This is a genomic window from Methylobacterium sp. P1-11, assembly GCF_008329595.1.
In the GTDB taxonomy this organism is placed as follows: Bacteria; Pseudomonadota; Alphaproteobacteria; order Rhizobiales; family Beijerinckiaceae; genus Methylobacterium.
The window spans coordinates 1-56,602 of record NZ_NPKS01000008.1; the positions used below are offsets into that span (position 1 = coordinate 1).

The following is a 56,602-nucleotide window of genomic DNA, read 5'->3' on the forward strand; positions in this document are numbered from 1 at the left end:
CTCGTAGCGGGCCAGCAGGCCGCCATCGGCCGTGGCCACCTCAGCCCCGGCCTGGATCGCACTCGCCGTCGGACCCGCCGCGGGCAGGTACGTGCAGCCACCGGCAGATCCGGCCGCAAGGGCGGCCATCAGGGCGGCGCACGCCGTCTTACGCAGCATCACAAAGATTTCTCCTCGCCGACCCCGCGCCATCTCTGGCCCGGGCCGGGACATCCAGTTTGACCGCCAAACGCTGCGATCGCTTTAACGGCCGCGCCGGAGCGGCGGCCGCCGCGCGGACGATCGCGCTATCCGTGCGCAATGCGTCACCAGCGTGGCACGGCTACGCTTATGGCGCGCAAGCTTAACCTTATCATGTCGGCACAGCTATGTCCGCAGACACGGTGGCGAGCGTCCCGCGCAGCAGCCGACCGAGTTCGTCGGCGGCGATGTCGGACCGGCGCGGAGCGTCTGGCGGACGGCCGAAGCGGAACAGGGCATATTCGGTGGTCCGTCCCTCGAATCCCGGCTTGCAGCTCGGCAGCGATGGCGCGTGGTCGCCGAAGGCGCAGAGCGTGATGGTCTGTTTCCGCTCGCGGGCGATGGCGTCGAGACCCGCGACGAGATCCTCCACCATCTGTCCGGTATGGGCGACGTGGTGAAGATACTGCGCCTGCGGGTCGTCGATGCCCGGCAGCCGCCCGGGCTTCCAGGGACCGTGATTCTCCATGGTCACGCAGAACAGGAACAGTGGCGTCTGCCGGGCCCGGACCTCTGCCAGAAGGCGCGCGCCGAGGGCAATGTCCCCGACATAGGGTCCGACGCGCGGCGCCTCTGCGAAGGCCTCGCCCATCACGAGATCGGCGAAGCCGAAGGCCTCCATCACCTGCGCCCGCCGGAAGAAGTCCCGGTGAAAGGGGTGCAGGAACAGCGTCGCGTAGCCCCGTCCGTGGGCGAGGCGGGCGAGGCTCGTCGGCTCGTCGCCGCTGCGGGCCGTGTAGGGGTCGTACCGGCCGAAGCCGAGGCTGTCGGACGGCCGGCCGGTGAGCACCGCGTGCTCGCTGCGCATCGTGTAGGCGCCGTGCGCCGGGACCCGAAGGCGGCCGTATTGCGCGGCCCGGGCGCGGAACAGGTCCATCACCGGCAGCTTCGCGCCGCCGAGCCGCTCCGGATCGACGAAGGATTCGAGCTGGATCACCACGACGACGTCGTCGCCGGGCCCGTCGGGCAGTATGGGCGCCGCGGGCACCGGTTCGCCGCCCGCCATCGCCCGTGCGGTGTAGCCCAGAAGGCTTGCCGGCAGGCCGACCCGGGTCACGTCCGCCTCCAGATCGGGCTGAGGAAACCAGCGGGCGATCAGCCCGGCGAGCGGCGGGTGCGGCGCAGCCTTGACCGGAAGCCAGAGCGCGAGCGGGAGACCGATCAGGGCCAGGAGGCGCGGCAGGGTGGCCGCCGGCAGGATGGCCGGTTCGGTCCAGTACCACAGGGCGGTGGCCGCCAGGGTGAGCAGGACCGGCACGGCGATGCGCGGATCCCACAGCGGCGGGATATAGTAGAGTTGCGGATGCCGCGGCACCTGGGGCAGCAGGGCGAAATCGCTGAACAGCAGCGGCTCGCCGATCACCGAGCGCTTGGCGCGGCTGACGATGATGAGGATCGCCACCGTGATCACGCAGGTCAGCGCCGCGAGCCAGGGGCGCCAGGAGAATTCGAACCAGAACAGCAGGATCAACAGGTAGCCGAGCATCCGCAGGCTGAGATCGCGCGGCGCGAGGCTCGCCCGGGTGATCGAGTCGCCCGCGAAGACCTCCAAGGCGAGGCAGATGGCGAGCGCGAGACCGGTGGCGATGAGGAACGTCGTCAAGACTCGGACACTCGGATTGGAACGGACCTACTCTCCGCCGGAATCCGGTCCGGCGGGAAATAGCGCTCAGGAGCAAGGACTTGCGAGCCGTTCCTGATCCGGGATGGTCGGGATCGGCCCCGCCGCGTGCTGCTGACGGATGACTCTAGCAGCCCGGGCTATCGCTTTGGTGTCACATCAGAGTCTCGCGAAACCGGATTCCGCGCCGCGGCCTCCGCTCTAGCGCGGGCCGCCTCCGGCCTCGCGGCCGACGCCGCGCCGGCTGCGCAGGGCCCGCACGACCGGATTGAGGAGGCCGTAGCGCGCGCGCATCACCAGATGGGCCGTCCGGCCGAGGGAGAGGGCGTTGCGCGGTGCCGCCGCCCGGGCCGCGCTGAGGCGGTCGAGGAGCTGCTCCGGGCTGCACGGCTTCATCGCGACGGGATCGAGGTAGTGCGAATAGAGGATCATGGCGCCCGCCACCAGCTCGTCGAGGCTCAGCCGGCGGCCGCGGTCGGCGCCCGGCGCGAGATCCTCCGACAGGCCCCAGCCGGAGTAGAACGGCCGGCCGTGGGTCGCCACCGTGAGCCCCCGGATCAGCGCCTCGAACCCGGCGAGCGACGTCATGGTCTCGACGTGATGCACCCGGTCGAGGAGATCGACGATGCTGATGCCGGCCACGATCCGGTCGGCCAGGGTCAGGGCCTCCACCTCCGGGATGATGCCGGGGCGGAACCCCGCCTCCACGTCGGGATGCGGCTTGTAGAGCAGGAACGCGTCCGGGTTGCGCCGCCGTGCGGCCTCCAGCAGCGCCCGGTTCGAGCGGACCAGCGGCGAGCCGTGACGCACCGAGGCATCGTCCTCCACCTGTCCGGGCACCAGCACGATCCGCCGTCCGGCCGGCCAGTCGAGCGAGGCGGCGTCGAGGCCGACATTGTACTTGCTGAGCCGGCGGACGACGACTTCCTCGCGCAGGCGCCGCGCCCGGGCGACGAGGTCCGGGGTGAAGTTGGCCTCCGCCAGCAGCCGCTGCAGGCGGCTCTCCCGGCGCGGGTCGTAGTAGATGCCGAGATCGTCCACCACGATGGAGGCGCCGGGCTGAAGGCTGGCGCCCAGTCCGACGGAGCGCAGGAAGCCGTCCTCCACCCGGGCGAGGGGCAGGCCAGCCCGCGCGCAGGCCTCCTCGAGCTGGCCCGGTGCGCGGGTCGCCCAGGCGAGGATGCGGCCCCCGTGCCGCTGACCCGCGGCGATCGCCGCCTCGGTGGTCATGGTGTGGATCGGCCGGCCGGCGGGACCGGCGCCGAGGACGTCGAGGGCGGGCCGCTTCCAGCGCGACATCCCGACATAGATCACCCGCCGGTCGTTCTCGGCGAAACGTGCGGCGAGCCACGCCACTTGCTCGGCGCAGGTCGCGCGGTCGATCGGCGCCCGGGTCCAGGAGTCGAGGTAATGGACGCCGCCCTCCCCGCCGAGCGGCGCGCCATCGAGGCTGATCCGAAGGGACGCAAAGCCGGCTTCCGGCGAGTCATACGGGCTCAGCAGCGGCCCGGGTGCGACCACGAGGCGGCGTCGGCCCGCCAGGCCCAGCAGCCGCCCGGCCAGGCTGCCCCTGCCCCAGGTCGCGCCGATGGCGCCGGGACGCGCCGGCGCGAAGGCGAGGCCCGTCACGGCCTCGATCTCCGCCCGCAGGTGGCGGATCGTGCGGCCGGTCGCGTAGAGCGACGGGATCGGGTCAGCGGGCATGGTCGGCGCGTCCGGCTCCGGTCGGGTGAGGTGCGGAACCCGCCTGTAGCGCATTTTCGCCGGCATGGGATGGTGATGCAACGCGGGGACAACCTGAGCGCGCGTCGCCGTCGCCACGTCCTGGAAAGGATTTGGACATATCGTCGCCGCGATTGCCCGCCTAATCCGGAGGCTGAGCCGCAGAGGCGTGACCGTTGCAGACGGGCCACGCCGACGCGGAAATGCCATGCCTCGGCATGACTTCGGATTGCGGGCCCTCCGGGCGCCGTGTCACCTCAAGAGTCTCTCGTTGGCTCGGTTCATCCGGCCCAGGGTCAAGGACAGAAGCGCCGCGGAATGCAACAGACCGCCCACGACGCCCTCCGCGACCGCCCCGCGACCTTCCTCTTCCTGCAGGGCATCGCGACGCCGTTCTTCTCCGATCTCGGAACGGCGCTGCGCAGTCGGGGACACAATGTCCGGCGCATCAATCTCTGCCCTGGCGACTGGCTGTTCTGGAGCGGCGACGCCGACAATTACCGCGGCCGCCGGGAGGCCTGGGGCGAGTATCTCGAGGCCTATCTCGACCGCGAGGCGGTGACCGACATCGTGCTGTTCGGCGATTGCCGGCCGTTCCATAAGGCGGCCCGCATGATCGCCGAGTATCGCGGTCTGCGGGTGCACGTGTTCGAGGAGGGCTATATCCGCCCGAACTGGATCACCTGCGAACTCGGCGGTGTGAACGGATTCTCGTCCCTCCCCCGGACGGCCGCCGAGATCCGGGCGCTGGCGCGGCGCCTGCCGCAGCCCGGCCGGGCCATGCCCTCGACCGGCGACATGGCCCGCCGCAGCGTCTGGGATGTCGGCTACAACCTCGCCAACGTCCTGTTCCCCTATCTCTTCCCGCACTTCCGCAGCCACAGGCCGACCCATATCGCGGCCGAGTATGCCGGCTGGATCAAGAAGTTCGCCCGGCGCGCCCATACCCGCCGCGAGGCGGCGCGCTGCGACGAGATCTACCGTGCGGTCGGCTGCGACTACTTCCTGCTACCGCTCCAGCTCGACAGCGACTACCAGATCCGGGTCCACTCGCCGTTCCTGGGCGTCGAGGGCTTCATGGACCGGGTGATCAAGTCCTTCGCGGACGCATCGTCGGCGCCGACCCGGCTCCTCGTGAAGCTGCACCCGCTGGACAGCGGCCTGATCAACTGGCGCAAGTTCGCCCGCGCCTCGGCCCGCCGCCACGGCGTCAGCGACCGTCTCGACTTCATCGACGGCGGCGACCTCCCGGCTCTGATCAAGGGCGCCCGCGGCGTGGTCATCGTCAACTCGACGGTGGGGATGCTGTCCCTGGAGATGGGCTGCCCGACCCATGCGGTCGGCACCGCGATCTACAACATGGCCGGCCTGACCCATCAGGGCGATCTCGACGGATTCTGGAAGAACCCGACGCCGCCGGAGATGGACCTGATGGCGGATTTCCGCCGCGTGGTTCTGCATCGGACCCAGGTTAACGGCGGCTTCTTCTCCAAGGAGGCGATCGACCGGGCGGTGGCCGGCTCGGTGCCGCGGATGGAAGCGGCCCTGCCCGATTCGATGCTGGCGGCTGCGCGGGAGGCCGTCGAGGCGGCCGAGCGGGACGGCGAATTGGCGCCGGTCTACTGACCGGGCGCGCCCAGGCGTCGTCATTCGGCGGTCCTTGATACGGCTTTCGCCGCCGGTGAGCCCTTCCCGGCCTTGATCTTTGCCTGCGCGGCGGCGTAACCCGCCGCATGCCCCGCATTCTGATCACCGGCGCGTCGAGCGGCATCGGCGCCGCGCTGGCGCGCCACTACGCGCAAACCGGCGTGAGCCTCATTCTCGTCGGCCGCAATGCCGAGCGGCTGGAGACGGTCGCCCGGGATTGCCGCGCCAGCGGCGCCACCGCCGAGACCGCCCGCCTCGACACCCGCGACCGGGCCGCCGCCATAGCGCTGGTGCATCGGTCGGATGCCGAGGCACCCCTCGACCTCGTCATCGCCAACGCGGCGGTGAATGGCGGCAACCAGGAGGGGCAAGTCGAGGCCGAGGACGTGGCCTTCGAGACCGCCGACATCAACTACACCGGCACGCTCAACGTCATGCTGCCCGCCCTGACGCTGATGCTCGAGCGCGGGCGCGGTCAGATCGTGCTGCTGTCGTCGCTGGCGGCCTACGCGCCGCTCCAGGACGCGCCCGCCTATAGTGGCGCCAAGGCCGCGCTCGTCGCCCACGGCCTCGCCCTGCGCCAGAAGGTCGGGCCCCGGGGCGTGAAGGTCAACGTCGTCACGCCCGGCTACGTGAAGACGCCGATGGGCGGCGAACTCAAGGGCTGGCGCCCCCTCGAGATCAGCGCCGAGGAGGCGGCCGAGCGCATCGCCAAGGGCATCGCGGCCAACCGCGACCTGATCGCCTTCCCGTACATCCTCACGGCGCTCGCCCGCACCGTGCTGCTCCTGCCCGAGAGCGTCCGCAAGGCCGGCCTCTACGCCTTCCGGTTCCAGCGCCGGAAGCGGCGCTGATGGGCCGGCCCCGGATCGCGCTCTTCGTCCTGGAGGCGCTGCCGAATGCCCGCGTGGTGCGCCGGCTCGTCGCCGATCACCGGGCCGACATCGCTCTCGTGGGCCTCTCCAACGCCGAGCGGCCGTCGAGCGGCGGTCTCACCGGTCAGATCCGGCGGCACCTCGCGCGCTCGGGCACCGGGATTCTGCCGTACCTGGCGGTCAATTTCGGCCTGCCGGACCTGTTGCGTCCCCTGGCGCCCCTGACCCAGGCGGCGTCTGGCAGCGGCGACGCGCCGGAGGCGACGCCGCTCAAGACCCTGTGCCGCCGCCTCGGCATCCCGACCGTGAAGGTAGACGACGTCAACGGTCCGGAAATCGCGCGGACCCTGCGGGACACGGCGCCGGACCTGATCCTGACCTACCATTTCGACCAGATCCTCAAGCCCGAGACCATCGGTCTGGCGCGGCTCGGCGGCATCAACGGGCATCCCGGCCTGCTGCCGCGCCACCGCGGCCCTGTGCCGACGATCCACGCCCTCGCCGACGGGCCCGGCAGCTTCGGCATGACCCTGCACCGGCTGGCGGCCACGATCGACACCGGGGCGATCCTCGCCCAGGAGGCCGTGCCGCTGCCCGCCGGCACCACCGCCACCCGGGCCGCCGTAGCGCTGCACGCCCATGGCCGCGGAATGCTGGACGGGCTCCTCGACATGATCGCCCGCGACGGTGCCCTGCCGGAAGGTCGAACCGAATCGGTGCTGCCCTACTGCCCCTTCCCGGACCGTGCGATGCTGGCCTCCTTGCGGCGTCGCGGTTTGCGGCTGACCGACGGGCAGGATCTCCGCGAGGCGCTGAGCCTCTCCGCCCGGGCGGCTTAACCGCCGGTTAAGGCTGTTCGGCAAGGACTCGTTCAGTCCCTCGCAGCCGACAGGGTGCGCGCATGCCCGACACCAGCGCCCTCCATTCGGCCTCCGACGCACTGGCCGCCGGCCGGCAGGTGCAGAGCGGGAGGATCCGCGCGATCTCCGAGAACCTTGCCAACGCCGATTCGGCCCCGGATACCCCCGGCGGCACACCCTATGCCCGCAAGATCGCAGTCTTCGCCCCCGTGGTTGCCGACAGCCCGGGCGACCCCGTCGGCCGGATCGTCCGCGACACCAGCGACTTCAAGAGCCGCTACGACCCGACCAGTCCCGGCGCCGACCTCAAAGGCTATGTCCGCCTGCCGAACGTGAACATCGCGGTGGAATCGGCCGATCTGCAGCAGGTGATCCGGAACTACGAGCTGAGCATGAGCGCCTCGGCCTCGATCAGCACGCTCACGCAGGCGACGATCAACCTGATCAGCTAAGCCGCGCGTGCCGCCGGCCGTATCCGGCGTAGATCGCGAGGCCGAGTGCCAACCAGATCGCGAGGCGGATCCAGGTATCGGCCGGAAGCGCGGCCATCAGCGTCACGCAGGACAAGATCCCGAGTCCCGCCGTGAGCGTCGCCACCGGGACGCGGAACGGGCGCGCCCGATCCGGATCGGTCCGGCGCAGGATCAGCACCGTGGCGCAGACGAGGCAGAACGCCAGGAGCGTGCCGATGCTGACGATCTCGCCCAGGATCTCGATGGGCACGAGCCCCGCCACCGCCGCGGTGAACAGGCCGATCACCAGCTGGCTCGCCACAGGGGTCCGCGTCACCGGATGAACCCGACAGAAGATCCTCGGAAGGAGGCCGTCGCGGGCGATGGCGAAAAAGATCCGGCTCTGCCCGTAGAGGGCAGTCAGCGCCGAGGTGGTCAGACCGATCAGGGCGCCGACCTTGATGAGCGTCGAGAAGCCCGGAAGCCCGATGGCGTCGACCGCCTTGGCCACCGGGTCGGCGACGTTCAGGTCGCGGTAGGGTACGAGGCCGGTGAGGACGGCCGCCATCGCCACGTACAGGATTGTGGTGATCAGCAGCGACCCGATCAGTCCCACCGGCGCGTCGCGCTGCGGCGCCCGGCATTCGCCCGCGGCCGTCGCCACGGTCTCGAAGCCCACGAAGGCGAAGAACACCACGGCGGCCCCGCGGAACACCCCGCTCCAGCCGTAGGCGCCGAATGTCCCCGCATTCTCGGGCACGAAGGGGTGCCAGAGTTCCGGCCGGAGATGGGCCATGCCGACGCCCACGAAGGCCAGGATGATGGCGACCTTGCAGGCGACCAGCAGTCCGTTGATCAGGGAGGCGTCCTTCGTGGGACGCAGCAGGAGGGCGCTGAGCAGCAGCACAATGCCGGCGGCCGGCAGGTTGACGAGGCCGCCGTCGCCGGGCGCCCCGGCCAGTGCCGGGGGCAGATGGAGCCCGAATTCCGCGGCGAGGGATTGCGCGTAGCCCGACCAGCCCACCGCGACGGTCGCCGCCGCGACGGCGAATTCGAGAACGAGGTCCCAGCCGATGATCCAGGCGGGGAAGCGGCCGAGGCTGGCGCGGGTGTAGGTGTAGGTGGATCCCGCCTCCGGGATCATGGCGGCCAGCTCGGCGTAGCACAGGCCGACGAGGCCGCAGGCGATGCCGCCGATCACGAAGGAGAGGCTGAGCGCCGGGCCCGCATACTGCGCCGCCGCCGTTCCGGTGAGCACGAAGATGCCGGCGCCGATGGTGGCACCCAGGCCGATGGCGACGAGGCCCGGAGCGGTGAGGCTCCGGGCGAGGTCGCGGCCCTGCCCCGCCTCCCCGCGATGCCCAGTCGTCACCGCCGAATCCGCCATCGTGTCCTTCTCCCTCGCCCGGGGCGTCACCCGGCACATTCCATGCCCGCAATCGGATCGTGGCCGGAACGGCCTAACGCCGCACCGCGCCGGCGGGCTCGTCTGGAGGATCCCGATCGCCCTGAGTGGATGGAATCGGCGCGGCGGCCGTGCCGTCGATCAGCCGGGTATCCGTTCGGAATACCCTGGCGACGAGCGCGCAGAAGTGGATGAAGGCGCTGCCCTGCGGGGTGATGACGTAACCGTCGGCCATCGGCGCGACGTTGCCGGAGGCCTGTTGCTCGGCCAAGCGCCGATCCATCTGCCGGAACGCGCCGAGATAGACCGTCTCGAACACCCTCCGCGCGCGCTCCGGTGAGAAGCGTTCCTCAGGATGGGCGGCCATCTGCCCGAGCAGGAACACGCTGATCGAGCGATCGACCGTCACCGGTAGGATCACGAAGACGCTCAGGTTCAGCGATAGCGACAGGATGCAGGCCCCGAGGGCGTCCCGGCGGCGCAGCCCCCAGGCCCGACCGAAGCCGGCCAGCCCTGCCATCGCCGCCAGCGTCAGCAGGAAGGCGACCCCGAGCAGGATCAGGCCGCGGTAGAACAGGATCGTCACGCCGGACCAGAGATCCGTCTGGAACAGCAGCACGAAACAGCCGAAGCCGAGAAGGACGGCGCCGGCCTGTAGCAGCGCCTGGGCGCAGAGCCAGCGCAGGACCTGCGCCGCGCGGGGGCCCGGCGGGGGCGCGGATCCGGGCTCAGCCATCGAGATCCTCGATCCGCAGGATCCGGACGAGCGGATCGGCATAGACGGCGTGACTGCGCCAGACCCAGGAATCCGGGCTGCTCCAGGGGGCGTCCTGCGCGGTCACGACCAGGGCGCCGATCCCGGCCGCGGCGGCGCGGCGGCGCACCTCGACCCCGTCCAGCTGCGCGCCGAAGATCGGCGCGACTGCGGCGAGGCGCGCCGCCACGGCCTCGGGCGGGGCACCGAACAGCCGCGCCTCGGCGTCGGCCACTCCCGTCGCCTGGAGGCCGTAGAGCCCGAAATCGAACACCCGCTTCGGCCGGGGCGATTGCTGCAGGACCAGATCCCGAGGCAGCTGCGTTCCGGCCCAGGCATAGGCCGCGCGCAGCGACCGGTCGATGTCGGGGCGGCCGTTCAGGAACGCGAAGGCCGGTCGCCCGGAGACGGCATAGGCGCGCATCCCGACGAAGCCGTAGAGGGTCGTCGCGTAGCCGAGGACCAGGAGCACGGCGAGCACGCCCGGGACCCGGAGCCGCCGCGCCTCCGCCAGCCGGGTCAGGGCCACCACGGTCCAGACGAGGGCGGCGACCTGCGCGAGCAGGACCACGCGCGCGCCGAGATCGTTGTTGAGGATCGCCGAGCGCAGGAAGCCGCCGAGGAGCAGGCCGGCGGTCGCGCAGAGGGTGAGCAACCGCCCCGCCTCCCGGCCGTGCGCGACGCGGCGCGGCACGTGGCGCCAGAACAGCACTGCCCCGGCCGCGAGCACGCCCAGAGCCACGTAATAGTTGAGCGGAAGCAGGAGCAGCCGGAGCACGCTCAGGGCCGGCTCGTCGACGAGCCCGTCCAGGGGACCGAATCGCCGGACGGCGAACCGGATCGGCGCGCCACCATCGGTCCGGTTGGCCAGGAGGCTGAGAAGATACGGCGCCGCCAGCACGGTGCTGAGCAGGCCGGCGACCGCCAGCCGGCCCGCGGCGCGCCAGCGGCGCTCCAGCCCGAGCAGCGCAAGCCAGACCGCCGCCGCGCTCGCCGTGCCGAGGCAGACCCAGACCGACAGGCCCGCGCAGGCCGCGAAGGCCAGGCCCGCGACGCCGACCGCCGCGGCCTCCGCGCGCGGGTCCGGCCGCGTCAGGTCTGCGAGTTCGGCCAGCGCCAGAAGGCCGAGCCATCCCGCCAGGGCGCCGGCCACGTGGTGCGGCACCCAGACCAGGGAGGCGGGCCAGTTGACGACCTGCTCGTTCAGCCATTCCGGGATGGGCAGCCAGGTTCCGGAGGTTGCCCGGTCCCCGAGGGCCAGCAGGATGTCGAGGCCGCCGGCCGGCAGCAGCAGCAGGACCGCGCGACGCACGAGTCGGGGCGCGGCGTCGCCGATCAGGCCGGTCGCGGTCAGCAGCCGGTCCAGCAGGCCGAGGAGCGCGAGACCGGTCCAGAACGCCAGACCCGCGAAGGCGGTCCGGCCGTCGACCAGCCGTCCCCCGGCCCAGTCGACCAGGGCGGTGAGGGCGTAGAATCCATAATAGTAGCCCGCTCGCTCGGGCCGGGCGAAGAACGGGTCGACGGGCGGCAGCCCGTGCTCGACGATCGCGCGGGTTAGGGCGGCGTGCTTGACAAGGTCGATCACCGTCACGGGCTGGTAGAGGGCGGTGCCGGTGTCGATGTCGATCAGCGCGTAGGCAACGACGCAGAGCCACAGGGCGGCGAGCGCCAGGGTTGTCCGATCGAGGGATGCCTGCAGGCTCCGCCAGGCCGGCCGCAGCCCGGCGAGCCCCAGGGCGCCGGTCGCGAGCGCCGCGACCGGAACGCCGGCGCCCTGGATCAGCAGGCTGTCGAGAGCGGGCAGGAGCCCGAGTCCGAGGAGCGTCGCACACAGGAGACGGTCGCCGGGTGCGAGCGTGCGGAAGCCGAGGATGCCGGTCACTCCGCCCAGGGCGTAGCCCGGCAGGAGGACGAGGGGGATGCCGAGCAGCGTCGCGACCACGACGCCGCACGCATCCGAGAAGGTGCCGTTCATCGCCGAGCCGCGTTTCGTGCGCGATCCCGGGTAGCACGGGGGCGTTAACCGTTCCCTCGCGGGCACTGGAAGGCCCTCAGCGGTGAGGGTTCGCGGCATGTTCGTGCACCGGATCCTGGACTGCGTGCCTCACGCGTGGCGACTCCTGGCCGCAAGACGCGCTGGCGGGATGCGATCCGGTACCCGGCACGACACGGCCGTGATGCGGTTCGACCGTGACCCGGCCACCTTGGGACTGGCATAACCGGGGGTTTCGTGTATGGATCGCGCGGCCTCGACCCGGGTTACCGGGCGGGGCTTGAACCGCTTGGCGCTGTGACCGTGCTGGACGACATCCCGGCACCGGCCGAACGCCGAGCCCGCGCGCGCCCGGATGGGGCGCCGCATCCGACCAGCACAACCCGAAAGGCATGCGATGTCGATCACGGCAGAGCGCAAGACCGCGCTCATCAAGGAACACCGCAAGGACGCCAAGGACACCGGGTCCCCCGAGGTCCAGGTGGCGATCCTCACCGAGCGGATCACCAACCTGACCGGCCACTTCAAGACCCACGCCAAGGACAACCATTCCCGGCGCGGCCTCCTGAAGCTGGTCTCGCAGCGCCGCTCGCTGCTCGACTACGTCAAGCGCAAGGACGAGGCCCGCTACCGCGCCCTCATCGAGCGTCTCGGCATCCGCCGCTAAGACGCGTTTCGCGCGGTTCCGGGCCCGGCCCGGGGCCGCGTTTCACCATCGCGGGCTGCCGGAATGGGTCCGGCCTCCCGACAACGGGCCGCTTCGAGGCGCCGGCATCGGGGCAGGATCGCGAGACACTCACGCTGCGGAGTGTCTCGCCGTCTTGCCCCCGGGCGGCGCCGGGCTGGGCCCGCCGCAGGCAAGGAAGAGATTGAGAATGTTCGACGTACAACGCGAAGAGCTGATGTGGGGCGACCGCAAGCTCGTCCTCGAGACCGGCAAGGTCGCCCGGCAGGCGGACGGCGCCGTGGTCGCCACCTACGGCGAGACCTCCGTGCTCGCCACCGTAGTGGCCACGAAGGAGCCGAAGGCCGGCATCGACTTCATGCCGCTCACCGTGAACTACCAGGAGCGGGCCTACGCGGCCGGCCGCATCCCGGGCGGCTACTTCAAGCGCGAGGGCCGTCCCTCCGAGAAGGAGACCCTGGTCTCCCGCCTGATCGACCGTCCGATCCGCCCGCTCTTCGTCGAGGGCTGGCGCAACGACACCCAGGTCGTCGTCACCGTCCTGACCCACGACCTTGAGAACGATCCCGACATCGTCGCGATGGTCGCGGCTTCCGCCGCCCTCACCCTGTCGGGCGTCCCGTTCATGGGCCCGATCGGCGGTGCCCGCGTCGGCTACATCAACGGGAGCTACCGGCTGAACCCGCTGGTCACCGAGACCAAGGAGGAATCCAGCCTCGACCTCGTCGTCGCCGGCACGCAGGACGCCGTGCTGATGGTCGAGTCGGAGGCCAAGGAGCTCTCCGAGGACGTGATGCTCGGCGCCGTGATGTTCGGCCACAAGCACTTCCAGCCGGTGATCGAGGCGATCATCCGTCTCGCCGAGAAGGCCGCCAAGGAGCCGCGCGACTTCAAGGCCCCCGAGAACGCCGACGTCGAGAAGGCCGTGCTGGAGGTCTGCGAGACCGAGCTGCGCGCCGCCTACACCAAGACCGTCAAGCAGGAGCGCTACGCCGCCGTCGACGCCGTCAAGGCGAAGGTGATGGCCGCCCTCTGCCCCGAGGGTGCCGAGAAGTATCCGGCCGAGAAGGTCAAGGCCGCCTTCAAGGAGGCCCAGTCGAAGGTCGTGCGCTGGAACGTGCTCGACACCGGCGCGCGCATCGACGGCCGCGACCTGAAGACGGTCCGCCCGATCGTCTCCGAGGTCGGCGTCCTGCCCCGCGCCCACGGCTCGTCGCTGTTCACCCGCGGCGAGACCCAGGCCCTCGTGGTCGCCACGCTCGGCACCGGCGAGGACGAGCAGTTCATCGACTCGCTCGACGGCACCTACAAGGAGCGCTTCCTGCTCCACTACAACTTCCCTCCCTATTCCGTCGGCGAGACCGGACGGATGGGTTCCCCGGGCCGTCGCGAGATCGGCCACGGTAAGCTGGCGTGGCGGGCGATCCGCCCGGTCCTGCCGCCGGCCCATGAGTTCCCCTACACGATCCGCGTCGTGTCGGAGATCACGGAATCCAACGGCTCGTCCTCGATGGCCTCGGTCTGCGGCGGCTCGCTGTCGCTGATGGATGCCGGCGTGCCGCTGCGCCGTCCGGTGGCCGGCATCGCCATGGGCCTCATCCTCGAGGGTGAGCGCTACGCGGTCCTGTCCGACATCCTGGGCGACGAGGATCACCTCGGCGACATGGACTTCAAGGTGGCCGGCACGGACGAGGGCGTGACCTCGCTCCAGATGGACATCAAGATCGCCGGCATCACCGAGGAGATCATGCGGGTCGCCCTCGATCAGGCGAAGGAGGGGCGTGCCCATATCCTCGTCGAGATGGCCAAGGCCCTCACGGCGGCCCGTCCGGAACTCGGCGAGTACGCGCCGCGCATCGAGACGATGCAGATCCCGACCGACAAGATCCGCGACGTGATCGGCACCGGCGGCAAGGTGATCCGAGAGATCGTCGAGAAGACCGGCGCCAAGATCAACATCGAGGATACCGGCGTCGTGAAGATCGCCTCGGCCGACGGCAAGGCGATCAAGGCGGCCTACAACTGGATCCGCTCGATCGTGGCGGAGCCGGAGGTCGGCGTGATCTACGACGGCACGATCGTGAAGTGCATGGAGTTCGGCGCCTTCGTGAACTTCTTCGGCGCCAAGGACGGCCTCGTCCACATCTCGGAACTCGCCGCCCAGCGGGTCGCCAAGGTGCAGGACGTCGTCAAGGAAGGCGACAAGGTCAAGGTGAAGTTCCTCGGCCAGGACGACCGCGGCAAGATCCGCCTGTCCATGAAGGTCGTCGACCAGCAGACCGGCGAGGACATCACCGAGAAGGTGAAGGCCCAGCGGGACGCCGACCGGTCCGAGCGTGGTGACGAGCCGCGCGAGCCCCGCGAGGGCGGTCGCCATCGTGGCGAGCGCCGCCGCGAGGCGGGGGAGTAAGGGCGCCCACAGCCCCGGCGTCCCCTCCGGCCGGCGCGGGCTTGGCACGACAGGCGCGGTCCCCATGGGGCCGCGCCTTTTTCTTTGCGCCTGCGCGGGCGACCGCGTGGTCCGGGAACGGGGCGCCGGATGCCGCGTTCCTCCGCGACTTCCCAACCGGAGACACACATGGCCAACGACATGATGCACGACATCTTCAGCGGACAGCCGAACCTGTCGACGACGGAGCGCGCCGTCTCGGTGGCTTTGGGCCTGGGCATCGCCGCCGCTGCCGCGCAACCCCGTCCCAACAAGCTCCTGAGCCTGCTCGCGCTCGTGGTCGGCGTCGGCCTTGCGGTGCGCGGCGCAACTGGCCACTGCGCCGTGAAGGCCGCCTCCGAGCATTTCTGACGCCGGCAGCTTCGGTGGCCGGGCGATGCCGTCGTTGCGTGCGAAGCGTAGCAATCCAGGCAGCGCTACGCTTACCGACCACGGTTTGCCCTGGGTCACTTCGCGTCGCTCGTGATGACGGGATTTTGCCGTGACCCGCGCCATGGAACGCAAAAAAAGGGGCGCCCCTTGGGGCGCCCCTTGTCGTTTCCGGACTTGCCGGAAGGATCAGTAGGTGGTCGTGCGGCGGCCGGCGATCAGGCCGTAGATGAACAGCACGACCACGGCGCCCACGATGGCGCCGATGAAGCCCGCGCCCTGGTTCGGTCCATACCAGCCGATGGCTTGGCCCAGGAAGGTCGCCACGAAGGCGCCGACGATGCCGAGGATCGTGGTCAGGATGAAGCCGGCGGGCTCGTTCGGGCCTGGCATGAGGAACTTGGCGATGACGCCGGCAACAAACCCGATAATGATGGTCCAGAGGATACCCATGACAAACCCCAAGGCGTGACTGTCGATGGCGGCAGAACGCTTCGAGGCCCGCGACGGTTGCCCGCACCCTGCCCTGTGATGACGATTTTCCTCGGGTTCCCGCGTCGCGTGCGCGCGTGGCCCTTTACGGCTAAGCCGGTGCGGCGGCAGATACGCCGATTCTCAAGGGTATGGAGACCGGTATGGACATTCAGCGGATCGAGCCGGGCAAGCGGATGTCGCAGGCCGTCACCTTCGGCGACATGGTCTATCTCGCCGGGCAGGTCGCCGCGGACACGGTCGGCACCGGGGTTACGATCCAGACCCAGCAGATCCTGTCGGAGATCGACCGGCTCCTGGCTGCCGCCGGCAGCGACAAGGCGCGCATCCTCTCGGCTACGGTCTATCTCGCCGATATCGCCACCTTCGCGGAGATGAATGCTGCCTGGGACGCCTGGGTTTCCCCGGAGAACCCGCCGGCCCGCGCCACCGTCGAGGCCGAGCTCGCGGCGCCCGAATATCTCGTCGAGATCGTGGTCGTGGCTGCGAGGAGCCGGTGAGCGGCCGCCGTCGCTCGATGCTGGCGGCCGTCGCGGCCGCCCTTCTGGCCAGCGTCATCGGGAGCGCCCTGGCGGCCCTCCCCTTCGCGCGGCCGGCCTCGGCCGCCGAGGAGCGGGTCCTCAACATCTACAACTGGTCGGATTACATCGACCCGAAGGTGCTCGAGGCCTTCACCCGCGAGACCGGGATCAAGGTCGTTTACGACACCTACGACAACAACGAGATCTTGGAGACCAAGCTGTTGGCCGGCCGGTCGGGCTACGACATCGTCGTGCCCTCGGGGCCCTACCTGCAGCGGCTGATCCGAGCCGGCGCCTTCCTCCCCCTCGACAAGTCCAAGCTGAAGAACCTCGGCAACCTCTGGCCCGAGGTGACCAGCCGGCTCGCGGCCTACGATCCCGGCAACACCTACGCCGTCGACTACATGTGGGGCACGACCGGCATCGGCTACAACGTCGCCGCATTGCGCGAGCGCCTCGGCGCCAACGCGACAGTGAACTCCTGGAATGTGGTCCTCAATCCCACCTCGGCGAACAAGCTGAAGGAATGCGGGATGATGATGCTCGACAGCCCAGAGGACCTGATCCCCAGCATGCTCCCGGCCTTCGGCGCCAAGGCGGATTCCAGGCGCTGGGACGACATCACCCTGGTGACCGATGCCCTCTACAAGGTGCGCGGCGCCGTGCGGAAGTTCCACTCGTCGGAATACATCCAGGCACTGGCCAACGGCGATATCTGCCTGGCCGTCGGCTATTCCGGCGACATCATGCAGGCCAAGCGCCGGGCCGAAGAGGCCAAGAACGGGATCGACATCGCCTACGTGGTCCCGAAGGAGGGCGCGCTGATGTGGTTCGACACCTTCGCGATCCCGAAGGATGCCGCCCACCCGGCCGAGGCGCTGGCCTTCATCGACTACATGATGCGGCCCGAGGTAGCGGCGGCCAACACCAATTTCGTATCCTATGCCAGCGGAAACCTCACGGCGAAGAAGTTCGTGAAGCCCGAGATCCTGAGCAATCCCGGTATCTACCCGGACGAGGCGACGATGCAGCGCTTGTCCATCAACACCGCCTGGGACGACCGCACGCAGCGCTACGTCACCCGGCTCTGGACCCGGGTCCGCACCGGGCGCTGACGCAGATTCCCGCCGGGGCCCGTCAGCGCCCCGCATCCGTGGGGAGGCCGACGAGCCAAGCGCGGACCGCCGCGCGCGTCTGCCGCGCCGCGCCGTTGACCAGGCGATCGGGGAGTGAGGAATACTTCTGGCGGGTCTTCTGCTGCGTGGTGTGTAAGGCCGGATCGGGCCGGCCTCGAGCCGTCTCAGTACCCACGGCTTGGCCGCGCCAACCGGCGCTGCCACGTGCAGCAGCGCGTTATCGGTGTCATCGACCCGGTCCGGATCTGCGCTTACCTGCAGCGGCAGCGTGATCTGCATCTCGCGGCGATTCTGAGCGGCGCGCCGCAGCGGCGTCCGATGACCGCGGATGCTGGCCGGGTCAACCAGCGCGCCGTTCCGCAGCAGGATCTCAAGATCGTCGGCCGTATAGGCCAAGAGGCCAAGACACCGCCGCGAAGGCCGGTGAAGACCTTTGCGGCGATGCTCCGAGAAAATCGGACGGATGTTCTAGTGCTTCAGATCGTCCGGAACCTTGCCGCCATTCTCCGCGAGTTTCTGCATGACCTGCTTGTGCAGCCAGATGTTCATGCTCGCCGAATCCTCCTTGTCGCCAGTGTAGTGCAACTCGTCAGCGAGCTGCTTGCGCGAGGCGAGGCCGGAATCGAGACCCAGAAGCTTCATCAGGTCGACGATCGAGTGGCGCCAGTCGAGCTTCTGCGGGGTCTTCTCGGCGAGGCTGGTGAGGACCGCGGCCACGTCTACGGGCTCGCTGCCGCCTGCGGTTCCGGGGGCGGCCGGGGTGGACGGGGTGCTCGTGCCGGCCGGACCGCCGGAGCCGGCGCTGGGCGCAGGGGCGGCGTCCGCGGTCCCTCCGCCGAACGGATGGAGGATCTTGCTGACGATGCTGCCGAGGAGGCTCATGGATCCGCTCCGAAATTCGAGGCCCGATCTCCGCGTCGGGCGGCCATTCAACTGGCTGTGAGGCGGGGCGTTCCGAGATCAGGACACCGTCGGGCGGTCGGCCCCGCGCTGGCATGGACGTTCAGGAGGATGTCCAGAGGGCGGCGATGAGCGCCGTCCGCTCCTCCGCGGGCGTGCCAAGCGGCCCAGGGCGGCCGGCGCGCCCGTACCAGTAGCGCGCATTGCCGTCGTCACCCTCGATCCGGTGGAGATGGGCATGCACCCAGGCGGCGTCGGGGCCGACAGCGTTCTGAACGAGGTGGTGCGCCCGGTCCCAGGCCACGGAGTCTGATCGGGACGTATCCCGGGCGAGCCACCAGAGCGCGGCGAGCGCGGCGGGCCAGCCGGCCGGCGGCTCGGGTGCGGTGAGTGTCGTGGCGAAGGCGGCGGGCAGGCTCTCGGTCACGGCTGTCTCTCCTTCCACGGCTCCTTCTTCAGCGTCCGGCGGCGCGCTCCAATTGCCAGCGGCCGCGGCGCTGCCGGGCGGACCACGCGTAGCGGGCGTCACCGTCGAGGCGGTCGAGATGATCGGAGAGGCGGTTGCGTTCAAGCCAGGACAAGGCCGCTTCCAGTTCGGGCAGGGTCATGGTCGCGCGGCCCTTGCCGAGCACGCGTTTGAGCACGGCGTTGTAGCGGTGGGCGAGATTGCCGCCGCGGGGCACGCGCAGGGAGGTCTCGTCTTCGACCGCTTGGGCCGCGACCGCCGCGGCGAGCCGCTGGCGCAAACTCCGCTCGGTGACGGATGGCGGTTCGGGCGCAGGCGCCGTCGGGACGGGTTCGGGAAGGCGCGGACGCAGCAGGGCGTAGCGCAGCCCGATCGCATTGCTCTCCAGGGGCGTGATCCCGGCCGGCTCGTCGTCGCGCCAGCGGGTCCGCTCGGGCACGACGGCGCTCGCCGGCCGCTCCCGAGGCGGCCGGACGCTGCTGCCCTGCTCGGTCTCAAGTTCCAGGCGGAACCGGGCGAAGAGCGGGTCGTCGGGGTGGAAGATCAACGCCTGCTGCCCGTCATAGGAGCCCGCATGCGGATCGACCCGGGTGGCCCGGGCGAGCATCTGCTCCAGCCAGGGCCGGGACCGGATATGGGTCAGGGCCGCGACCACCGCGACCTCCGGGGCGTCGAGGCCCTCGTAAGCCATGGCCACCGTCACCAGCACTGCCGGCTCCGGCGTGAGGCGGAACGCCGCCAATGCCGCGTGGGCGTCGCCCTGGCCGGAGGTCGCGAGGCGGACGTCGCGCTCGCCCTGCCCGGCCGGCATCCATTCCCGAAGGGTCGTCAGGTACGCGCGTGCGCTCGCTTGGTCGGGGGCCACCACGAGGAGCTTGCCGAGTCCCCGCGCCGGCTCGCCCGGCGGGAGGTTCCGCTCGGCCCGGCGCCGGGCGCGCAGGCGCTTGGTGGCGAAGAAGGCCTCGCTCAGCAGGTCGCGGGCGAAACCGGTCCGCAGGGCGGTGAACAGAGCCGGCCGCGTGGTGATCCGGACCGAGCCCGCGCCGAGCCGGTGCGGCCCGACCCGCGGGCTGTCGCCAGCGATCCGGCCGCCTTCCAGCCAGCTCGCCTCGCCGTCGATGGCGCCGAACGTCACCGGCAGCACCGCCAGTTCGGCCAGCGCCTGCGCCCGCGAGTAGCCGATCACCGCGAGGCCGGGGGCGTCGAGGTCGAGTTCCGGCCCACGGCCGGGCAGGGCGGGCTGATAGGGCAATCCGAGGATGCGCCGCCCGTCGGCCCGCTCCAGCGTCCCGGAGAGGTAGAGGCGAAAGGCGGCCGCCTCCATGACGGGCAGCATCGCGCGGGACCACGCTCCCGCCTCCGCGTCCTCGGCGGCGGTCTCGTCCGCTCCCGGCCGTCCGGGCACCGGCAGGTGATGGACCTCGTCGACGACCAGCAGGGTCCGGTGCGCCTGGGCTTCTGCGAGGTGGAGCGCCGGGGCGGCCGCCACCGCCTGATAGGTGGTGATGTAGCCGGCCAGGCCCCGCGCGGGGTCCCGCTCGTTGTCGGCGGCCCGCACGCTGAGGGCGTGCCCAAAGGTGGCGCGCCACAGCGGATCCGCGAAGGCCTCTTCGGCCTGCAGCCTGAGGGAATCCCGCGGTACCACCCAGACGACGCGTTCGACGAGCCCTGCGGCGATCAACCGGTGCGCGGCGATCACCGGGAGCAGCGACTTGCCGCCGCCGGGTGTGACCGCGGCCAGGATCTTCCGGACATGGGCCGCCTCCCCGCTCGCCATGGCCGAGACCAGGGCCATCAGCGTGCGCTGGTGCGACCGCAGGGACGGGGCGGGACGGGTCAAGGGCCGGCGAAGCAGGGTGACATCCGCGCACCGTGGCCGATCCGGATTCCTTTGTGAATCCCCGGAGTCGCGGAACGTTCGCGTTTTCGTCCTGGCGCCGGACGGTAGAGGTTGTCCAGCTGACCGGCTCGGCTCACCATAAGCGTTGACACCCGGCCGCCCCCTCACCATAAGGGCGCCGCGGGTGAAAAACCCGCCTTGGGGGAATGTCCCGAGCGGCAAAGGGGGCGGACTGTAAATCCGCTGCGTAAGCTTCGTAGGTTCGAGTCCTACTTCCCCCACCAAGTTCTTCCCGATCCCGTCAGCCCTGTTTCGCCAGCGCGGCCTCGATGCGCGCGGCGGCGGCCGCTGAGAAGCCCTTTCCTTCGAGCCCCTGTCCCGCGGCCGCCTGGCCGGTGAGCGAACGGCGCTTGCCTCCCGGCAGGTGCGCCTGTCGCAGGGCATGGGCGTCCCGGTGGCTGGCATGGGTGATCGCGATGGCCAGCGCGTCGGCCGCATCGGCGACGCGGAATTCGGCCTTCGGCAGCAGGAAGCGCACCATCGCTTGGATCTGCACCTTCTCGGCATGGCCGGAGCCCGCCACGGTCTTCTTGATCAGGTTCGCGGCGTATTCGAACACCGGCAGCCCGGCGAGGGCCGGCACCACCAGCGCCATCGCCCGGGCATGGCCGAGCTTGAGCGTCGCCTGCGCGTCCTTGTTGACGAAGGTCTCTTCCACAGCGACCTCGTCGGGCCGCACGGTTTCGACGATGCGGCTGATGCCCTCGAACAGCTCGCGCAGGCGCAACGCGAGCGGCAGGTCGCCGTCGGAGGTCACGACCCCGCAATCGCCGTAGGTGAGCTTGGTACCCTGCGCGGTGATCAGGCCCCAGCCGGTGCGGCGGAGCCCGGGATCGATGCCGAGGATACGGATGGGGCTGGTCATGACGCTCCGCGGCTCGGTGAATGGCCCGACGCTGCCGTACGTATCGTGAACGCCCGGTTACACCAAGGTGCCCGAAGCCGATGGATCGGCGCACCGGACGCGCCTGCGCCATGGACTGCCGTGCCGGGCTTAGCCTCGGCGGCCGAGGAGGATGAGCGCCGTTCCGATCAGGCAGACCACGCTGCCCGCGAGGTCCCAGCGGTCGGGCCGCTGACCCTCAGCAAGCCATAGCCACAGGACGGAGGCCGCGACGTAGACGCCGCCATAGGCCGCGAAGGCGCGTCCGGCCGCCGGGCTGTCCACCAGGGTCAGGAGGACCGCAAACGCCGCCAGGGATGCAAGCCCCGGCAGTGCCCATAAGGGCGACCATCCGAGGCGCAGCCACGCCCAGAACGCGAAGCAGCCGGCGATCTCGGCGAGGGCGGCGGCCGCGTAAGCGAGGAGGCTCATCGGACCAGGTTGGCACGGCGTGCCGCGCCGGACGAGCCCGATCAACGGCGCGGCACTGGGATCCGCATTAAGCTCCCGGCAAGGATCATCCGGTCGATTGGTGTCATGAGCACGCATGCGAGCACGCACGAGGCCGAAGGCGATCGGTTGCTGTTTCCGGGCGATGCCCGCCTTCGCGATGCCGTCCGGGCCTGGACCGAGGGACTGGCGCGCGAGCGGCGGATGTCGCCCAACACCGTCGAGGCCTACGCGCGCGACCTCCGCCAGTTTCTCCACCACCTCGCGTCGCGGCAGGGCACGCCGACGATTCCGATGCTCGTCGGGTTGAAGGTGCGGGACATCCGCGCCTTCATGGCGGCACGTCGGGCCGACGAGGTCTCGGGGCGCTCGCTGATGCGCATGCTCGCGGGCCTGCGCTCCTTCGCGCGCTTCCTCGAACGGGAGGGCTTCGGTACCGTCTCGGCGCTCGGCGGCGTGCGCTCGCCAAAAGTCCCGCGGCGCCTTCCGCGCCCCCTGCCCGTCGCCGCCGCCGTGGCGCTGACCGATACCGCGATCCGCGCCGGCGAGGAGCGCGAGCCCTGGATTCTCGCCCGGGATGCCGCCGTGCTGGCCCTCCTCTACGGCGCGGGCCTGCGCATTTCCGAGGCCCTGGGCCTGACCCGCCGCGACGCGCCCTTGCCCGGGATCGATCAGGTCACCGTGCTCGGCAAGGGTGGCAAGCAGCGCATGGTACCGATCCTGCCCGTGGTGGCGCAGGCGGTGGCCGACTACGTCGCCGCCTGTCCGCTGCCGCTGATGGCGGAGGGGCCGCTCTTCCTCGGCGCCCGCGGCGGCCCGCTCTCGCCGCGGATCATCCAGTACACGGTGGCCCGCGCCCGCGGTGCCCTCGGCCTGCCCGAGAGCGCAACGCCACACGCCCTGCGGCACTCCTTCGCCACGCATCTTCTGGCCCGCCAGGGGGAATTGCGCGCGATCCAGGAACTCCTCGGCCACGCCTCCCTGTCGACGACCCAGCTCTACACGCAGGTCGACGCCGCCCGTCTCATGAGCGCCTACGCGGCGGCACATCCCCGGGCGGGTCGCTGATCACATTTGCTGGAAACTTCTTCTTCGAGGCAGATCAACACCGGCAATAGGCGCATTGTCCGATCGCCGCAGTGCATTGACGTGATCTTTAAGAGCTTCGTCACGATCTCCAGCCAATATCTACGCCGGACATGGGATCGGCTGGGCGGGCGTCATGGAGCTTGAGGTCGGGAGGGCGCCGGCACGTGTCGTGATTGCGGATTGCGATTCGGCCCGCCGCAGCTCTCTGAGAGAGATCGTCCTGCGCTTTGATCCCCATGCCGTGATCGACGAGGCAACGTCCGGTCAGGCCCTCTGTGACATCCTGCTCCGCCACCGCCCGACCCTGGCCTTCGTCGGGCTTCAGCTCGACGACCTCAGCGGACCCGAAGCGGTCGCGGTGGCGCGCCGGGCGGGCGCCGAGCCCCCCTGCCTGGTGCTGGTCGCGACCCGCGTCCTGCCGCACTGGCAGGACATCGCAACAAGCCTCGGGGCCTACGAGGTTCTGAAGACGCCCCTCGATCCGAGTCATATCGAGCAATTGCTGCATGCCGATGCCCGCCGCCGTGCACCGACCCGAGCCTTGCTCGCCTGCTCAACGCCAGCGGGGCGCTCGGCCATCAGCCGCGTCGTGGCGCGCAGCGGTTTCGCCATCGAACTTGACGAGACGGATGACGGCCGCCACGCCCTGAAGCAGCTGAAGCTCGCCGCCTACGACTTCGCCTTCATCGACGTGAAGCTTGCCGGCATCGATGGGATGGAACTCGCCTGCCAGATCCAGCCGCTGGGTTTCTCCACGCGGATCACCCTGCTGACCACGTCCGAGCTGGAGCCGGTCGCCCAGGCCGGGCGCTATTTCGGGGTTGATGCGGTGCTGCGGATGCCGTTCTACGCCCGCGATATCGACCTCGCCCTGCACAATGCCTTGGGCTTGCGCAGGCCGTATCTGCTCAACGCCCTGACGGCCCCGCCGGCGCCGAGCGCGCTCCTGCGGATCGCCGACCTGCCGAACGCCCGGCGCAAGATCGCGTGATCCTGCGCCGGGACGGGTTGCCGGTCAGACGTGGATCGCGCGCTTGTTCACCGCCAGCGCGGCTTCCTTCACCGCCTCGGTGAGGGTCGGGTGTGCGTGGCAGGTGCGGGCGATGTCCTCCGACGACGCGCCGAACTCCATCGCCACCGCCACCTCGGCGATCAGGTTGCCGGCATCGGCGCCGACGATGTGGACGCCGAGCACCCGGTCGGTCTGGGCGTCGGCGAGAACCTTCACGAAGCCGTCAGTGGTGCCGTTGGCCTTAGCCCGGCCGTTGGCCGTGAAGGGGAACTTGCCGGCATTATAGGCGACGCCGTCCTTCTTCAGCTCCTCCTCGGTCTTGCCGACCGAGGCGACCTCCGGGAACGTGTAGACCACGTTGGGGATCACGCCGTAATTCACGTGGCCGGACTGACCGGCCAGCATCTCGGCGATCGCCACGCCCTCATCCTCGGCCTTGTGGGCCAGCATGGGGCCGGCGATCACGTCGCCGATGGCGTAGATGCCGGTGACGTTGGTGGCGTAGTGCGAATCCGTCAGGATCCGGCCCTTGTCGTCGCGCTGGACGCCGACCGTGTCGAGGCCCAGGCCCTCGGTGTAGGGCACCCGGCCGATGGCCACCAGAACCACGTCGGCCTGCAGGGTCTCGGCCGCGCCGCCCGCGGCCGGCTCGACCGTGACGCTCGCGCCCTTCTTGCCGACCTCGACGCCGGTCACCTTGGTGGACAACTTGAAGGCGATGCCCTGCTTGGTCAGGATCCGCTGGAACTGCTTACCGACCTCGCCGTCCATGCCGGGTAGCACCCGGTCGAGGTACTCGACCACGGTGACCTCGGCGCCGAGCCGGCGCCAGACGGAGCCCAGCTCCAGCCCGATCACCCCGGCGCCGATCACCAGGAGCTTCCTCGGCACCCGGTCGAGCTCGAGGGCGCCCGTGGAGGAGACCACGACCTTCTCGTCGATGGTCACGCCGGGCAGGCGCGTCACGTCCGAGCCGGTGGCGATGACGATGCTCTTGGTCTCGAGCATCTGGTTGCCGCCATCCTCCGCGATGACCTCGACGCGGCCGGCGCCGGCGATCCGGCCGGTGCCGTGGAAGGTGTCGACCTTGTTCTTCTTGAGCAGGAACTCGACGCCCTTGGTGTTGCCCGCCACACCCTCGGCCTTGAAGGCCATCATCTTCTTCAGGTCGAGCTTCGGGGTGCCGACGTCGATTCCGAGATCGGCGAAGTGCTTGTTGGCCTCCTCGAACGCCTCCGAGGCGTGGAGCAGCGCCTTCGAAGGGATGCAGCCGATGTTGAGGCAGGTGCCGCCGTGTGTCGCGCGCTTCTCGACGACGGCGGTCCGCAGGCCGAGCTGCGCCGCGCGGATCGCGCAGACGTAGCCGCCGGGGCCGGTGCCGATGACGACGAGATCGTAGGACATGGAGGTTCGCTTCCGCTCGGTCGTGCCGCGTGCGAGACGGGCAGGGAATGTCAGATGGGGCTTGGCCTCAGCGGCCGCCGCCGATGTCGAGGATGGCGCCCGTGGTGTAGGAGGCCTCGTCCGAGAGGAGCCACACGATCGGCGCGGCGACCTCCTCGGCGGTGCCGGCCCGGCCCATGGGGACGCCGGGTCCCAGGCGCTCCACCCGGTCGGGCTCGCCGCCGCTGGCGTGAATCTCGGTGGCGATGATGCCGGGCGCCACCGCGTTGACCCGGATGCCCTCGCCGGCGACCTCACGGGCGAGCCCGATCGTCAGCGAGTCGATGGCGCCCTTGGAGGCGGCGTAGTCGACGAACTGGCCGGGTCCGCCGAGGCGCGCCGCCACCGAGGACAGGTTGACGATGGCGCCGCCGGCGCCGCCGCGCTTGGTCGACATGCGCCGGATCGCCTCGCGGGCGCACAGGAAGCTGCCGACCACGTTGGTGGTCATCATCCGCTGCAGGCGCTCCACGCTCATGTCGGCGACGTCGGACTTCACGTCGACCACGCCGGCATTGTTGACGAGCGCCGTCAGGCGGCCGAGCCCGTCGGCCGCCTTGAACAGGGCGAGGACATCGGCCTCGCTGCCGACGTCGCCCTTCACGGCGAGCGCTTGCCCGCCCTTGGCCGCGATCGCGTCCACCACGCCCTGCGCCGCGGCGGCGTCCGACACGTAGCTCAGGCAGACCGCGTAGCCGCGCTCCGCCAGGAGCAGCGCCACCGCGCGGCCGATGCCGCGGCCGCCGCCGGTGACGATCGCGACCCTGTTCTCAGCGCCCGACATGACAGCCTCAGAGGTCCAGCACGAGGCGCGCCGGATCCTCCAGCGCCTCCTTGACCCGCACCAGGAAGGTCACGGCCTCCTTACCGTCGACGATGCGATGGTCGTACGACAGGGCGAGGTACATCATCGGCCGCGCCTCGATCTTGCCGGCGCGGACCACGGGGCGCTCCTCGATGCGGTGCATCCCGAGGATGCCCGATTGCGGCGCGTTGAGGATCGGCGTCGACATCAGCGAGCCGTAGATGCCGCCGTTGGTGATCGTGAAGGTCCCGCCCTGCATGTCCTCGATGGAGAGCTTGCCCTCGCGGGCCTTCTTGCCGAAGCCGGCGATCTTCTTCTCGATGCCGGCGATCGACAGGTCGTCGGCGTCGCGCACCACCGGCACGACGAGGCCCTTATCGGTGCCGACCGCGATGCCGATGTGATAGTAGTTCTTGTAGACGAGGTCCTGGCCGTCGATCTCGGCGTTGACCGCCGGCACATCCTTCAGGGCGCCGATCACCGCCTTGGTGAAGAAGCCCATGAAGCCGAGCTTCGTGCCGTGCTTCTTCTCGAAGATGTCCTTGTACTGGCTGCGCATCGCCATCACGGCCGACATGTCGACGTCGTTGAACGTCGTCAGCATCGCCGCCGTGTCCTGCGCGTCCTTGAGGCGGCGCGCGATGGTCTGGCGCAGCTTCGTCATGCGCACGCGCTCCTCGCGCGCGGCGTCGTCCGGCGCCGAGGGCGCGCGCGGCAGGGTCGGGCGCGCCTCCTTGGCGGGCGCCGACGGGGCCGGGCCCTTGGCGATGGCGCCGAGCATGTCGCCCTTGGTGACGCGGCCGTCCTTGCCGGAGCCGTTCACCGACGACGGGTCGACGCCCGACTCCCGGGCGAGCTTCGCCACCGCTGGGCCGTTGTCGCCGACGGGGCGCTGCTGAGCCGCGGGGGCGGCGGCATCGCCGTGGTTGCCGTAGCCGGCGGAGGATTCCTGGGCCGGCGCCTCGGACTTCGCGGGCGTGGCGGCCTTCGGGGCCTCGCTCCGGCTCTCGGCCTTGGTCTCGGCGGCCTCCTTCGAGGCCTCCTTCGGGGCGGCCTTCTTGGCCGTGCCACCGCCGGCACCGGCCTCGACGATCGAGCCGAGCAGGGCGCCGGGCTCGACGGTCTCGCCGTCCTTGACCAGGATCTCGCCCAGCTCGCCGGCCGCCGGGGCGTTCACCTCCAGGGTGACCTTGTCGGTCTCCAGCTCGACGATCGGCTCGTCGGCCGCGACCGCGTCGCCGGGCTTCTTGAACCAGCGGCCGATCGTGGCCTCGCTCACGGATTCGCCGAGGGTCGGGACGAGAATGTCGGTTGCCATGCTCTTCTGCCCCGCGGGGGGCCTCCTCTGGATGTCGGGCCGCGACGTCAGCGCCGCAGGATCAGGGATGGAACGGGCGAGACGGTGTACCGGAAGCCTGCCTGCGCCATCAGGACGGGATCCGCTTCGCCGAGCGCCTCGGCCTGTGCCGCGTCGGCCGCCTCGACCAGGGCGAGGCCCCAGGTGCCGCCGGGCTCGAAGACGGGCCCGACCGCGATGGCGGCTCCCGCCTCCGCCTGCTCCATCCAGTAGCCGGAATGCGCCGAGAACTGCGCCTTCTCGGCCTCCGTCGCGTCGAACGGGAAGCTCGGGCGGGGCGGTTCCAGGCGGAGCAGGAAGTAGGCCATGGCCGGACGATCAGACCGCCAGGGCCTCGTTGAGGAAGGCCTGGAGCTGCGCCTGGTGCTTCGACATCTGTCCGACCGCCGTGGAGGCGGAGGCCGGACGGCCGACGTAGCGGGCGCGCTTCACCGCGGAGCCGGCCTGGCCGAGCACCCACTCGAGATAGGGCTCGACGAAGGACCAAGCGCCCATGTTCTTGGGCTCCTCCTGGCACCAGATCACGTCGGCGTTGCGGAAGCGGGCCATCTCGTTGGCCAGTGCCTTCAGCGGGAACGGGTAGAGCTGCTCGACGCGCATCAGGTAGATGTCGTTGAGGCCGCGCTTCTCCCGCTCCTCCAGAAGGTCGTAGTAGACCTTGCCCGAGCAGAGCACGACGCGGCGGATCTTGTCGTCGCGCACCAGCTTGTTCTGCGCGCCCTCCTCCTCAGCGTCGTCCCAAAGGACGCGGTGGAAGGTCGAGCCCTCGGCCAGCGCGTCGAGGTTGGAGATCGCCCGCTTGTGGCGCAGCAGCGACTTCGGCGTCATCAGCACCAGCGGCTTGCGGAAGTCACGCTTCAGCTGCCGGCGCAGGATGTGGAAGTAGTTCGCCGGCGTCGTGACGTTGGCGACCTGCATGTTGTCCTCGGCACAGGCCTGGAGGTAGCGCTCCAGGCGGGCGGAGGAGTGCTCGGGCCCCTGCCCCTCGTAGCCGTGCGGCAGCAGCAGCACGAGGCCGGACATGCGCAGCCACTTGCGCTCACCGCTGGCGATGAACTGGTCGATCACCACCTGGGCGCCGTTGGCGAAGTCGCCGAACTGCGCCTCCCACAGGACCAGAGCGTTGGGCTCGGCCAGCGAGTAGCCGTACTCGAAACCGAGCACGGCCTCCTCGGAGAGCATCGAGTTGATGATCTCAATGGAGGCCTGCCCCTCGCGGATGGCGTTGAGCGGCGTGAAGCGCTGCTCGTTCTCCTGATCGATCACCACCGCGTGACGCTGCGAGAAGGTGCCGCGCTCGACGTCCTGCCCCGAGAGGCGGACCCGGTTGCCGTCGAGGAGCGTCGCCCCGAAGGCCAGGGCCTCGGCGGTCGCCCAGTCGACGCCGGCCCCCGTCTCCACCGCCTTGGCGCGGTTGTCCATGAACCGCTGGATCGTGCGGTGCAGGTGGAATCCAGGCGGCACCTGCGTGATCTTCCGCCCGATCTCCTGAAGGGTCTCGGCCGGCACGGCCGTGCGGCCGCGGCGCGGGTCGTCCACGTCCTCGTGCACGGCCTTCACGCCGGACCAGCGACCATCCAGCCAGTCGGCCTTGTTCGCCTTGTAGTTGTTGGCAACGTCGAGCTCGGTGTCGAGCAAACCGCGGAACTCGGCCTTGCGGACGTCGAGCGCCTCCTGCGTGACAGAGCCGTTCTCGACGAGCTTGCGGCCGTAATTCTCCAGCACCGATGGGTGCTTGCGGATTCGCTGGTACATCTTCGGCTGCGTGAAGGCCGGCTCGTCGCCCTCGTTGTGGCCGAAGCGGCGGTAGCAGAGCATGTCGATCACGACCGGCTTGCCGAACTTCTGCCGGTACTCGACGGCCACCTTCGCCGCGAAGGTGACGGCCTCGGGGTCGTCGCCGTTGCAGTGGAAGATCGGCGCCTCGACCATCTTGGCGACGTCGGACGGGTAGGGCGAGGAGCGCGAGAAGCGCGGATCGGTGGTGAAGCCGATCTGGTTGTTGATGATGAAGTGCACCGAGCCGCCGGTGCGGTGGCCCTTCAGGCCCGACAGGCCGAAGCACTCCGCCACCACGCCCTGGCCCGCGAAGGCGGCGTCGCCGTGGATCAGGAGCGGCAGCACCGTGCGGCGCTCGATGTTGGGCTTGGCCCACTGGTCCTGCTTGGCGCGGACCTTGCCGAGCACCACCGGATCGACGATCTCCAGATGCGATGGGTTGGCGGTGAGCGACAGGTGGACGTTGTTGCCGTCGAAGGCGCGGTCCGAGGACGCGCCCAGGTGGTACTTCACGTCGCCCGAGCCCTCGACCTCGGCCGGCGAGGCCGAGCCGCCCTTGAACTCGTGGAACACCGCCCGGAAGGGCTTCGCCATGACGTTGGTGAGCACGTTGAGCCGGCCGCGATGGGCCATGCCGAGCACGATCTCGCGCACGCCGAGCGCGCCGCCGCGCTTGATGATCTGCTCCAGCGCCGGGATCATCGCCTCGCTGCCGTCGAGGCCGAAGCGCTTGGTGCCGGTGTACTTGAGGTCGAGGAACTTCTCGAAGCCCTCGGCCTCGATCAGCTTGTTGAGGATCGCGCGACGGCCCTCGGGAGTGAAGGAGATCTCCTTGTCCTTGCCCTCGATGCGCTCCTGGATCCACGCCTTCTCGGCTGGATCGGAGATGTGCATGAACTCGACGCCGAGCGTCTGGCAGTAGGTCCGCTCCAGGATGTCGACGATCTCGCGGATCGTGCCGAACTGCAGGCCGAGGACGTTGTCGAGGAATATGGGGCGGTCCCAGTCGCTCTCCTGGAAGCCGTAATGCTGCGGGTGCAGCTCCTCGTGGTCGCCCCGCGGCGCCAGCCCCAGCGGGTCGAGCTTGGCGTGCAGATGGCCACGCATGCGGTAGGAGCGGATCAGCATGATCGCCCGCACCGAGTCCTTGGTGGCCTGCTCCACCGAGACGCCGGTGGTGGCCGTGACGCTGTCCTGCGGCTTGCCGGGCTTCGGCTCCTTGGCTTCCCGGGCGACGATCTTGTCGCCGATGGCCTTCTCCAGAGCGCCCCAGTTGCCGTCCAGCGCCGAGACCAACTCGCCGTTGAGCGGCACCGGCCAGTTGGGCTTCTCCCACGAAGCGCCGGCGGCGTTCTTCTCGACGAGGGTCTCGTCCTCGCCGAGTCCCTTGAAGAAGGTCTGCCACTCCGGGTCCACCGAGGCCGGGTTGCGGGCGTAGGCCGCCTGCAATTCCTCGATGTAAGCGGCGTTGGCGCCGTAGAGGAACGAGGTTTCGAGGAGCGCTTCGTTCACGTCCTGGCGTGCCATGGTGCGTCCATCCTGATCGCGCGGGCAGGCTCCCCTGCCCTTCAGGCTCCCCGTCAGCGCGGCGGATCGCCCTCAAACCGAAACGGGGCGGGTGACCGCCCCGCTGAAATCGTCTGCACGCCCGATATGGGCGTTGCGGCCCTGCGATGGCCGCAACGCAGGCGCGCTCGTCTTCAGCCCTTCAGGACCTCGACGAGCGTCGAGCCCAGCCGGGCCGGCGACGGCGACACGCGGATGCCCGCGGCCTCCATGGCGGCGATTTTGTCCTCGGCGCCGCCCTTGCCGCCCGAGATGATCGCGCCGGCATGGCCCATGCGGCGGCCCGGAGGCGCCGTGCGGCCGGCGATGAAGCCGACCATCGGCTTCTTGCGCCCGCGCTTGGCCTCATCCTTCAGGAACTGCGCGGCCTCCTCCTCGGCCGAACCGCCGATCTCGCCGATCATCACGATCGACTCGGTCTTCGGGTCGGCCAGGAACAGCTCCAGCACGTCGATGAACTCGGTGCCCTTCACCGGGTCGCCGCCGATGCCCACCGCCGTCGTCTGGCCGAGGCCGGCATTCGAGGTCTGGAACACCGCCTCGTAGGTCAGCGTGCCCGAGCGGGACACGATGCCGACGGAGCCCGGCCGGAAGATGTTGGCCGGCATGATGCCGATCTTCGACTCGCCGGCCGTGACGATGCCGGGGCAGTTCGGCCCGACGAGGCGCGACTTCGAGCCCGTCAGCGCCCGCTTCACCCGCACCATGTCGAGCACCGGGATGCCCTCCGTGATGCAGACGATCAGCGGCATCTCGGCGGCGATCGCCTCGCAGATCGCGTCCGCCGCGCCGGGCGGCGGCACGTAGACCACCGAGGCCTCGGCGCCCGTGGCCTCGCGGGCCTCGGCGACCGTGTCAAAGACCGGCAGGCCGAGATGCCGCGAACCGCCCTTACCGGGGCTCGTGCCGCCGACCATCTTGGTGCCGTACGCGATGGCCTGCTCGGAGTGGAAGGTCCCGTTCTTGCCGGTGAAGCCCTGGCAGATGACCTTGGTGTTGGCGTCGATCATCACCGACATGATCAGGCTCCCTTCACGGCGGCGACGATCTTCTGGGCGGCGTCGTCGAGATCGTCCGCCGGGATGACGTTGAGGCCGGAATTGCGGATGATGGCCTTGCCCTGCTCGACGTTGGTGCCCTCGAGGCGCACCACCAGCGGCACCTGCAGGCCAACCGCCTTCACGGCGGCGATCACGCCGTTGGCGATCACGTCGCACTTCATGATCCCGCCGAAGATGTTGACGAGAATGCCCTTCACGTTCGGGTCGGCGGTGATGATCTTGAACGCCGCCGTCACCTTCTCCTCCGAGGCGCCGCCGCCGACATCGAGGAAGTTCGCCGGCTCCTCGCCGTAGAGCTTGATGATGTCGAGCGTCGCCATGGCGAGGCCGGCGCCGTTGACCATGCAGCCGATCGTGCCGTCGAGCGCGATGTAGGCAAGGTCGTACTTCGACGCCTCGATCTCCTTGGCGTCCTCCTCGGTCTCGTCGCGCAGCGCGACGATGTCGGGGTGGCGGTAGAGGGCGTTCGAATCGAAGGCCATCTTCGCGTCGAGGCACTTGAGGTGCCCGTCCGCGGTGAGCACCAGCGGGTTGATCTCGAGGAGGCTCATATCCTTGGACACGAAGGCCGCGTAGAGCTTCTCGGTCAGCGCGGCCGCTTCCTTGGCCTGGGCACCGGAGAGGCCCAGCGCCTTGGCGACAGCGCGGCCGTGATGGGGCATGACGCCGGTGGCCGGATCGACCGCGATGGTGTGGATCTTCTCGGGCGTGTCGTGGGCGACCGCCTCGATGTCCATGCCGCCCTCGGTGGAGACCACGAAGGCGACGCCGCCTGTGGCGCGGTCGACCAGCATCGAGAGGTAGAATTCCTCGGCGATCTGGGCGCCTTCCTCGATGTAGAGGCGGTTGACCTGCTTGCCGGCCGGGCCGGTCTGGATCGTCACCAGCGTCTGGCCGAGCATCTCGCCGGCATATTGCTTCACCTCGTCGATCGACTTGGTGACGCGCACGCCGCCCTTGGCGCCCTCGGGCGCCCCCTTGAAGGTGCCCTTGCCGCGGCCGCCGGCGTGGATCTGGCTCTTCACGACCCAGACAGGGCCGCCGAGCTCCTTGGCGGCGGCTTCGGCCTCCGACGGGTTGAAGATGGCCACGCCGCGGGAGACGGGCAGGCCGAACTCCTTCAGCACGGCCTTGGCCTGATATTCATGGATATTCATCGGAGCCTCGTAAGGAGGAGCGAATAGGTGGCAGCGAACAGCGCGTGGCGACTGGGATTCGAATCTCCGAACGCGACGCGCTGCCCGGTATCCGCTTACCGGTCAGGCGAGGTTGCTGTCGACGCCCTTGCAGGCCTCGATGAGTCCCGTCACCGAGGCGACCGACTTCTCGAACATCGCCTTCTCGGCGGCGTCGAAGGTCACCTCCAGGACGCGCTCCACGCCGTTGGCGCCGATCACGATCGGCACGCCGATGAACATGCCCTTCACGCCATACTGGCCGTCGAGATAGGCGGCGCAGGGCAGGACCCGCTTCTTGTCACGCAGGTAGCTCTCAGCCATGGCGATGGCGGAGGCGGCGGGTGCGTAGAACGCCGAGCCGGTCTTGAGCAGGTTGACGATCTCGCCACCGCCCTTGCGGGTGCGGTCGACCATCGCGTCGAGCTTCTCCTGGGTGGTCCAGCCGAGCTTGACGAGGTCGGTCAGCGGCACGCCCGCGACCGTGGAGTAGCGGGTCAGCGGGACCATGTCGTCGCCGTGGCCGCCCAGCACGAAGGCGGTGACGTCTTCCACCGAGACCTTGAACTCCTCGGCGAGGAAGTGGCGGAAGCGGGCCGAGTCGAGCACGCCGGCCATGCCGACGATCTTGTTGGTGGGGAGACCGGAAAACTTCTGCAACGCCCAGACCATCGCGTCGAGCGGGTTGGTGATGCAGATCACGAAGGCGTCGGGCGCGTAGGTCTTGATCCCCTCGCCGACCGCCTGCATGACCTTGAGGTTGATGCCGATCAGGTCGTCGCGGCTCATGCCGGGCTTGCGCGGCACGCCGGCGGTCACGATCACCACGTCGGCGCCCTTGATGGCACTATAGTCACTGGCGCCCGCGTAGGTCGCGTCGAAGCCTTCGACCGGGGCGGCCTCGGCGATGTCCAGCGCCTTGCCCTGGGGCACGCCGTCAACGATGTCGAACAGCACCACGTCCCCGAGGTCCTTTAGGCCGGCCAGAAGGGCCAGGGTGCCGCCGATCTGGCCGGCACCGATGAGCGCGATCTTGTTGCGAGCCATGTCGGATTCGTCTCCGCTGCGTGTCGACTAGACGGGTGTTCTGCGCGCGGCTGTGAGGTCACGTCCGTCCGGGTTCGGGGCCGGATTCGCCGCTCTGAAATCTGCGCGGCTGTGTGGCCGAAAAGCACCGTGGCTTCAACCCGAGCTGGGGTGCATGGGTAGGTCGGCCGGAGCACCCCGCACTCTCTGTGGGGCTCGGCGACCCGCCCGAATCCTCAACGTCGGGAAGGTTTTAGGTGCGGTGCACTCGGCTTCGCCAGCGCTGGAAAGCTGGGATGACAGATCCGAAAAGCTGTCATTTCGGGCCCGGTGGTGTGGGCCGGAGCAATCGGCGACGCGGAAACGAAAGAGGCCCGGACGGAGGGTCCGGGCCTCGCAGGCGCGTGGGTGCCTAAGGGCGGTGGCTCAGAGAATGCCGGACCGCAGGACCCGCTGGATCGCGTGGATGACGGCCCCGAACCGGGCCTCGATCAGGTCCCGCGGTACTTCGGCATCGTGCTGGATCGCCAGGGGATGCGTGAAGCGGTAGCTCGCATCGAAAATGTAGGCGATCGCCCGCTCCCGGTCGCGCGCCGAGAAGATGCCGGAGGTGATCCCCTCCTCGACCACGCGCTCGACCAAGCTGCGCAGTCGAACGCGGTGGCGCCGGGCGATCGGCCGGGCCGACACGGTGGCATCGAGATGCACTGCGAACAGATTCGGCTCGTCGAACAAAGCATCCCGCTGGACCGTCGCGAGGGCGGTCAGCAATCGCTCGATCTTGTCGTCGGCGGGATCCGGCGCGTCGGCGATGCCGGCGAGCCGGGCTTCGACCTCGCGCAGCCATCGCCCCGCGACCGCGTCGAGGAGCGCGTCCTTCGACGGAAAGTAGCGGTACACATTGGCGTGCGTCATGCCGGCCTCGGCAGCGACGGCCACGACCGTCACGCGCTTGGGCCCGAGCCGCGAGAGATGCTCGGTGGCAATACCGAGCAGCCGCACATCGGCTGCAACCGGAGCCCGCGGCCGCGACGGACCGGCCGCGTCGCCGCTTTCGCGGAGCGCGCCGGGTTCGGCGTCGGCGACGGTGAGCTTGGCCTTGGCGCTGAGCGCCTCTTCCCTGGTCCCGTCAGACTCTGGTTTGAGGAAAGGAAGCGGAAGGCGGGAAGTGGACAGGTGGTAGGGCGAGACGGACCCCCATCATACCGGCTGAAGCGTCCCGGCGCTTCGCGTTGACGTTGCGGCTTCCCCCCGGGAGCCCGGTTACCTCAGCGGATTAGGACCGCTTAAAGACTCGTATGTGTCAGTTTGCCTTGAGAAGGCAACAAATTTTTCTGGTTATCACCTGCGTCAGAAGCGGTTCTTCCACGCCCGCAAGGCGACGAACACCGCCTCGGGATCGCTTTCCGGCGGTAGGTTCACCGACCGGGCCAAGGCCGGATGCCCGCTGCGCAGAAACGGATTGGTCGCGCGCTCCGCAGCCATGGTGGATGGAATGAGGAAGCGACCCTCCGCCTTGGCCCGTTCGGCCTCGGCGTAGCGCGCCTTGAGGTCCGGATTGTCCGGGTCGGCCGCCAGGGCGAAGCGGGCGTTGGAGAGTACGTAGTCATGGCCGCTGAACACCTGCGTCGCGTCGGGCAGATCGTCGAAGCGCCGCAGCGACCGGTACAGGGTCTCGGGCGGACTCTCCATCACCCGCCCGCAGCCGAGGGTGAACAGCGTATCGCCGGCGCAGACGAGGCCCGCGTCAGTGAACCAGTAGGTGACGTGGTCGGCACAGTGACCCGGCGTCTCCCAGACCTTTGCGTTGAGCCGACCGACCGCGACGGTGTCGCCCTCCCGCACCGAGAGATCCACCTGCGGAACCGCCTCGCCGGCCTTGACCGGGGCTACAACCCGGGCCCCGGTCGCCTGCTTCACCGCCGGGATGCCCTCGACATGATCGCCGTGGCGGTGCGTGACCAGGATGTCGGTCAGCCGCCAGCCGGCCTCGTCGAGGGCCCTCAAAACCGGTTCGGCCTCCGGCACGTCGATCGCCGCGCAGGCGCCGGTCGCCGGATCCCGGATCAGCACGCCGATATTGTCGCTGCGGCAGAGGAAGGTGCGAATCTCGGTCTCGGCGGCCATCGGACAAGGGCTCCCAGAAGCGCGAAAAGGCGCAAAGCGGCGCGAAATCTGTTGCCGTGAACAGGTGATGGTCCGGCCGGGTTCCTCCGGCGCTTGCCGCGCGGCGCGCGGCTCACCATTGAGTACGACGACCGTTCCGTCCGCGATCTCCTGTCCCCCCATGCGTCTCGACGTCAACGGCTTGCGGGCCTTCTATGCCAGCCCCCTGGGCCGCACGACGCATCGCGTGGTCGGCCGCGCGCTCCACGACTTCCTCGGCTCGGTCTCGGGACTGCGCGTCCTCGGGATCGGCTACGCGACGCCATATCTCGGACCGGTTCACTATATCGCCGAGCGCACGCTCGCCTTCATGCCGGCCTCGCAGGGTGTGGTGAACTGGCCGAGCACCGGACGCTCCTGTGCGGCTTTGGCCGATCCCACGATGATGCCGCTGCCCGAGGCCGCCATCGACCGGGTCATCCTGGTCCACGCCCTCGAATCGGTGGAAAGTCCGACGGAGCTGCTGCAGGAAGTCTGGCGGACCCTCACGCCGGGCGGCCGCATGATCCTGGTGGTACCGAATCGCCGGGGCGTGTGGGCCCGCCGGGAGGCGACGCCCTTCGGCCACGGACAGCCCTACAGCCGCTCGCAACTCGGGCGGCTGATGCGCGACACGCTGTTCTCTCCGGTGAGCTGGGCCGAGACCCTGTACATGCCGCCGGTCCGCTCGCGGCTGATGCTGCGCACCGGTCCTGCCTGGGAGTGGCTCGGGACCAGCCTGTCTCTGCCCTTCGCCGGCCTGCACGTGGTCGACGCGACGAAGCAACTCTATCGCCCGGTGGCCGTGCAGCAGGTGCGACGCGCTCGTCGTCTCGCGCCGGCCCGGGTGCTGGTGCCGGCCCCCTCCCCGGGTTGATCCGGCTGCGCGAACGGCACACCCGCAGCGTTCGATGGTTCAGGACAGCGCGCCACACGGCCGGCCCCGATGAGCATTGAGTTCACCACCCAGCAATTCCTGCTCGCCCTATCGGGCCTGTTCTCGATCGTGAATCCGATCGGGGGCGCGTTCATCTTCGCGCAGGTGACGAGCGCCTTCAGCCACGCCGATCGCGTTGTGCTGTCACGCCGCATCGGCGTCTACGCCGCCCTGGTGATGCTCGGCGCCCTTTGGGCGGGCACGCCGATCCTCAACTTCTTCGGCGTCACGCTGGGCGCCCTGCGCATCGCCGGCGGCTTGGTGGTCATGTCGTCGGCCTGGACGCAGCTGAACCGGCCGGAGGCCCGCGAGGCGCGCAAGCAGGCCGAGGCATCCGGCTCGGCGGATCGCGGCGCGGCCCCGACGGAGCTTCAGAGCGATCCGGCGCCCGGTCCCCTCTCCGACATCGCCTTCTTTCCCCTGACGCTGCCGTTCACCACAGGCCCGGGGACGATTGCGGTTGCCATCACCCTGGGGGCAAATCGCCCGGCGGCCTATGCGGAGCGGTTTAGCTTCTACATCGGGGTCACGCTGGCAGCTCTCGCGGTCGCTGGCACGGTCGCGCTGCTCTATGCCTCCGCCGACCGTGTGGTGGCCTTCATCGGCCCGGCCCGCGCCCGGGTGATGGGCCGCCTCTTCGCCTTCCTGCTGCTGTGCGTCGGCACCCAGATCTTGGTGAACGGCCTCATGGAGGTGTTCGCTCCCCTCGCTGCGGCGCGATGACGCCTCGGTGACGTCGACGGCCCCCTCGACGGGCTGGTGAAAGCGGCGACCTCGGCGCAACACACTGGATCGCGGCGGCGTGCGCCCTTGGATCGGGGCCGCGCCGCCGCGGTTGACCCGCGCGGTCATCGATCGCGGAAGGACGACGCCCGCTTCCGTTCAGACCGCTTCGGCGGCCGCCGCGCCGATCGGCTTCAGTCGCGAGCCCGCATGGCCTGGAAGCACCGTTCAGGATACTCTGCCTCTGAAATTCTGTATTCGGCCAAATACATTGATCAAGATTGCTGAAGTTTTTTATTCGATGCATTTAAGATCGTAAAATCCGCGTAATTGCACAATATTAGATTTTTAACGACGGATGATAGAGCAATGATTCACGAGGATAACTGATAAGATAAGGCTTGCATCCTGAGAGTCGTCGCGCAACCTCTTGCCGGAACTCGGATGCAGCGGACGACATGTTTTGACTCAACCCGCCGGCGAAACAGATCCAGCAACGGAGTGTGCCCGTGGCGACGGACGCCGTTCCGAGGATCGGATGGCGAAGCGCGCCGCATTCCATCCGCGGTTGGTCTGTCGCTGGGTTTCTGGACCCGCTGCACGGAGGCCGCGGCTGCGCGGCGGCCTCTCGGCTGCTGCCGGCTCCGGCCTGATCGGGTGCCGCGCTTGAGGGGGACTGAATGCCCTCCGCGCCGCCGGGCGATCCCGCGCTGTGTCCCGGCTCAGCGACTCGCCCGGGCGGCCCGAACGCCGTGAAACCCGAAATCCTGCAGGTCCGCTGTCGCGCGTCGCGCGGAGGCGGCCCTGCATGCATCAGCAAGGAGGCAGCACATGACCGATACGACTCAGACCAAGGTTCCCGCCTGGTACAGCCCGGACGAGATCCAGGACATCCAGCGCGACCTTCTGGGGGCCGCCGCGAAAGTCCTCATCCTGTGCCTCGGCGGCAAGGGCGGCGTTGGCAAAACCACCATCGCCCTCCAGCTGGCCGATCTCTGCGCCGAGGTCGGTCCGGTCCTGGCGATCGACACTGACCCGGCCAACCGGCACTTCCATACGGCAATCATGCAGGAGACGAGCCCCGGGAGCGACAACTTCGTTCCGCGCCGGCCCGGCATCACCGGCTTCCGACAGCGCTTGCGCGCCGAGGACAGCACGGGCCGGGTCGACCCGACTCTTTGCCAGGACATGATCGAGCGGGTGATCGAGACCGCCGAGCGCTTCATCGTGGTCGATTTCCCGGCCGGCGATACCGAGACGACCCGCCGCTGCGCCGAGATCATCGTGGAGAGCTGCCGGGAGGCGAATATCCGTCTCGCCGTGGTCGTCGCGGCCGGAGCGGTCGATCCCACCGCCTTGGAGGTGCTCAAGGAACTCCGTCCGATGCTGATCGAATGCGATCGGGCGATCCTGGCGAAGAACACTGCCCATGCGACCAACTTCGATTATCTGGAATCGTCCGATCTCGTGCGGTCGCTCCGCAAGCAGTCGAACTTTCGCGTCATCGAGATCGAGCGGATCGGCGAGCGGCTGATCGAGTCCCTGCGGGTCCAGCACATGACGTGGCAGTTCCTGGCGAACAGCGCGCCGATGCGCCTGCGCGTCGAGGGACGCCGTCTGCGGCGCAACTTCCACACGGTGTGGCGGGATGCACTCCGGCCGTGACCAATCTCGAGCGGTTCTACCGGTCGGTCCACGGCCGCGATCTCCAGCCCTGGGAGCGTCAGCTCGCGGTGCGGATCGCGGCCGCCCTGAACACCACGACGGACGACGATTTCGTCGTCCACCTGCTCCTAGTGTACATGTCCACCAACGCTATCACCAACATGTACAACGAGCTGGTGGCGGCCCGGAACAGTCTCGCCGAAGACAGTCGGGATCTGATTCAGGCGCTCACGGCCGATCTGCGGCGCAACAGGCTGATGACCTATGTGTTGCTCGGCGTGGCAGCCCTCGGCATTCTCGTGAGCGCCGGCATCCTCGGCACGGTCCTCAGCCTGTCTCAAGGCTCCGCCGCCAACGAGGCGCGCCTCGCGGCCGCACTGGAAGCCTGCGAGCCGCGCGGCTCGGCCGGCTCGCCGCGCGGGCTCGGGATCGGTCGCTGATCGACGCCGGCCGCAAGGTTGGTGCCGCCACAGATTGGTGCCCCGTGGCTGGATCCGCCCCGTCGCACCCGCAACCGGGCTGTCGGATCATTCGAGCCGGACGGAGACGCTGTCACTGGCACCGGTCGCATCCAGGACCGAAATCCGGGCGAAGCCTGCGCCGCCCGGGAGCCACTCGGCGCGGCGGCGCGGCGACTGGATGACCGGCTGACCATCGACCAGCCATGTGAGTGGTGGGACACCGCCCAGGGCCTTCAGGGCGAGTCCCGGGCTTCCCTCCGCCGAGTGGTGCCCGTCCGCCGCGAGGCCGAGATCGATCCGCGACCCGTCCGGCGGATAGGCGATCCGCAGCGCCGGTCCCCCCGTCTCGGCCGACTCGCGGCGCAGGTGCCGCAGTGGCGGCGGCAGGCCGCCCCGCCCGACGACCAGAGCATCACGGGGCTGCGGGACCGGCTCGGGCTCGATCCCGAGGCGCGCGAAGGCGTCGAACAGGATCGGCGCCGCGACCGTGCGGCCCACGAGCCCCGGCACCGCGGCGCCATCCGGCCGCCCCGCCCAGACGACAATCGTCACCTGCCGGTCGAAGCCCGCCGCCCAGGCATCGCGGTACCCGTATGAGGTGCCGGTCTTGTAGGCGATGCGGTTCGGCAGGGCGTTGTCCGGCGGGGGCGTTCCGCGCAGGATGTCGGCGATGTACCAGGCAGCCACGGGCTCCGTGACGCGGTGCTGAGATTCGGCCGAAGCCCGCTCGGCGCGGCGGACGAGGTCCGGCACCGACCCGCCGCGGGCGAGGCCGGCATAGAGCCGAGCCAGATCGGTGAGGGTGATGCCGAGGCCGCCCAGCGCCACCGGCAGCCCCGGCGCCGCTTCCCGCGGGAGCTGGATCGCGGCCCCGGCGGCGCGCAGCCGGGCGATGAAGCGGGCCGGACCCACGGCATCCATCAACGCGACCGCGGGGACATTGAGCGAGAGTTGCAGTGCCCGCCGGGCCGTGACCGTGCCCTGGAAGGTCAGGTCGAAATTCTCCGGGGCGTAGCTCGCCGAGAACCGCGCCGGCCGGTCCTCCAGCAACGTCTCGGGATGCGCGAGGCCATCCGCGAATGCCATGGCGTAGACGAAGGGCTTCAGCGCCGAGCCGGGGGAGCGCACCGCCAGCGTCATGTCGATGGCGCCGCGCCGGTTCGAGTCGAGATAGCCGGCGCTGCCGACCTGAGCCAGGATCCGTCCGTCACGGTTGTCGAGGACGAGGATCGCGGCCGAGAGGTCCGGGCCGACGGCGGCGGCGCGCTCGGCCGCCAGGGTCTCCAACCGCTCCTGCAGGCGCCCATCGATGGCCAGGCGAATCGTGGCGGCGGCGGGATCGGCCGCCACCGCCTCTTCGGCGGCGTGCGCCGCCAGCATCGGGAACGGTCTGCGCGCCGTCGGCACCGGCTCCGCCCGGGCGGCCGCGGCCTCTGCCGGTGTGAGGATGCCCTGGGCGCTCGCGACCGTCAGGACCCGGTCGCGGGCGGCGCGGGCGCGCTCCGGGAACCGGTCCGGGCGGCGGGTCTCGGGCGATTGCGGCAGGGCGACGAGCAGCGCAGCCTGCGCCGCACTCAGCCGGACCGGCTCCCGCCCGAAATATGCGACGCTTGCCGCGCGCACGCCCTCCAACGGCCCGCCATAGGGGGCCAGTGCCAGGTAGAGATCGAGGAGGCCGGATTTTCCGAGGTGACGCTCCAGCGTGACTGCCCGCACCATCTGGCGGAGCTTGGCCTCGAGCGAGCGCTCGCGCCGCGGCTCGACGAGGCGGGCCACCTGCATCGACAGTGTGGAGGCACCGGACACGATCCGGCCCCGAGTCAGCCACTGGACGGCGGCGCGCAGCACGGCAGCGGGGTCGATGCCGGGATGATCGGCAAACCGGCGATCCTCGTAGGCGAGCAGCATTGCCCGATAGCGCGGATCGACCGTCTCTGCGGTGACCGGCAGGCGCCAGCGCCCGTCCGCCGTCGCGAAGGGCCGCAGGAGCGTGCCAGACCGGTCCAGCACGACCGTGGAGCGCGCCATCGCATCGGTCAGGTCGAGGGGCGGCAGCGCCGTGGCATAGCGCCAAAGGGCGCCGGTACCGATCACCAGGAGGCCGAGCCCGAGCACCGCCGCTCCGAGCACGAGGCGCAGCTTCGCGCGTCGTGCCCGCAACGTCACCGGCCCGCTCGAAACCCACCCGTCGTGTGGCACGTATCCTCCCGGCTTCGGCGTCAACACCACAGGATTGATTGTTCCTGTGCGGTCGACAAGTGCCCGGGTAGGCAAGGTCCCCGACGATGGGCGTCCGGCTGGCCGCGACTGGATCCTACGCCGTGCCAACGCCCCGCAGGTCTTCGAGGGCGGGGCGATCCGGCCGGTTCAGCCGAATCGGGAAAGGCACGATATTGGAGGGCGCCGGAGCGGCGTGTGCCGCGGGAGGCGGCGCCGCAGCGCGTCCCTTGCCCGGCCTCGTCCAGCGCTCGATCCGCTTGAAGTAGGTCCGCCTCGCCAGCCAAGCCGGAACTCGTCTGCCCTTCTGCATGATCTGCCCCTCGCCGATGTGACGCGCGACCCCCGCAGTCCCGCAACCCGAACACACGAAGCATTTCGAATCGCGGCTGTACTGGCGATACGAGCGGATCCCGAACTGCGCCGCATCCCCCGTTTGGATGACGCGGGGCGCGGAGGGTTGCCGGTCAGGCCGCCGCATCCTCCTTCGCCCGCTCCTGCGCGAGCTTGGTGACAGCGACTTGGTCGATCTTGCCGGTGCCGAGCATCGGGATTGCCTCCAGCACCACCACCTCGGCGGGGATCGCGACGTCGGAGGCGCCACGGCTCTTGGCGAAGTTCTGGTAGGCGGCGCGCGTGGCGCCCTTCTCCTGGGTGAACAGGATCAGGCGCTCGCCCTTGCGCGGGTCCGGCACCGCCGCGACCGCGCTTAACCGATCCGGCCAGAGGTCGGCGGCCAGCGACTCGATGCCCGCGAGCGACACCATCTCGCCAGCGATCTTGGCGAAGCGCTTGGCCCGACCCTTGATCGTCACGAAGCCCATCGGGTCGATCGCCACGATATCGCCGGTGTCGTGCCAGCCCCCCGGCGGCGGCTCCAGCACGCCGGGCTTTTCGGCGCGCAGGTAGCCCAGCATGATGTTGGGTCCGCGCATGGAGAGGCGGCCGCCCTCCTCGATCCCCGGCACCGGCTCCAGGCGCGTCTCGATGCCCGGCAGGATCCGCCCGACCGTGCCGAAGCGGTTGAACATCGGCGTGTTGAGCGCCACCACAGGCCCGCACTCGGTGACGCCATAGCCCTCCAGGATGCGCAGGCCGAATTTCTCCGCCCAGGTCCTCCGAGTCGTCTCCTTCACGGCCTCGGCGCCGGCCACGACATAGCGCAGGGAGCGCAGATCGTAGGAATGGGCGGCCCGGGCATAGCCCGTCAGGAACGTGTCGGTCCCGAAGAGCACCGTGCTGTTCGAGCCGTAGATCAGCTCCGGCACGATCCGGTAATGCAGCGGCGACGGGTAGAGGTAGACCGGCACGCCCGAGACCAGCGGAAGGACCAGCCCAGCCGTCAGGCCGAAGGCGTGGAACACCGGCAGCACGTTGAACACCTTGTCCATTGGCCCGAAGTCGATCCGGGCCGCCACCTGCGCCACGTTGGCGAGCATGCAGCGGTTGGCGAGCACCACGCCCTTCGGCGTGCCCTCGCTGCCCGAGGTGAACAGCACCGCGCCCGGATCCTCGCCCGAGCGCGCCACCAAGGGGCGCCGCGGGGCGAGGAAGCCCCGGATCTTGTCCCCGGTCGTGATGGTGGCCCGCACATCCTCCAGGTAGATGAGTTCGACCGATCCGCGGATCGCCTCGACGAGCGACCCGAGCCGCCCCTTCTCGATGAAGGCCCGGGAGGTCAGGATCTTGCCCACTTCAGCCGCCCGGCAGGCCGAGAGGACGTTGGCGGGACCGGCCGAGAAGTTGATCATCGCCGGCACCCGGCCGGCGGAGGCGAGGGCGAACAGCGTCACCGCGGCACCGTTTGCGTTCGGCAGCATGAGTCCGATCCGCCCGCCCTCGGGCGCCAGCGGCATGAGCTTGCGGCCGAGGATGTTGGCGCCCATGACCAGGCGGCCATAGCTGAGGCGCCCGCCGACGGGATCCTCCAGGGCGTTCCGGCGCCAACCGTGGCGCTCGCCGGCCTCGATCAGAGCCGCCATCAGGCCGCGGTCGATATCGGCGGTGCGGAACACGAGGTCCGACATGATCCCGTAGAGGGCCGCGCCTGCCGCCTGCCGCCGGGCCTTGCCCTTGAGCGCGGGATCGACGGCGAGGCGCACCGGGGGCATCACCGTCACGGTCACCTTGGGCCACCAGCGGCGGCGCACCTGCCCGGGCGACAGCCGCGAGAAGACGGTGCGTTCCAGGCCGTCGAGCTTCACCGCCACGACCATCGCGTCCGACTTGTCGGCGATCAGCCCGGCGCCGTCATAGACCTTCATCAGGCTACCGGTGACGGTCAGCCGACCCTCGGGGAAGATGATCAGGGTTTCGCCGCCCTTGACCGCGTTGATCAGCGTCCGGGTGGCGAGGGGGCGCGTCGGGTCCAGGGGCATCGCCTTGGTGACCCGCAGGAACGGCCGCACCCACCAGCGCTGCGCGATGCCGCTGTCGATGGCGAAGACCGGCTCCTGCTCCAGGAGCGACAGGGCGAGCGGTGCGTCGAGGAACGACACGTGATTGAGGGCGACGATGCAGTTCGGCCCGGCCGCCGCGATGTTGTCGAAGCCACGGACCTCCAGGCGGTAGAAAGCCCGGAACAGGATCGACAGGGCATCGCGGAACGGGCTGGTCGGCAGCGTCGCGAACACGATCGCGCCGACGAGCAGGTTCAGCACCGCCACCACGGCGAACAGACTCGCGATCGTCAGGCCCGCGCCCTGCAGCGCCGCCAGCGCCAGGGTGCCGGCCACCATGAAGGCCGCCGTCATGACGTTGACGGCGCCGATGATCCGCGCGCGCATCGCCTTCTCGGCCCAGGCCTGCACGGCCGCGAAGGACGGGACGATGTAGAGGCCGCCGGAGATCGCGAGGCCCAGGAAGTCGATCCCGGTGCGCAGCCCGTGGCCGGTCCGCAGGAAGGCGAGCGGGCCGATCGGCTCCGCGGGCGGCGACGGCAGGTGTCCGATCGTCCAGGCGAGGTCGAGGCCGAACAGGCCCATCAGCACCGCGCCGACCGGCGTCGGCAGCAGCACGATCCGGCCGCTGGCGAGCCACGAGGCAAGGCCGGAGCCCAGCGCGATGCCGATGGAGAACAGAGCCAGCAGCAGCGTGATCACCGTCTCGGTGCCGTTGAAGGCGCCGCGCACCAGCACGGGCAGCAGCGAGAGCACCACCACGCCGACCAGCCAGAACCAGCTCACCGTGAGCGAGCCGCGCCAGAGGCGCGTATCGGCCCAGAGGTCGCGCAGCAGCGCGTAGGTCGAGCGGAAGACGTTCGGATCGACCCGCAGGTCCGGCGCCCCCTCACCGGTCGCCGGGATCATGCGGGCCGAGAGCCAGCACAGGATGGCGAAGCCCATCACCAGCACGCCGAACAGCAGGCCCGAGCCGCCCATCGCCGAGGCGGCCCCGGCCGCAATCGTGCCGAGCAGGATCGCCAGGAAGGTCGCGGCCTCGACCAGGGCGTTGCCGGCGGGCAGTTCCTCACGGCGCAGATGGTCCGGCAGGATCCCGTACTTGATCGGGCCGAACAGGGCCGCGATTGTCCCGAACAGGCCGAGCGCCACGAACAGCACCGGTACGGAATGCAGGAGGAAGCCCAGCACGGCGGTGCCAGCCGCGAAGATCTCGGCGAATTTGAGCCGCCGCGCCATCAGCGCCTTGTCGTACCGATCGGCCCACTGACCGCCGAGGCCTGACAGGATGAAGAACGGCCCGATGAACACGGCGCTCGCCAGGGTGACCAGGACGCCGGCATGGGCATCCGCCTGTCCGCCGATCCCGAACAGGATCAGGAAGGCGAGCGCGTTCTTCAGGAAATTGTCGTTGAACGCCGAGAAGAACTGGCACCAGAACAGCGGCGCGAAGCGCCGTGCAGTCATCAGGCTACGGAACATGGCGATCTCTCGGTTCCGAACCTGACTGGCCTACGAGAGACGGTCAGGTCAAATCGGACCGAGGCGAACGCACAGGGATCACGGTCACAGGGTTATCGCCCCGTGTGGACCGGCACACCCCTGCGCGACTGTCGGCGACCCTCAGGCCTTCCGGACGAGACGGCCGTGCCGCCCGGCAGAGGCCCCGGTGCGCCGGGCGATGATGGCGTGGAGCGAAGCGCCGAGGTCGTAGGACCAGTAGATGTGGGCCGCCAGCGTCGTCACCACGAAGAGCGCGGCCCCGGCCGCGCATGCGGGCAGGAGCAGCAGGAACGTCAGGACCATACCGACCGCGGTCCGCTCGGCCAGAGAGGCCTGCGGCCAGGGATCGATCGGCAGGGAGAAGCGTCGTCCGGTGCGCATGGCTTCGACCCTCGGTGGTTCGGCCTATCGCGGTACAGCCAGTCAACAGCGGCAACCGTCGGACGTTGCGTCGCCAGATCCGATAATCGCCCCCCGTGACGTTCCGGCCCGATGCGCGGGCGCAACCGCGGTCGCCGAACCGTGTTGCCGGTTGGATCCTTCGACGATTTGAGGTGGGTATGGCACGGGTTGCGGTCGTTACCGGGGGCACGGCCGGGATCGGGCTTGCCACAGCGCATGCGTTCGCCGCGGGCGGATGGTCGGTGGCCGTGGTCGCGCGCGATCCGGACCGTCTCGCGGCGACGGAGCGGGCCCTCGCCGCCTACGGTCAGCCTGTCCTGGCGATCAGCGCCGATGTCGCCGATCCGCAGGCCGTCGACGCGGCCGCCGAGCGCGTGGAGCGGGAACTCGGCCCGATCCGAGCCTGGGTGAACAACGCCATGTCGACCATCGTCAACCCGGCCGACCAGATCACCCCGGACGAGTACCGGCGCGTGACCGAGACCACCTATCTCAGCCAGGTCTACGGGACGCTGGCGGCGCTGCGCTTCATGAAGCGGCGCAACCGCGGCGCGATCATCCAGGTCTCGTCCGGCCTCGCCATCCGGGCGGCGCCGCTGCAGGCGCCCTATTGCGCGGCGAAGTTCGCGGTCTCGGGCTTCACCGATGCCCTGCGCTGCGAGCTGCTCCACGACCGGGTCGATGTCAGCCTCAGCGTCGTCTACCTGCCGGCGGTGAACACGCCGCAATTCAACTGGGCGCGCAACCGGACCGGGCACCGGCAATACGCGCCGGATCCGGTCTTCGACCCGCGGCTATGCGCCGAGGCGATCCTGTACGCCGCTGAGCACCCGCGCCGGGAGGTCTGGGTCGGACGCTCGTCGATTATGATGGCTGCCGCCCAGGCTCTGGCGCCGGCGCTTGCCGACCGCAAGGCCGCCTCGATGTGGTCGGCGCAGCTCTCCGACGAGACCATCCCCGAGATGGAGGGCAATCTCTACGAGGCCGTGCCCGGTCCGGTCGGGATCGACGGACGCTTCATTGGCCGGACGAAGGCAAGCCGGGCCGAGTTCTGCACGAGTCGCACCCGCGATCTCGTGGTCTGCGGCCTCGCCGGGCTGGCGCTGATCGGGCTCGCCGGTACCGTCCACGCCGCCCGCTCTGCGCGCCGCCTGCCAGGGCGGACGTGACCGCTGGGCGCGGTCGCGCAGCCTGTTACATTAGCCGCCCCGATGAAGGTCCGAGACGATGCCCGGCTATCTACCCTTCGCGGGCGCCCTGAAGCTGCCCGCCTATACCTGCGACAATTGCGGGTTCTGGCAGCGTCACTTCGAGACGCCGGCTACCTGCCCGATGTGCCTCGATGCCCGCCACGTGGTGCCGCAGGACGGCTGGCGCTTCCGCACAGCCCGCGAGGCGCAGGACGCCTTTCCCTGCCACTGGCAGGAGCTGGAGCCGGGTGTGTGGCGTTTCTGGAACGAACCCGTCTCCGGCATCGGTCCCTCCGCCTACCTGATCCAGACCGCGCACGGGAATATGGGCTTCGAAGGCTGCCCGGTCTTCAGCGAGGCCGCCCTCGACCAGATCGCCCGGCTCGGCGGCATGGCGGTGCTCTCGGCCTCGCACCCGCATTCCTACGGTGCGCTGCCGCAGCTTCAGGACCGGTTCGACCCGGAGCTGTGCCTGCCGGCCGCTGACTTCACCTGGAGCGCGGCCCTGCAGGTGAGCTGGCCCTTTGACGACTTCCTCGAGCCGCTTCCGGGCCTGGAGCTGCACCGCACCGCCGGACATTTTGACGGCCACGCGATCCTCTACGACCGGTCGCGGAAGATCTGCTTCTGCGGCGACGCGCTGAAGTTCGAGCTCGACCCGGCGGATTTCCGCCGGGCAACCACGATCTCGGCCCACAAGGCCTTCGTGCGCGGGGTGCCGCTCACCCCGAGCGAGCTGCGCCGCTACCGCGACGTGTTCGAGCGTCTCGACTTCGTCCAGACCTGGACGCCGTTCGAGCCGGCGCGCAATTGCGGCCGGCCGGAGGTCCTGGCGCTGCTCGACCAGCTGATGAGCGGCCGGTCCCACGCCGCACCTGTCCCCCTCGACGGGCTTCGGTCTCAGGGCCGGTAGAGCGGGTCGTTCTCCAGGCGGATCGGCTGACCGTGGGGCGTTGCCTCGGCGGCCCGCAGGAACGCCTCGGTCCGCGCCGCGACGCTCTCGGGTCCAGCGACGCCGCGCTCGGCCAGGATCGCTTCCAGCGTCGTCAGCCACGCGCCGTAATCCGCCGTCCGCTCAGGACCGTCCGCGGGACGGATCTGCCGGCCGAGACGGTCCGCCCATTCCGACCACGTGAACAGCCCGGCCTCCCGTAGAGAGACCACCAGCGCGAAGACCTGCGCCTCCCAGGGAGCCGCGAAGTTGGTCGGCGACGGATCGGTCACGCGGGGTCCAGATAGGGTTCGAAGGCCGCCACGGTCACGAGACCGCCTGGATCGCCGCTCTCGCCCCACAGCTCCTGGGCGGTGAAGGCGACCGTGTACAGCCAGGTCGGATTCTCGCCCGTCCGGTAGGCGTTGGTGTCGGGGAAGACGAAGACCCCGTCGACGCGCACGATCCGTCCCCGCCTGCCGCGCACGTAGCGCGGCAGACGCGTATGACCGGTCGGATGGATGTTGCGCGCCAGGACCGAGTCGCCGACGGCGAAGCGAGCGGGCGCATCAGCGGCGCGACTGCTCGGAAACCCGGCCCGGAAACGCGCCTCCAGGCCGTCGCGGGCCAGGACCCGGGCGACGGGCTTTGCCGGCTCCATGGACTTGCCGGTCTCCATCTCGGCCTGCGTCGCCAGCCCGGTGGCGGCAACCTGCTGCTCCAGTGCCTTCAGCCAGATCTCGTAATAGCTCGACGACAGATACTCGGCGGGCGGCAGCGACTCGCGGGTGGCGCGGCTGCCGTCGAGGTTCCAGGCACCGGTATAGCCCATGGCCATCGCCATGGCGAAGACACGACGCTCCCACGCCGCATGGAAGACCGGCTCGTCCGGCTCCGGCGCCACCGGCCCGAAACCGTGCGCGCCGCCGAGATCCTGCGCGCCGTTCATACCGGCATCTCCAAGGGCGTGGTCGGGATGCCCTTGGGAAGGCCCGTGCCGATCATGGAATCGCGTGTGACCAGGGCGGCGAGCGCCTCCTCGGAGAAGCCCTCGGTTTGCGCGGGCCGCATCGGCAGAACCATGTAACGGGTCTCGGCGGTCGAATCCCAGACGGTGATGCGCGTGGTTTCCGGCAGTGTCACCCCGAAATCGGCAAGCACGCCGCGCGGGTCGATCACTGCCCGAGCCCGATAGGGCGGCGCCTTGTACCAGATCGGGGGCAGGCCGAGCACCGGCCAGGGATAACAGGAGCAAAGGGTGCAGACGACGAGGTTGTGGATCTCCGGCGTGTTCTCGACCACCACCATGTGCTCACCGCCCCGGCCGCCGATACCGAGTTCGGCGATGGCCGGCGTGGCGTCGCCCAGGAGCCGAGCCCGGTAGGCGGGATCCACCCAGGCCCTGGCCACGACGCGGGCACCGGCATGGGGGCCGACCTTGGTCTCGTAAAGTTCGATCAGGGCGTCGAGGGCCGCCGGGTCGACATAGCCCTTTTCGGTGAGCAGGGATTCCAGGGCGCGCACACGAGCCTCCACGGGCGAGATCTCGCTGCCGTGTTGGTGATCATCGTGATGTCCATGCTCGTGATGCGCGTGATCGTGGCTCATCCCGGTCTCCTGAGGCGCACAGTCTGCATCCCCCGGCATCCTGCCGCCAGTCCCGGAACGGGGATCCGATGAACGTTGTCACTCCGGACGGTCTGCCTAAATTTCCTGTCACATTCGGGAGCGTTTGGCATCGGTTCAGAATTTTCCCGCTACCGACGTTAGAGCAATTCCAGTATACCAACGTTGGAGGTGGAAACGTTCATGATCGAGGACGCTGCGGACCCATCAGATGCAGACGCGGGTACCCGGGACGGGACCAGCTACGCCGCAGCCATCGGCCAGCACCTCGCCCTGCCGATCCGGGAGTATTTCACGATCGTGGAGCAGGAGCCGCTGCCGGCGCAACTCTCTGCCTTGGTGACCCGCTTCGAGGCGGCAGTGACGGCGCAGGGCGAGACGGTGCCTTTCGACTTCCGCGGTGACATCATCAAGGCCCTCCCGGCTCTGCGCACCTTCGCGCTGTCTCTTGTCGGGGATGTGAGCCGCGCCGACGATCTGGTGCAGGAGACATTCGTGAAGGCCTGGGCGAACCAGGCACGCTTCCGGCCCGGCACGAATTTCACCGCGTGGTTGTTCACCATTCTGCGCAACCAGTTCTACACCGACCTGCGCAAGACGCGGCGGGAAGTGGAGGACGTCGACGGAACGCATGCCGGTCAGATGACCAGCCCGTCCGACCAAGAGGATGCCAGCACCCTCAAGGTCGTCTGGGAGCGTCTCGGTGATCTGCCCTCGTCGCAGCGGCAGGCGCTGCTGCTGGTCGGGGCGGAAGGCCACACCTACGAGGAGGCCGCCCTGAAGCTCGGCTGTCAGGTCGGCACCGTGAAGAGCCGGGTGAGCCGGGCCCGGTCGTCGCTCCTCGACACGCTGGGCGTCGTGGTGTCGGGCCAGGCACCGGCTGTCTGAACGGGCGGGTCGGCGGCTGCGCGCCTGCCGCTGTTTGGGCCAAGCGCGACGTGCGTTGTGAACCAGTGTGGCGCCTGCGTCCCCTTCTGCTGAGCCTGCCGGTGAGCTGATGACCGATCCGGCCAAGCGCATCCGGAGGCGCCCTGCCCCTCACACCGGCGGCCGTCGCAGGTGCCACTCGGTCGCCCGCTGGTACGCCTGTCCGATTCGCAGAGCCATCGTCTCGTCGTAGCCGCGGCAGACGATCTGCAGCGACAGCGGCAACCCGGATGCGGTGAAGCCGTTCGGCACCGCCAGGGCACACAGATCGAGCAGGTTGCCGAAACGGGTGAATCGCGACGGCAGGTGCGCCTCGTCCACGGCGGCAAGCGCCACCGCCGCGCTCTCCGTGGTCGGAGTCAGAAGGGCGTCGATACCCTCGAGGGCAGCCGCGTATTGCAGCTTCATCGCGGCCCGGCGGTGGAGTGTACCGAGGTATTCCTGGGCCGTGACGTTCGCGCCGGCCAGGATCCGGGAACGCACGGCGTCGCCGAGCTGCGCGGACGGATCCTCCGCCAGGGCGCCGTTGACGAAATAGGCCTCGGCGTTGGTGATCTGACTCATCGCCACGCAGTCGCTGAACCGGAACGGCAGGGCGACGTCGACGATCTCGGCCCCCAGGCCAGCCAGCTGGTCGAGCGCGGCGTCGTAGGCCGCCAGCATGTCGGAGGCGACACCCTCGCGCTCGGCGGCCGGCATGCGGCCGAGCCGCAGGCCGCGCACGCCGCGGTTCAGGGTCAGTCCGGGGGCATCCGGTGCGATGCCGCGGGTTGTCGGATCGAGGGGATCGGGGCCGGAAATCGCCTCGTAGAGGAGCGCGGCGTCCTCCACGGTGCGGGCCAGCGGTCCGGGCGTGTCCAGCGTCGTCGAGAGCGGCACGATTCCCCAGGTCGAGACGCGCCCGACCGTGACCTTGAGTCCCGTCAAGCCGCAGAAGGCGGCGGGCAGACGCACCGATCCGCCGGTATCGGTCCCGATGCCCCAGGGGGCCATCCGAGCCGCTACCGATACGCCGGTTCCGCTGCTCGAGCCGCCGGGCGTGCGCGGGGTCTCCGGATCCCAGGGGTTCCACGGCGTGCCGAGATGCTGGTTGGTGCCCCAGCCGCCATAGGCAAACTCCACCGTGTGAGTCTTGCCGAGTACGATCATGCCCTGCCCGATGAGGCGCTTGGCGATCGTCGCGGTGCGCTCGGCCCGGCGGACACGGTGGGCGGCCGAGCCGCCCATGGTGATCCGGCCCTGCAGATCGATCAGATCTTTGAGCACCACGGGAACGCCGTGGAGCGGCCCCACCGCGTGGCCGGACCGGATCGCCCGGTCGGCCCCTTCGGCGGCGAGGCGGGCATCGGCGGCGAACACCTCCGTGAAGGCCTGGAGCTTCGGCTCCAGCTGCTCGACCCGGCCGAGCAGGGCATCGACGGCGTCGACCGGGGAGAGGGCCCGCGCCTGGATGGCCCGGGCGAGTTCGGCCGCGGAGGCGTGTACGGGATCGATGTCGGACATGGATTCTACTGCACGCTGACGAGGGTGAGGTCGACGAACCAAGATTGCGGCGAGACGAAACCGTGGACTTTCTTGGACATCCCGCGGGGATTGAGGTCGTGGACGACGAACAGCCAGGGTGGATCATCCACGAGGCGCTCGTGGGCGATCGTGGTCTGTGCGTCGATCACCTTGGCATCGGTCGTCTCGGCGAGTGCCTTCAGGGCCGCGTTGAACGCGTCGTCCTTCCAGTTCGGGAAATTGAAGCCGTTCGGCGGGAAGCGGTCGCCCGCGAAGTAACGGGCCATGACGGCGGCATCCGAGGAGGGCGAGGAGACGTTGAGCGCCATCGCGCCCTGGAGACTCGGCGCGTCCGGCAGTGCCCGGGCCGAATTCAGCAGAACCTGCCACTCGACCACGTTGAAGCTGACATCGACGTTGCAGGCCTGCTTGAGATTCTCCTGGAGGTACTCGTTCATGGGCATCGGCAGCATCTGACCGGAGCCGGAGGACGAGATCATCACCTTGAGGCTGAGCGGCTTCTTGTCGGTGAAGCCGGCCTCGGCGAGCAGCGCCTTCCCCTTGGCGGCGTCGAACGTGTAGCGGTTCTTCGGCGTGCCGAAATTCGGATCCCGGTCGTTGAGCCACCCGGTCGCCGGCTCGGCCGTGCCGTTGAGCAGTTCGACGATGCCGGCCCGGTCGATGCAGTAGTTCAGGGCCTGCCGAACGCGCACATCCTTCAGCGGGCTGTCCTTGGCGCCGATATTGAAGAGGTAGGGCCAGACATGCGGGTATGAGCCCGTGGTGATGGTGAAGCCCGCGTGCTTGAGCGACGGAATCGCGTCGGGTGCCGGCACCTCGACCCAGTCGACCTGACCGGCTCGCAGGGCTGCGACCCGCGCATTGGCCTCCGGGATCGGCAGCAGCCGGACCCTGTCGACCTTGGCCAGCCGGTTCGGGTCCCAGTAGCCGTCGAACTTGGCGAGATCGACCGCCTCCCGCGGCGCGACGCGGGTGATCCTGAAAGGACCTGTGCCGGCCGCCGGCAGGGCGGCCACCTTGCTCCAGTCGCGACCGGCCTTCTCGAAGGACGTCGGCGAGGTGAAGAGCAGGTAGACCACCATATAGGGGAAGTACGACGCCACCTGTGTGGTGCTGATCTGGACCGTGGCGTCGTCGATCTTCTTATAGCTCCCGACCAGCGGCGCCCGGGCCCGACTAATGCCGGCGCCCTGCGCTTCGAATTGCGGGCTGTCGTTCTTGAAGTATCGGTCGAGGTTCCAGATCACCGCGTCGGCGTTGAACGGCGTCCCGTCATGAAACTTCACGCCCTGACGCAGGTGGAAGATCCAGACCGTCTTGTCGTTCGGGTCCTGTTCCCAGCGCTCGGCCAGCGCCGGGATGATGCCGGCGAGCTTGGTGGTGTTCTTGAGGTCCCACTGCACCAGACCCTCGAAGATCGGGTAGCCGAGGAAGCGCATCCCCTCGAATCCGTTGTTGGGCATACCGGTGGTGGTCGGGATATCGCTCGCCGTCATGGCGATACGCAACACGCTCTCGGCGTTGGCCGACCCCGTCAGGGTCACGGAACTTGCCAGGGCGGCGGCAATCAGGCGGCGAATTGTCATCCGGATCCCAATCGTCGAAGTTGCGGTGCGCCACGCGCAAATCCCGCGCCATGCTCAGGCTTAGGACCTGCGTCCAGCGAACAGAAGATGCCGGACTTCGCTACTTGCGCGTAGCGCCTGCTGCGGCACGATAATAAAAAATTCGATTCGCAACCCCGCTTGGCGGGACCGTGAGGAGACGCCCGTGACCGACGAGACGCCGCGCGCCATGAACGGGGCCGAGAGCTTGGTCCGGACACTCGTGGATGGCGGGGTCGAGGTCTGCTTCACCAATCCCGGCACGTCTGAGATGCATTTCGTGGCCGCCCTCGACCGGGTCGAGGGCATGCGCTGCGTGCTGTTCCTGTTCGAGGGTGGGGCGACCGGCGCCGCCGACGGCTATGCCCGCATGGCCGACAAGCCGGCCTCGACCCTGCTCCATCTCGGGCCGGGTTTGGCCAACGGGTTGGCCAATCTCCACAACGCCAAGAAGGCGCGCACCCCCGTCGTCAACATCGTCGGGGAGCATGCAACGTATCATCGGGAATACAACGCGCCGCTCACCTCGGACATCGAGGGGCTGGCCCACCCGATGTCGTCCTGGGTACGGACCGGAATGAGCGCGTCCGAGATCGGATCCGACGGCGCCGCCGCCATCGCGGCCGCCCGCACCGCTCCGGGGCAGGTTGCGACCTTGATCCTGCCGGCCAACACGGCCTGGGATCCCGGAGCCGGGCCCGCTCCCGTGCCGCCGATCCCCGAGCGCACGCGGGCGAGCGACGACGCGATCGCGGCGGCCGCGCATGCGCTCCGGAGCGGCGAGCCGGTGCTCCTGCATCTCGGCGACCGGGCCGTGCGGAGCGAGGGCCGAGTGATCGCCGACCGGATCGCCCGGAAGACCGGGGCCCAGCTGATGGCGATGACGTCCAATTCCCGGATCGACCGCGGCGCCGGCACCGTGCCGATCGAGCGCCTGCCCTACCCGATCGACCAGGGCATTGCGGCGTTGAAGGGCTTTCGCCACATCATCCTGATCGGCGCGACCCCGCCCGTAGGCTTTTTCGCCTATCCGGGCAAGCCGAGCCTGCTCGCGCCGGAGGGCAGTACGACGATCACTCTGGCGACCCCAGAGGAGGACCAGATCGACGCCCTGGAGCGCTTGGCCGAGGCCGTCGCGGCTCCGCCTGCAGAGCCGGTCGCGGTGGCTCCGCGCCCGAAGCTTCCGACCTCCGGCCCCCTCGATCAGGATACGATCGGGCAGGTGCTCGGCGCGCTGATCCCCGAAGGTGCGGTGATCTGCGACGAGTCGATCACCACGGGCCGCAACTTCTTCGCCCTGACCCGGGATGCGGCGCCCCACAGCTGGCTCCAGCTCAGCGGCGGGTCGATCGGCCTCGGCATCCCGATGGCGACCGGCGCAGCCGTGGCCTGCCCCGACAGCAAGGTGATCAACCTCCAGGCCGACGGCAGCGGGCTCTACACGGTGCAGGCGCTCTGGACCCAGGCGCGCGAGCGCCTCGACGTGGTGACGCTGGTCTGGTCGAACCGCTCCTACGCCATCCTGCGGGCGGAACTCGCCAATGTCGGCGCCCTCAATCCCGGCCCGAAGGCACTCAGCATGCTGAGTCTCGATGAGCCGGCGGTGGATTGGGTGAGCCTTGCCCGCGGCTTCGGCGTCGCCGGGCGGCGGGTTGAGACCCTGGCCGAGTTCATCGAGGCGTTCCAGCACGCGCTGGCCGGCAAGGGGCCGCACCTCATCGAAGTGGCTCTGTGAGCGGCGCGACGTACTGCCTCCCCGGTCTCCACGGGCCGGTCGAGGTCCGGGTCGACCGCTGGGGGCTTGCGCATATCCGCGCCGGCACGGCGCTGGACGCGTACCGCGCGCAGGGGTTCAATGCCGCCCGGGACCGGCTCTGGCAGCTCGACCTCTGGCGCAAGCGCGGCCTCGGCCTGCTGGCGGCGGATTTCGGACCCGGCTACCTCGCCCAGGACCGGGCCGCCCGACTGTTCCTCTACCGCGGCGACATCGCTGCCGAGTGGGCGGCCTACGGACCGCAGGACACGCGGGCCATCGTCACGGCCTTCGTGGCGGGGATCAACGCCTACGTCGCCCTCACCGAGGCGCGGCCCGACCTGCGCCCGCCGGAATTTGCCCTGACGGACACGCGCCCGGCCCTGTGGAAGCCGGAGGACGTGGTGCGCATCCGCAGCCACGCACTGATCCGCAACGTCCTGTCCGAGGTCGCCCGCGCGC

At 69.7% G+C, this 56,602-nt stretch carries 49 protein-coding genes, 1 tRNA gene and 1 pseudogene (1 of these 51 cut by a window edge); 21 read left to right on the plus strand and 30 right to left on the minus strand.

Features of this window, described 5'->3' with window-relative positions:
• The 3 genes and pseudogenes from CIW48_RS33880 to CIW48_RS10020 all read right to left on the minus strand — a co-directional run.
• Positions 1-159: pseudogene (locus CIW48_RS33880) on the minus strand (sugar transporter); the annotation flags it as partial.
• Positions 160-352: 193 nt separating this feature from the next.
• Positions 353-1,843, minus strand: coding sequence for an LTA synthase family protein (locus CIW48_RS10015; RefSeq protein ID WP_149310665.1), 1,491 nt, complete (start codon positions 1,841-1,843; stop codon positions 353-355).
• A gap of 219 nt (positions 1,844-2,062) precedes the next feature.
• Entirely contained in the window at positions 2,063-3,565 is a 1,503-nt protein-coding gene (locus CIW48_RS10020) for a capsular biosynthesis protein (protein ID WP_149310666.1), read from the minus strand.
• A 336-nt stretch (positions 3,566-3,901) separates the two neighbouring features.
• Between CIW48_RS10020 and CIW48_RS10025 the strand changes: the two genes are divergently transcribed.
• The 4 genes from CIW48_RS10025 (at position 3,902) to CIW48_RS10040 (ending at position 7,417) form a co-directional block, all read left to right on the plus strand.
• Positions 3,902-5,209 carry a capsular biosynthesis protein gene (locus CIW48_RS10025; protein WP_149310667.1) on the plus strand — a complete coding sequence of 436 codons (1,308 nt, stop codon included), beginning with the start codon at positions 3,902-3,904 and terminating at the stop codon, positions 5,207-5,209.
• Positions 5,210-5,316: 107 nt separating this feature from the next.
• Positions 5,317-6,084, plus strand: a complete 768-nt coding sequence (locus tag CIW48_RS10030) for an SDR family NAD(P)-dependent oxidoreductase (RefSeq protein ID WP_149310668.1) — start codon at positions 5,317-5,319, stop codon at positions 6,082-6,084.
• Entirely contained in the window at positions 6,084-6,944 is an 861-nt protein-coding gene (locus tag CIW48_RS10035) for a formyltransferase family protein (protein WP_149310669.1), read from the plus strand. The genes CIW48_RS10030 and CIW48_RS10035 overlap by 1 nt, the downstream gene beginning before the upstream one ends.
• A gap of 62 nt (positions 6,945-7,006) precedes the next feature.
• Positions 7,007-7,417 carry a flagellar biosynthesis protein FlgC gene (locus tag CIW48_RS10040; protein WP_149310670.1) on the plus strand — a complete coding sequence of 137 codons (411 nt, stop codon included), beginning with the start codon at positions 7,007-7,009 and terminating at the stop codon, positions 7,415-7,417.
• On the opposite strand, the gene CIW48_RS10045 is transcribed toward CIW48_RS10040, so the two are convergent.
• The 3 genes from CIW48_RS10045 to CIW48_RS10055 form a co-directional block, all read right to left on the minus strand.
• On the minus strand, positions 7,410-8,804 hold the full coding sequence (locus CIW48_RS10045; protein WP_149310671.1) for an amino acid permease: 1,395 nt from the start codon (positions 8,802-8,804) through the stop codon (positions 7,410-7,412). The two genes, CIW48_RS10040 and CIW48_RS10045, sit on opposite strands and share 8 nt — an antisense overlap.
• Before the next feature lie 73 nt (positions 8,805-8,877).
• Positions 8,878-9,558: a hypothetical protein gene (locus CIW48_RS10050; protein WP_149310672.1), complete on the minus strand. Its 681-nt coding sequence runs from the start codon at positions 9,556-9,558 to the stop codon at positions 8,878-8,880.
• Entirely contained in the window at positions 9,551-11,551 is a 2,001-nt protein-coding gene (locus CIW48_RS10055; protein ID WP_149310673.1) for a hypothetical protein, read from the minus strand. The genes CIW48_RS10050 and CIW48_RS10055 overlap by 8 nt, the downstream gene beginning before the upstream one ends.
• Positions 11,552-11,966: 415 nt before the next feature.
• Here CIW48_RS10055 and rpsO point away from each other — a divergent pair, with 415 nt between their 5' ends.
• The 3 genes from rpsO to CIW48_RS10070 all read left to right on the plus strand — a co-directional run bounded on the left by rpsO (position 11,967) and on the right by CIW48_RS10070 (position 15,054).
• Complete coding sequence (gene rpsO / locus CIW48_RS10060) at positions 11,967-12,236, plus strand: 30S ribosomal protein S15 (RefSeq protein ID WP_010685305.1); 270 nt, start codon at positions 11,967-11,969, stop codon at positions 12,234-12,236.
• 208 nt (positions 12,237-12,444) lie between these two features.
• Positions 12,445-14,664: a polyribonucleotide nucleotidyltransferase gene (pnp, locus tag CIW48_RS10065; RefSeq protein ID WP_149310674.1), complete on the plus strand. Its 2,220-nt coding sequence runs from the start codon at positions 12,445-12,447 to the stop codon at positions 14,662-14,664.
• Positions 14,665-14,832: 168 nt separating this feature from the next.
• On the plus strand, positions 14,833-15,054 hold the full coding sequence (locus CIW48_RS10070) for a YgaP-like transmembrane domain (RefSeq protein ID WP_012317941.1): 222 nt from the start codon (positions 14,833-14,835) through the stop codon (positions 15,052-15,054).
• 207 nt (positions 15,055-15,261) lie between these two features.
• Here the strand turns inward: CIW48_RS10070 and CIW48_RS10075 are convergent, their stop codons facing one another.
• Positions 15,262-15,525 (minus strand): GlsB/YeaQ/YmgE family stress response membrane protein, encoded by a 264-nt coding sequence (locus CIW48_RS10075; RefSeq protein ID WP_091779779.1) that lies wholly within the window; start codon positions 15,523-15,525, stop codon positions 15,262-15,264.
• 182 nt (positions 15,526-15,707) lie between these two features.
• Here CIW48_RS10075 and CIW48_RS10080 point away from each other — a divergent pair, with 182 nt between their 5' ends.
• Positions 15,708-16,064, plus strand: a complete 357-nt coding sequence (locus tag CIW48_RS10080; protein WP_149310675.1) for a RidA family protein — start codon at positions 15,708-15,710, stop codon at positions 16,062-16,064.
• Positions 16,061-17,200 carry a polyamine ABC transporter substrate-binding protein gene (locus tag CIW48_RS10085; RefSeq protein WP_173009237.1) on the plus strand — a complete coding sequence of 380 codons (1,140 nt, stop codon included), beginning with the start codon at positions 16,061-16,063 and terminating at the stop codon, positions 17,198-17,200. The genes CIW48_RS10080 and CIW48_RS10085 overlap by 4 nt, the downstream gene beginning before the upstream one ends.
• A gap of 489 nt (positions 17,201-17,689) precedes the next feature.
• Here CIW48_RS10085 and CIW48_RS10090 read toward each other — a convergent pair whose 3' ends face one another.
• The 3 genes from CIW48_RS10090 to CIW48_RS10100 all read right to left on the minus strand — a co-directional run bounded on the left by CIW48_RS10090 (position 17,690) and on the right by CIW48_RS10100 (position 20,427).
• Positions 17,690-18,103 carry a DUF3597 domain-containing protein gene (locus tag CIW48_RS10090; RefSeq protein ID WP_091779783.1) on the minus strand — a complete coding sequence of 138 codons (414 nt, stop codon included), beginning with the start codon at positions 18,101-18,103 and terminating at the stop codon, positions 17,690-17,692.
• 121 nt (positions 18,104-18,224) lie between these two features.
• A complete protein-coding gene (locus tag CIW48_RS10095) occupies positions 18,225-18,548 on the minus strand; it encodes a hypothetical protein (RefSeq protein ID WP_149310676.1) in 324 nt (107 codons plus the stop codon).
• A gap of 28 nt (positions 18,549-18,576) precedes the next feature.
• Positions 18,577-20,427 carry a DEAD/DEAH box helicase family protein gene (locus CIW48_RS10100; RefSeq protein WP_149310677.1) on the minus strand — a complete coding sequence of 617 codons (1,851 nt, stop codon included), beginning with the start codon at positions 20,425-20,427 and terminating at the stop codon, positions 18,577-18,579.
• Between the two features lie 200 nt (positions 20,428-20,627).
• On the opposite strand from CIW48_RS10100, the gene CIW48_RS10105 reads away from it, so the two are divergent.
• Positions 20,628-20,711 (plus strand) — tRNA-Tyr (locus CIW48_RS10105).
• A 17-nt stretch (positions 20,712-20,728) separates the two neighbouring features.
• Here the strand turns inward: CIW48_RS10105 and ruvC are convergent.
• Together ruvC and CIW48_RS10115 are read right to left on the minus strand one after the other, a co-directional pair.
• Positions 20,729-21,352 (minus strand): crossover junction endodeoxyribonuclease RuvC, encoded by a 624-nt coding sequence (gene ruvC, locus CIW48_RS10110; RefSeq protein ID WP_149310678.1) that lies wholly within the window; start codon positions 21,350-21,352, stop codon positions 20,729-20,731.
• A 129-nt stretch (positions 21,353-21,481) separates the two neighbouring features.
• On the minus strand, positions 21,482-21,802 hold the full coding sequence (locus tag CIW48_RS10115; protein ID WP_149310679.1) for a YnfA family protein: 321 nt from the start codon (positions 21,800-21,802) through the stop codon (positions 21,482-21,484).
• Between the two features lie 105 nt (positions 21,803-21,907).
• On the opposite strand from CIW48_RS10115, the gene CIW48_RS10120 reads away from it, so the two are divergent.
• Together CIW48_RS10120 and CIW48_RS10125 are read left to right on the plus strand one after the other, a co-directional pair.
• The gene (locus CIW48_RS10120; protein WP_149310680.1) at positions 21,908-22,888 is read left to right on the plus strand and encodes a tyrosine recombinase XerC; all 981 of its coding nucleotides are present in this window, start codon (positions 21,908-21,910) and stop codon (positions 22,886-22,888) included.
• A 262-nt stretch (positions 22,889-23,150) separates the two neighbouring features.
• Complete coding sequence (locus tag CIW48_RS10125; protein WP_246695185.1) at positions 23,151-23,900, plus strand: response regulator; 750 nt, start codon at positions 23,151-23,153, stop codon at positions 23,898-23,900.
• Positions 23,901-23,924: 24 nt separating this feature from the next.
• Here CIW48_RS10125 and lpdA read toward each other — a convergent pair whose 3' ends face one another.
• The 10 genes from lpdA to gloB all read right to left on the minus strand — a co-directional run bounded on the left by lpdA (position 23,925) and on the right by gloB (position 36,260).
• Positions 23,925-25,325: a dihydrolipoyl dehydrogenase gene (gene lpdA, locus CIW48_RS10130; RefSeq protein ID WP_149310682.1), complete on the minus strand. Its 1,401-nt coding sequence runs from the start codon at positions 25,323-25,325 to the stop codon at positions 23,925-23,927.
• 67 nt (positions 25,326-25,392) lie between these two features.
• A complete protein-coding gene (locus CIW48_RS10135) occupies positions 25,393-26,148 on the minus strand; it encodes an SDR family oxidoreductase (RefSeq protein WP_149310683.1) in 756 nt (251 codons plus the stop codon).
• A gap of 7 nt (positions 26,149-26,155) precedes the next feature.
• Positions 26,156-27,487: a 2-oxoglutarate dehydrogenase complex dihydrolipoyllysine-residue succinyltransferase gene (odhB, locus tag CIW48_RS10140; protein ID WP_149310684.1), complete on the minus strand. Its 1,332-nt coding sequence runs from the start codon at positions 27,485-27,487 to the stop codon at positions 26,156-26,158.
• Between the two features lie 47 nt (positions 27,488-27,534).
• Positions 27,535-27,834 carry a YciI family protein gene (locus tag CIW48_RS10145; protein ID WP_149310685.1) on the minus strand — a complete coding sequence of 100 codons (300 nt, stop codon included), beginning with the start codon at positions 27,832-27,834 and terminating at the stop codon, positions 27,535-27,537.
• Positions 27,835-27,844: 10 nt separating this feature from the next.
• Positions 27,845-30,832: a 2-oxoglutarate dehydrogenase E1 component gene (locus CIW48_RS10150; RefSeq protein ID WP_149310686.1), complete on the minus strand. Its 2,988-nt coding sequence runs from the start codon at positions 30,830-30,832 to the stop codon at positions 27,845-27,847.
• A 173-nt stretch (positions 30,833-31,005) separates the two neighbouring features.
• Positions 31,006-31,890 carry a succinate--CoA ligase subunit alpha gene (sucD, locus tag CIW48_RS10155; RefSeq protein ID WP_149310687.1) on the minus strand — a complete coding sequence of 295 codons (885 nt, stop codon included), beginning with the start codon at positions 31,888-31,890 and terminating at the stop codon, positions 31,006-31,008.
• Between the two features lie 2 nt (positions 31,891-31,892).
• Entirely contained in the window at positions 31,893-33,089 is a 1,197-nt protein-coding gene (sucC, locus tag CIW48_RS10160) for an ADP-forming succinate--CoA ligase subunit beta (protein WP_149310688.1), read from the minus strand.
• Between the two features lie 102 nt (positions 33,090-33,191).
• Positions 33,192-34,154: a malate dehydrogenase gene (gene mdh / locus CIW48_RS10165; protein WP_091779812.1), complete on the minus strand. Its 963-nt coding sequence runs from the start codon at positions 34,152-34,154 to the stop codon at positions 33,192-33,194.
• 405 nt (positions 34,155-34,559) lie between these two features.
• Entirely contained in the window at positions 34,560-35,135 is a 576-nt protein-coding gene (locus tag CIW48_RS10170) for a TetR family transcriptional regulator (protein ID WP_012317921.1), read from the minus strand.
• A gap of 348 nt (positions 35,136-35,483) precedes the next feature.
• Positions 35,484-36,260 carry a hydroxyacylglutathione hydrolase gene (gene gloB, locus CIW48_RS10175; protein WP_149310689.1) on the minus strand — a complete coding sequence of 259 codons (777 nt, stop codon included), beginning with the start codon at positions 36,258-36,260 and terminating at the stop codon, positions 35,484-35,486.
• 160 nt (positions 36,261-36,420) lie between these two features.
• Between gloB and CIW48_RS10180 the strand changes: the two genes are divergently transcribed.
• The 4 genes from CIW48_RS10180 (at position 36,421) to CIW48_RS10195 (ending at position 40,043) form a co-directional block, all read left to right on the plus strand.
• Positions 36,421-37,155 (plus strand): methyltransferase domain-containing protein, encoded by a 735-nt coding sequence (locus CIW48_RS10180; protein WP_091779816.1) that lies wholly within the window; start codon positions 36,421-36,423, stop codon positions 37,153-37,155.
• Between the two features lie 69 nt (positions 37,156-37,224).
• Positions 37,225-37,938: a MarC family protein gene (locus CIW48_RS10185; protein ID WP_149310690.1), complete on the plus strand. Its 714-nt coding sequence runs from the start codon at positions 37,225-37,227 to the stop codon at positions 37,936-37,938.
• A gap of 831 nt (positions 37,939-38,769) precedes the next feature.
• Entirely contained in the window at positions 38,770-39,603 is an 834-nt protein-coding gene (locus CIW48_RS10190; protein WP_149310691.1) for an ArsA-related P-loop ATPase, read from the plus strand.
• Positions 39,600-40,043 (plus strand): hypothetical protein, encoded by a 444-nt coding sequence (locus tag CIW48_RS10195; RefSeq protein WP_149310692.1) that lies wholly within the window; start codon positions 39,600-39,602, stop codon positions 40,041-40,043. The genes CIW48_RS10190 and CIW48_RS10195 overlap by 4 nt, the downstream gene beginning before the upstream one ends.
• An 87-nt stretch (positions 40,044-40,130) precedes the next feature.
• Here the strand turns inward: CIW48_RS10195 and pbpC are convergent, their stop codons facing one another.
• From pbpC to CIW48_RS10215, 3 genes are all read right to left on the minus strand, one after another.
• Complete coding sequence (gene pbpC, locus CIW48_RS10200) at positions 40,131-42,158, minus strand: penicillin-binding protein 1C (RefSeq protein WP_246695197.1); 2,028 nt, start codon at positions 42,156-42,158, stop codon at positions 40,131-40,133.
• 590 nt (positions 42,159-42,748) lie between these two features.
• Positions 42,749-46,162: an acyl-[ACP]--phospholipid O-acyltransferase gene (locus CIW48_RS10210; protein ID WP_149310694.1), complete on the minus strand. Its 3,414-nt coding sequence runs from the start codon at positions 46,160-46,162 to the stop codon at positions 42,749-42,751.
• A 141-nt stretch (positions 46,163-46,303) separates the two neighbouring features.
• Entirely contained in the window at positions 46,304-46,564 is a 261-nt protein-coding gene (locus tag CIW48_RS10215) for a hypothetical protein (protein ID WP_149310695.1), read from the minus strand.
• 179 nt (positions 46,565-46,743) lie between these two features.
• On the opposite strand from CIW48_RS10215, the gene CIW48_RS10220 reads away from it, so the two are divergent.
• A complete protein-coding gene (locus CIW48_RS10220; RefSeq protein WP_149310696.1) occupies positions 46,744-47,754 on the plus strand; it encodes an SDR family oxidoreductase in 1,011 nt (336 codons plus the stop codon).
• Between the two features lie 58 nt (positions 47,755-47,812).
• On the plus strand, positions 47,813-48,688 hold the full coding sequence (locus CIW48_RS10225) for an MBL fold metallo-hydrolase (protein ID WP_149310697.1): 876 nt from the start codon (positions 47,813-47,815) through the stop codon (positions 48,686-48,688).
• Here the strand turns inward: CIW48_RS10225 and CIW48_RS10230 are convergent.
• Genes CIW48_RS10230 through nthA form a run of 3 tightly spaced genes read right to left on the minus strand, consistent with a single transcriptional unit; the run spans position 48,676 to position 50,314 of the window.
• Positions 48,676-48,999: a nitrile hydratase accessory protein gene (locus CIW48_RS10230; RefSeq protein WP_091779837.1), complete on the minus strand. Its 324-nt coding sequence runs from the start codon at positions 48,997-48,999 to the stop codon at positions 48,676-48,678. The genes CIW48_RS10225 and CIW48_RS10230 overlap by 13 nt on opposite strands.
• Entirely contained in the window at positions 48,996-49,655 is a 660-nt protein-coding gene (nthB, locus tag CIW48_RS10235; protein WP_149310699.1) for a nitrile hydratase subunit beta, read from the minus strand. The genes CIW48_RS10230 and nthB overlap by 4 nt, the downstream gene beginning before the upstream one ends.
• Positions 49,652-50,314 (minus strand): nitrile hydratase subunit alpha, encoded by a 663-nt coding sequence (gene nthA / locus CIW48_RS10240; protein ID WP_149310700.1) that lies wholly within the window; start codon positions 50,312-50,314, stop codon positions 49,652-49,654. Before nthA ends, nthB begins: the two co-directional genes overlap by 4 nt.
• Before the next feature lie 201 nt (positions 50,315-50,515).
• Here nthA and CIW48_RS10245 point away from each other — a divergent pair, with 201 nt between their 5' ends.
• A complete protein-coding gene (locus CIW48_RS10245) occupies positions 50,516-51,220 on the plus strand; it encodes a sigma-70 family RNA polymerase sigma factor (protein WP_149310701.1) in 705 nt (234 codons plus the stop codon).
• 150 nt (positions 51,221-51,370) lie between these two features.
• Here the strand turns inward: CIW48_RS10245 and CIW48_RS10250 are convergent, their stop codons facing one another.
• On the minus strand, positions 51,371-52,762 hold the full coding sequence (locus CIW48_RS10250; RefSeq protein ID WP_149310702.1) for an amidase: 1,392 nt from the start codon (positions 52,760-52,762) through the stop codon (positions 51,371-51,373).
• A 5-nt stretch (positions 52,763-52,767) separates the two neighbouring features.
• Positions 52,768-54,369 (minus strand): ABC transporter substrate-binding protein, encoded by a 1,602-nt coding sequence (locus CIW48_RS10255; protein WP_149310703.1) that lies wholly within the window; start codon positions 54,367-54,369, stop codon positions 52,768-52,770.
• Positions 54,370-54,577: 208 nt separating this feature from the next.
• On the opposite strand from CIW48_RS10255, the gene CIW48_RS10260 reads away from it, so the two are divergent.
• Positions 54,578-56,122 carry an acetolactate synthase large subunit gene (locus CIW48_RS10260; protein ID WP_149310821.1) on the plus strand — a complete coding sequence of 515 codons (1,545 nt, stop codon included), beginning with the start codon at positions 54,578-54,580 and terminating at the stop codon, positions 56,120-56,122.
• On the plus strand, positions 56,119-56,602 hold the 5' end (the start) of the coding sequence (locus tag CIW48_RS10265) for a penicillin acylase family protein (RefSeq protein ID WP_149310704.1). It continues 1,874 nt past the right edge of the window; 484 of the gene's 2,358 nt are visible here — the first part of the coding sequence; it begins with the start codon at positions 56,119-56,121; the stop codon falls past the right edge of the window. The genes CIW48_RS10260 and CIW48_RS10265 overlap by 4 nt, the downstream gene beginning before the upstream one ends.

What these genes read in the sequence shown, in the direction of transcription:
- ruvC (WP_149310678.1), bottom strand. Translation starts at nt 21,352, where the DNA reads ATGACCAGCCCCATCCGTATCCTCGGCATCGATCCCGGGCTCCGCCGC.
- odhB (WP_149310684.1), bottom strand. Translation starts at nt 27,487, where the DNA reads ATGGCAACCGACATTCTCGTCCCGACCCTCGGCGAATCCGTGAGCGAG.
- CIW48_RS10225 (WP_149310697.1), top strand. Translation starts at nt 47,813, where the DNA reads ATGCCCGGCTATCTACCCTTCGCGGGCGCCCTGAAGCTGCCCGCCTAT.
- CIW48_RS10145 (WP_149310685.1), bottom strand. Translation starts at nt 27,834, where the DNA reads ATGGCCTACTTCCTGCTCCGCCTGGAACCGCCCCGCCCGAGCTTCCCG.
- CIW48_RS10255 (WP_149310703.1), bottom strand. Translation starts at nt 54,369, where the DNA reads ATGACAATTCGCCGCCTGATTGCCGCCGCCCTGGCAAGTTCCGTGACC.
- CIW48_RS10210 (WP_149310694.1), bottom strand. Translation starts at nt 46,162, where the DNA reads ATGTTCCGTAGCCTGATGACTGCACGGCGCTTCGCGCCGCTGTTCTGG.
- CIW48_RS10040 (WP_149310670.1), top strand. Translation starts at nt 7,007, where the DNA reads ATGCCCGACACCAGCGCCCTCCATTCGGCCTCCGACGCACTGGCCGCC.
- nthB (WP_149310699.1), bottom strand. Translation starts at nt 49,655, where the DNA reads ATGAACGGCGCGCAGGATCTCGGCGGCGCGCACGGTTTCGGGCCGGTG.
- lpdA (WP_149310682.1), bottom strand. Translation starts at nt 25,325, where the DNA reads ATGTCCTACGATCTCGTCGTCATCGGCACCGGCCCCGGCGGCTACGTC.
- CIW48_RS10185 (WP_149310690.1), top strand. Translation starts at nt 37,225, where the DNA reads ATGAGCATTGAGTTCACCACCCAGCAATTCCTGCTCGCCCTATCGGGC.
- CIW48_RS10215 (WP_149310695.1), bottom strand. Translation starts at nt 46,564, where the DNA reads ATGCGCACCGGACGACGCTTCTCCCTGCCGATCGATCCCTGGCCGCAG.
- CIW48_RS10070 (WP_012317941.1), top strand. Translation starts at nt 14,833, where the DNA reads ATGGCCAACGACATGATGCACGACATCTTCAGCGGACAGCCGAACCTG.
- CIW48_RS10245 (WP_149310701.1), top strand. Translation starts at nt 50,516, where the DNA reads ATGATCGAGGACGCTGCGGACCCATCAGATGCAGACGCGGGTACCCGG.
- CIW48_RS10135 (WP_149310683.1), bottom strand. Translation starts at nt 26,148, where the DNA reads ATGTCGGGCGCTGAGAACAGGGTCGCGATCGTCACCGGCGGCGGCCGC.
- CIW48_RS10190 (WP_149310691.1), top strand. Translation starts at nt 38,770, where the DNA reads ATGACCGATACGACTCAGACCAAGGTTCCCGCCTGGTACAGCCCGGAC.
- rpsO (WP_010685305.1), top strand. Translation starts at nt 11,967, where the DNA reads ATGTCGATCACGGCAGAGCGCAAGACCGCGCTCATCAAGGAACACCGC.
- pnp (WP_149310674.1), top strand. Translation starts at nt 12,445, where the DNA reads ATGTTCGACGTACAACGCGAAGAGCTGATGTGGGGCGACCGCAAGCTC.
- CIW48_RS10025 (WP_149310667.1), top strand. Translation starts at nt 3,902, where the DNA reads ATGCAACAGACCGCCCACGACGCCCTCCGCGACCGCCCCGCGACCTTC.
- CIW48_RS10050 (WP_149310672.1), bottom strand. Translation starts at nt 9,558, where the DNA reads ATGGCTGAGCCCGGATCCGCGCCCCCGCCGGGCCCCCGCGCGGCGCAG.
- CIW48_RS10080 (WP_149310675.1), top strand. Translation starts at nt 15,708, where the DNA reads ATGGACATTCAGCGGATCGAGCCGGGCAAGCGGATGTCGCAGGCCGTC.
- CIW48_RS10260 (WP_149310821.1), top strand. Translation starts at nt 54,578, where the DNA reads ATGAACGGGGCCGAGAGCTTGGTCCGGACACTCGTGGATGGCGGGGTC.
- gloB (WP_149310689.1), bottom strand. Translation starts at nt 36,260, where the DNA reads ATGGCCGCCGAGACCGAGATTCGCACCTTCCTCTGCCGCAGCGACAAT.
- CIW48_RS10090 (WP_091779783.1), bottom strand. Translation starts at nt 18,103, where the DNA reads ATGAGCCTCCTCGGCAGCATCGTCAGCAAGATCCTCCATCCGTTCGGC.
- CIW48_RS10250 (WP_149310702.1), bottom strand. Translation starts at nt 52,762, where the DNA reads ATGTCCGACATCGATCCCGTACACGCCTCCGCGGCCGAACTCGCCCGG.
- CIW48_RS10180 (WP_091779816.1), top strand. Translation starts at nt 36,421, where the DNA reads ATGCGTCTCGACGTCAACGGCTTGCGGGCCTTCTATGCCAGCCCCCTG.
- nthA (WP_149310700.1), bottom strand. Translation starts at nt 50,314, where the DNA reads ATGAGCCACGATCACGCGCATCACGAGCATGGACATCACGATGATCAC.
- sucC (WP_149310688.1), bottom strand. Translation starts at nt 33,089, where the DNA reads ATGAATATCCATGAATATCAGGCCAAGGCCGTGCTGAAGGAGTTCGGC.
- CIW48_RS10030 (WP_149310668.1), top strand. Translation starts at nt 5,317, where the DNA reads ATGCCCCGCATTCTGATCACCGGCGCGTCGAGCGGCATCGGCGCCGCG.
- CIW48_RS10220 (WP_149310696.1), top strand. Translation starts at nt 46,744, where the DNA reads ATGGCACGGGTTGCGGTCGTTACCGGGGGCACGGCCGGGATCGGGCTT.
- mdh (WP_091779812.1), bottom strand. Translation starts at nt 34,154, where the DNA reads ATGGCTCGCAACAAGATCGCGCTCATCGGTGCCGGCCAGATCGGCGGC.
- CIW48_RS10020 (WP_149310666.1), bottom strand. Translation starts at nt 3,565, where the DNA reads ATGCCCGCTGACCCGATCCCGTCGCTCTACGCGACCGGCCGCACGATC.
- CIW48_RS10115 (WP_149310679.1), bottom strand. Translation starts at nt 21,802, where the DNA reads ATGAGCCTCCTCGCTTACGCGGCCGCCGCCCTCGCCGAGATCGCCGGC.
- CIW48_RS10150 (WP_149310686.1), bottom strand. Translation starts at nt 30,832, where the DNA reads ATGGCACGCCAGGACGTGAACGAAGCGCTCCTCGAAACCTCGTTCCTC.
- CIW48_RS10035 (WP_149310669.1), top strand. Translation starts at nt 6,084, where the DNA reads ATGGGCCGGCCCCGGATCGCGCTCTTCGTCCTGGAGGCGCTGCCGAAT.
- CIW48_RS10075 (WP_091779779.1), bottom strand. Translation starts at nt 15,525, where the DNA reads ATGGGTATCCTCTGGACCATCATTATCGGGTTTGTTGCCGGCGTCATC.
- sucD (WP_149310687.1), bottom strand. Translation starts at nt 31,890, where the DNA reads ATGTCGGTGATGATCGACGCCAACACCAAGGTCATCTGCCAGGGCTTC.
- CIW48_RS10045 (WP_149310671.1), bottom strand. Translation starts at nt 8,804, where the DNA reads ATGGCGGATTCGGCGGTGACGACTGGGCATCGCGGGGAGGCGGGGCAG.
- CIW48_RS10055 (WP_149310673.1), bottom strand. Translation starts at nt 11,551, where the DNA reads ATGAACGGCACCTTCTCGGATGCGTGCGGCGTCGTGGTCGCGACGCTG.
- CIW48_RS10120 (WP_149310680.1), top strand. Translation starts at nt 21,908, where the DNA reads ATGAGCACGCATGCGAGCACGCACGAGGCCGAAGGCGATCGGTTGCTG.